Genomic DNA, 57671 nt, shown 5'->3' with positions numbered 1-57671 from the left:
AACATTCGAAAATTTTAATAAAAGTTACATCGGTTCTGCAACTATGGCAATAATTGGACAAAGCTGTCTTGGTGCTGTTGCGGCAATGTTTATTCTTGCTAATGGAACATCGGTAACACAAATGATCCAGCTAGGTATAATTGTATTTACTAATATTATAGCTAATACTTCTATTTTAGCACAAATGAGCCATAAAACGGTTTTCAACCTAATTATAACAAGCGTCTTTTTTAGTATCTTGTTCATTATTATAAATAACATTTAGTTATGAAAAAACAAATAGAAAACAGAGAAGACATTTCGCTTCTGGTAAACACTTTCTATACAAAAATAAGAGCCAATACTGAAATTGGCTTTTATTTTAATGATATGATTAAGGATTGGGATGAACACTTAGATAAGCTAATTGATTTTTGGGAAACCAATATATTTGGTGGCAAAAAATACAAAGGAAATCCCATTGAGGCACATAATAAAGTTGATGCTTATTTTAACCATCAGATATCATCGCATGAATTTGGGATTTGGCTAAATATTTGGTTTGAAACTCTAGATGAACTTTTTGAAGGAGAACATGTAGATACGCTTAAACGAAGAGCCCGAAAAATGAGTACGTTTCTTTATTTAAGTATGTTTGAAAATCGCCCGAAGGGATAGGGAATTGTTACGCGAAGTTTCACAAAGGAAATAAGAAGGGGCGCTAAATTTTATTATAAGTTGTAACTGTTAATTTTTGTTTCAAGTTTCAAGTTTAGTATTGTGACTAAAAATTGTTACCGTTTTTTTGTTTCAAGTTTAATGTTTCAAGTTTAATATTGTGACTAAAAACTGCCACAAAAACTATTTCTCAAACGCATACACTAAAGTAAAATCTTCAATTTCTTGGTAATACACATTAAAATTCTTTACTAAATCATCAAAATGAAGACTAGCTTGGGTTTTGTTTTCATTCAAAGAGAAAGGATTCACACGAATATGATCTTTGAAACTGATTCCTTTTTCGTTTCGGATTTTAAAGATAGCTTCTTTTGCACCCCAAATCACTGTAAGTTTTTTTATGTATTCTTCTAATAAATCTGGTTTTAAATATTCGAATTCCTTATCGACAAATTTATCGGCAATTCGGAGGATTTTTTCACGTTGCAATTCCATGTCGATTCCTACCGTTTCTTCACTGATTATGATTGCTGCAAAATTATGAGAATGTGTAATTGAAATATAATTATGACAACTTAAATAGGGCTTTCCGAATTCGTCGTAATGTAAATCATGATCTGTAAAACCCATTTCCTGAATCAGCATACGTACACTTAAAAAAGCACGCTGATGCATTTGAGATTTCATTCCGTTTAACCTCAGTTGCGTTTTTTCTTTTAAAACTACTTTATCAAGCAACTCTTCGAAAGACTCGGTTATCTTCCAAACTAAAATTTGTGTTGTGGGATTAAATTGTATTGTTTGATGTAAAGGCATTCGTTTTAATTATGAATTGTTAATTATAAATTATACATGGTATTAAAAACACTAAAATGTACATTATGTTTTTAAACCACTTAAGCGATAAAAGTCCATTTAAATAAATCTGATCTTTCTAGCCCTGATGGCAACGGCATCCTATTGTGGCGGGGTTCGCCGCAATAGATATAGTGAACAGCAGTAAATAGCTTCGAATAAAAATCATTTAGCTAATGTTCAAAAGATTAAGCAATTAAACATTTCACAAATCTTTTAGAAATTAGTTAAATTATAAAGTTATTGCGTAAATTTGCAAAAAAATTACAATTACAAATATACTATAAATGAGTACTACAACTACGCCTTTTGTGGCTTTCAAAGTAAAAGACATTTCTCTAGCGGCTTGGGGAAGAAAAGAAATTGAACTAGCTGAAGCTGAGATGCCAGGTTTAATGGCGCTTCGTGCTGAATATAAAAATGAGCAACCTCTTAAAGGTGCTCGTATTGCAGGATGTCTGCATATGACTATCCAAACTGCAGTTTTAATCGAAACTTTAATTGCTCTTGGTGCTGAGGTTACTTGGTCTTCTTGTAACATTTTCTCTACTCAAGATCAAGCTGCTGCTGCTATTGCTGCTGCTGGAATTCAGGTTTATGCTTGGAAAGGTCTTGATGAGCAATCATTTGACTGGTGTATTGAGCAAACTTTATTCTTTGGTGAAGATAGAAAACCATTGAACATGATTCTTGATGATGGTGGAGATTTAACTAATATGGTTATTGACCGTTTCCCAGAATTGGTTCCTGGAATCAAAGGTTTATCTGAAGAAACTACAACTGGTGTTCACAGACTTTACGAAAGAGTAAAAGCGGGAACTTTACCAATGCCTGCAATTAACATTAATGACTCTGTTACTAAATCTAAATTTGATAACAAATACGGATGTAAAGAATCTGCTGTTGATGCTGTACGTCGTGCAACTGACTTAATGTTAGCTGGAAAAAGAGTTATCGTTTGTGGATACGGTGATGTTGGAAAAGGAACTGCTGCTTCTTTTAGAGGTGCAGGATCTATTGTAACTGTTACTGAAATTGACCCAATTTGTGCTTTACAAGCTGCAATGGACGGTTATGAAGTTAAAAAATTAAATACTGTAATTGCTAATGCTGATATCATCATTACTACTACAGGAAATAAAGATATCGTTCTTGGTGAGCACTTTGAGCAAATGAAAGATAAAACTGTTGTTTGTAACATCGGTCACTTTGATAACGAAATTGATATGGCTTGGTTAAACAAAAACCACGGTGCATCTAAAATCGAAATCAAACCACAAGTTGACAAATATACTATTGCAGGAAAAGATATCATCATCCTTGCTGAAGGTCGTTTAGTTAATCTTGGTTGTGCTACAGGTCACCCAAGTTTTGTAATGAGTAACTCATTTACAAACCAAACTTTAGCTCAAATGGAATTATGGAATAACAGTGCTGCTTATAACAATGACGTTTACATGTTACCTAAACATTTAGATGAAAAAGTTGCTGCTTTACACTTAGCTAAATTAGGAGTTGAATTGGAAACTTTACGTGACGATCAAGCTGCTTATATTGGTGTTCCAGTTGAAGGTCCATTTAAACCAGAATACTACAGATACTAGTAAATTTTAGATTTATCTATTACATATTTGAAACCCTTGCAGCAATGCGAGGGTTTTTACTTTAGGCCATATTCTTAAAATAAGTAAATCGTTTATTTTTATACACAAAAACATTTCTTATAAAAAAATTATACCTTTATAAAATAGGTCTCAATTTCTCAAATACATAAACGTTGTACTCTTGAAAAAAACTTCTTATTTATTCGTCTTCTTATTTTTACTTGCTCTCCCGCAAATTATTTTTGCTCAGGAAAAGAAACCCAAAGTCGTTTTGGTCTTAAGTGGTGGTGGCGCAAAAGGAATTGCACACATTCCGCTTCTACAAAAACTAGACTCTTTACACATCGTTCCTGATCTTATTGTTGGAAATAGTATGGGAAGCATTATTGGAGGTTTGTATTCGATGGGATATTCTGGTGATAGTATCGAAAAATTAACCCGAGATATTAATTGGGATAAACTACTTGGCGGAGGCCAATCGTTAGCATCTGCTAGCGTAGAGGAAAAAAGAGAATTCCAGAGATATTTAGTTGGAATAGGAATTAAAGATAAAAAACTAAACAGCGTAGGCTCACTTTTAAATGATCAAAATTTAAGAGAATACCTCTCAGAATTAACCTATCCGGTCTATAATATTAAAGATTTTGATAGCCTGCCCATACCCTTTAGAGCCATGGCCACCGATTTGGTCGAAGGAAAAGAGGTTATTCTAAGCAAAGGTAATTTAGCGTATGCTATGAGAGCGAGTATGTCTTTACCAGGTATCTTTAAACCTGTGCCATACGGAAAAACGGTGTTAGTTGATGGAGGAGTATTAAATAATTTCCCTACAGATATCGCTCAACAAATGGGAGCGGACATTATTATTGGAAGCGATGTAGGAGGCGGAATGCAACCAATAGACAAACTGAAAAATCTTGTAACTATATTGACTCAAACCAGTATGTTTCCGAGTAATATTAAGAACCCAGCAAACCGAAAACTCTGCAATATCTTAGTAGATCACCTACCAAACTTACGTTTCTCTACGGCTGATTTTTCTGATAGCGAAGAAATCTACAAAGATGGTAAAATTGCAACTGTAGAAAATCTTCCAGCTTTAATTGCATTATCTGAAAAATTAAAAGGGTACACACAACGAACTCACGAATTACCTAACATTCCTGCAGAATTTGTTCTTGATACTATTGTTTACAAAAGAATAAGTCCGGAGAATCTTGCTTTGGTTTTAGGAAGAATAAATCTCAAAACTAATGTAAAATATACCACCAAAGATTTAATAGCAGGCATTAACAGAGCAATGGGGACCAATCTTTTTGACGAGATTACGTATAGCTATTTCATCAAAGATGATAACAAACTAGGCGTTACTATATTTGGACATGAACGTGCCAAAAACCAACTGAATACTTCAGTACATTACGACACTTACCGTGGCGTTGGAATCATTTTTAATTACACCGCAAGAAATGTTCTTGCCAGAGCATCTCGTCTTCTTGTAACAGTCGATATTGCAGAACAACCAAAAGCACGAATCAATTTTCAGAAAAACTTTGGAAAAAACCGAGATTGGTGGTGGTCATCTGAACTTTATGGAGCCTTTTTAAGACAAGAGATTTATTTAAACGGTAAGGCTTCAGATAATGTACTCCATAATTCTTTAGAATTCAATAATGAGATCAACAGAAATTTAAATTCACTGAAAAGTTATTTTGGATATGGTTTACATTATCAATATTCCCATTTAAAACCAAAATACGAAAGAGAATACAACCCTAACTCAATCGATATTAAGAATTATTCTTTAAACAGTATAGAATTAAACATGCATTATTCCTACAATGATATGGATAAAGTCTTCTTTGCTGAAAATGGAACAATTATAAAAGCGAATGTAACCCGATCATTGTTAACAGATGTCTATACCTCTTTTAACGATCCCGAACAAACAAGCATATCTGGTGCTACTAATGGTTATACAAAATTTGGTTTCAGCTTTGAAAAAAGACTCCTCTTAAAAAAGAAAATTACCGGAATCTTTAGCTTTGATTCTTATTTTATTTTTGAGGATAGACTTAAAGACAATCAAATCCTTTTTTCGGATTTTGGTTATGCTTCAAAATATTTCTTAGGAGGAATTATACCAAGTTCTGGTAGTAATCGTTTCTCATTTCCAGGCCTGCATGAAGACGAGCTCAATGTTTCACAATACATGGGCTTAAAAATAGCTTCTCAGATAAACCTTATGGGGAAAATTTACCTAACTCCCCATTTTAATATTGCTACTGTTGGATTTGAATCTTTTGATAAATACATTGACAACGCATTTAGTCCAAAAGGAAAATGGAATGATAGCTTTGACCCTAGTCTTGTAATATCTGGAGGAGCCGCTATTTCTTATCAGTCAATTTTAGGTCCTATTCATTTTGATACTTCCTGGATAAATACTATTGACAAAGTGCGATTGTTTTTTAGTGTCGGATTATCACTCAATCCTTAAAAGAATATCATAAAATCGAATATCTTTTTCTACATCTAATCCCGATAGCTATCAAGACAGAAATCTAAAATATTTGGGCGTGCCACCATTAAATAAAAGAGCCGATGAGGATTACGTTCATTGGCTCTTTAATTTAATACTGTCGGGCTATCCGCGCTACTTTGGTAGCTTGCTCCTATCCCTCACGCAAATAAAAAGCTCAAATTAATTTAAGGCCTTTCTTTTTACATTCAAGAGGTAATTCCTAGATTATATTTATATATTAGCTATGAAACATTATATAGGATAAAAAATGCTTTAAAATTAAATCCGGAATTAGTTGATGATCTCAACATAATGAACTTGACTATTTTAAAACCTCAGCCACTTATAATGTAAATAAATCCGACTAGATTAATTACAATTAGAATATGATTGAAAAAGTTATGTGTGAACAGCATGGATCAAAAGATATGTCTTTTACCTGTATTCATCTTGCAATGGCAATAGACCAAAAAGAAAAAGTTGGTTTTTTCTATTCAGAAGCCGAAGAAGATCTTCCGCAAATTGCTTGGTGCAGATCATGTGAACAATGGCTACTCGATAATGGAGAAGAATGGAATGAAGCATTTGAAACCCTAGCCGATTTTAAAATACTATGCTCCGATTGTTATGACGAAGCTAAAGAAATTCAGTTCGAAACTGATAAAATATAAACGAACATGATTACTACAAAAGACTTTAAACTATTACCCAATAAAATTCATTACAACATATCTGCAAAGCAATTGCTGTTCTAGATGCTATTATTTGTCAAGAATGGGAATATCGCTATTATTTATACAACTCTAAATGGGCAGAAGATGAAGAATATTTTGGAATGAGAGATGGATCTGGAGATTTAATGGATATTCTTTTTCTTGAAAACCATTGTGTAATTAATGGTTTTGCACACGAATTTCAGCATAATCAAAAAAATCATTTAACTACAAATCTACCCGAAATTTACAATCAATTTATTTTTGATGAACCAGTTGCCACAAACGGCACAACATTTTGTTTATGGACAAATGAAACCAAAAATTGGGAAGTTGGAGAAATTAAAGATTTCAACGATAATTCGGAAGACTTACTCGCTATTTTTGACGGCGATCCACAAACATACATCAATTGGGCAAGTGAGTACTTTGATGAATCTTATAAAGAAACAGGAATTCCGTTAAAAACCGTAACCGAAATTTATCAAGGTAAAACATTAACCAAAGAAATGGTTTTGTCTATTGTAGATGAAATTGAAGATTGGGAATTACTAGAAGAAGATTTAAAAGAAATAAATTACGAATACGATTTTAAATAGACTAACAGCAATGAAACGCATTTTCCTACTTTATATATTTCTCTTTATAAGCTGTACGTTATCCGCACAAAACAAAAACACGTGGGTTTCCTTCTGGAATAAGGACACTACACTTGTCGGGTTTAAAGATAAAAACGGTGCTGTAAAAATAGAACCTAAATTTATGGGAATGACAATTGCCAATAAATTTGATGATATCATTGCCGTTTCTGAAGAAGAAGAAAATCAAAGTTGGAAAAATTATTATCTAACAAAATCTGGTAAAATAGTTGGTCGAGATAGTTTATATATATTCGACAATGGTCCTGATTGTGAGAACGAAGGTTTTATTCGGTTTAATGATCCTAAAACGGATAAGATGGGAATGTTTAATAATGAGGGCGAAATTGCAATTCCTGCAGAATACAACAATCTAACGAAGGTACGAAACGGAATGATTATCGTACTGAAAGGTGCTGAGAAGATTAATGACACCCATGGAGGAGGCTGTAATCATTTTAGCTGGAGCGGAGGTAAAGAACATCTTATTGATACGAATAATAAAATATTAATTGAGAATTTTGAATACAACGATGAATTAAATTTTTACTCCTTACAAAAAACAAAAGAACCAAATTCAGACCCAATAAGAGAAAACTTTCTTGGTGTAGACGGGCAATATTATTCGTTTATAAATTATGACAAAGAATTTAAATTGTGGCTAAAAAACAATTTACTCACAGATTTATCCAAAGAGAATTTACTAAAACATTCCTATGAAGAAGTTTTCTATTGGAAAGAACCAAATGGCTGGATAAATGAACAAAAAACTAAGTTCATTAATAAAAACTACAAACTCATAAAAGATAAATTGCTAGAACTTAGCAATCCTACTTGTGATTACTTTGTTACGACAGATGGCCTAAATCAATTTATCTACGAAGCAGACAAATACAATCAGTACTTTAATAATTGTAATGAATCCAAAGACTGGAAATATCCAATGAAAAATATTATTATTAATCACCGTGATAAAAAAGATTCTACGCAGGATCATTTTGAATTTTTAAGAACCCAAAATGGATATCAATTAATAAGTGTTTCTATACGTAAAGGAAAACTTAAATAGTTTTTGAATTATTTCTTCTCAGAATATAAATTATGACAAAAGAAGATTTTAAAATCAGTTTAAAAAAAGCCCTTGATGGTCTTATTGTTTTTACACAGGAAATGGTAGTAAACAAATTACCGCTCAATTATAAATTCATAATTAAAACCAATTGTTCATATGATGGGAATGAATTAGAAGAGGATGAAGAAATTTATCCTGATGATATGATTGATGAATCAAGTTTAATCAATCCAGCAACAGAAAAAACTGCAATTGATTATTTATGGCGAAATGGTAAAGTCCCACAATGGATTAATGTTCAAGTTAGTAGTTGTGATTCTGATTTTAGCTATATAACATTAGAATGCTGCGGAAGATATTCAGCTTTTCCTAATCACAAAGACGGCCCTTTTCGTGGCTTGGGCCCTAACATTCCATATTGTTATGTTGACCAAGATTCAGGAGAACTTCGTGTAAAAGTAGATTTAAATGAAATTAATAAATCTTAAAACTATGTGGTACGACAACTATACTTTTTTTGATAAACAAAAAGGATTTACAGAAACAAACCCAGAGCAGATTTGGAATAAAAAACTTCCTGTTGAATTTTTCTTACCAACTGAATTACAAGAATTATTACAGTACTCTAATGGAGGTGGAATAATTAATGGAGACAGAGAATTTGGCTATTTCTCTTTATACGAAATAAGTGATTTTTATTATGAATATCAATTTGATAAATACACACCTCATCTTATGCCTATTGCTTTTAATGGTGGTGGAATATTTTATGCCTACGACTTTAGAAATCCCGCAAACATTAGTCTTGTAGCTATAAGTGCAGGTGTTTTGGAATACGAAAGTTCTATTATTATTGGAAAGACATTAAATGAAGTACTTAGCAAAACAATTAATATTGAAGATGAACTAGATATTCTTTATCCTGAAATAGAGCTTATTGAAGAGGATAAACAGCTAATTGAACTTCATAAACAACTTAAAGAGCTGAATGCTAATAGAAACATTATCACACCAAAAGATTATTTGTTGAAAAAACGAACACTTGAGAATAAAATTAAAGAATTAGGTCTTAAAACTAAATAAGAATGACCACAAAAAGAAACTATCAGGAGGTTATCAAAAAATCAAGAATCTATGTTGACTTTAATGAAATGATTGATTTTGATTTGGTTTTATTATCTCAAAAAGATACAAAATTAAATTCTGATGGTATTGAAGTTAAATTGAGTGAAGGAATGTTAATTGACATTTATATGGATGATGAACAACCAAATGGTCTTAAAGATAACTTAATTGCAAGTGGAATCGTAGAGAGAAATCATTCTGGTTTATTTGAAATTTCAAAATGGTGTTGCCGAATTGATGCAAACGGAATTCAACATGAGAGTGATGAAATCGAGAAAAAATTAAAATCTAAAGATTCAACTCTAGTTATAAATACATTATTAGAAATAACATTTCATAATCAAAATTGGGAATGGGTACAGGATTTATGTATCGAATTACTCGAAAATGAAAATACTGATATAAAAGGATTGGCTGTCACTTGTATTGGTCATATTGCCAGAATACATGGAGTTATAGATAAAGAAAAAGTTCTAAAAGCATTTGAAAGCAAAAAACACGACGATACTATTTGCGGAAGAATTCAAGATACAATTGATGATATTAATGTGTTTGTAACTGAATAAAAAATAAAACAATTCTTCTTCTCCCTTAAATACAAAGATTAACTTTGTAAAAACGTGAGTATGAAAAACTTTTTATTCTTAGCCATTGCTATAGTATTTGAAATCATCGCAACCTCTGCACTAAAAAAATCTGAAGAATTCACTAAATTAATTCCAAGTATTATTACGATTGTAGGGTATTTTGGAGCATTTTATTTTCTGAGTTTTGCTATTAGAACTATTCCAATAGGAATCGCTTATGCAATTTGGTCTGGAGTTGGTATCGTTTTAATTACCATAATTGGTGCTGTCTTTTTTAAACAAATTCCTGATTTACCTGCCATTATTGGATTAGCCTTGATACTAATTGGGGTTATTGTAATTAATATTTTTTCTAAAACTACAGCTCATTAATTTTAATTTTTTAGGAATGACTTTTAAAAATGCTACTATTTCTGACTTAAAAGAAATGCAAGAATTGTATATCGAAACTATCAAACATATTTGTAAAAACGATTATAATTCAGCCCAAATTGATGTTTGGATTTCGGGAGTTAAAAATACAGAACGCTGGGTTGCGGTTATCAATACTCAATTTGTTTTATTGGCTATTATAGAAGACCAAATTGTTGGCTTTGGAACTTTGAAAGACGGGAACTATATTGATTTCTTTTATATTCATAAAGATTTTCAGCGACAAGGAATAGCTGATAGGCTCTTAACTGAATTACAGCTCGAAGCAAAAAAAGCAAATTCAAAAGTAATAACATCTGACGTAAGCATAACCGCTAGACCATTCTTCGAAAAAAAAGGTTTTATTGTAAAAGCCGAACAGCGAAACATAAGATTCGGTATAGAGCTTATTAATTATAAAATGGAAAAAAACCTAGAGTAGAAAAGGGTTTCAGGTTTCTCTAATAAAGGCTTCGACCCCACTCAGCTTGACAAAACGAAGGTTTTTTTGAGCCGAATTGAAGAATAGGTTTGTCGTTTAGCAAAACTTGAAACAAAAAGAACTAAAGAAACAAAACTTCCGCAAGTTTCGGATTTTATGACTGTAAAACCTTGTCGATATTTGTATTATAAAATGGAATGAAATGAAGACACAGGAAAATATCAATTATAATCGCATTGCCGATGCAATAGATTATATCAAAACTAACTTTAAGGAACAACCCAACTTAGATGAGGTTGCCGAAAAAGTACATTTAAGCCCGTTTCACTTTCAACGTTTATTTACCGAATGGGCAGGAACAAGTCCGAAGAAATTCTTGCAATATATTAGTGTAGAACATGCCAAGAAAATCCTCAAAGAAAACAATCAGGCCACTTTATTTGATGCTGCTTTTGATACTGGCCTTTCTGGTACTAGCCGTTTGCATGATCTATTTGTAAACATCGAAGGAATGACTCCTGCTGAATATAAAAACGGTGGTAAAAACTTAGCTATCAATTACAGTTTTGCTGAAAGTCCGTTTGGGAATATTATTGTTGCTTCAACGAATAAAGGGGTTTGTTATATGGCTTTCGCCGAAGATGAAGTAACAGGATTTAATCATTTGCAACAAAAATTCCCAAATGCAATGTTCGCTCGAAAACTAGATTTAGTACAACAAAATGCTTTATTTATTTTTCAGAATGATTGGAGTAAATTATCCGAGATAAAACTGCATTTAAAAGGTACCGATTTTCAATTAAAAGTTTGGGAAACATTGCTTAAGATTCCAATGGGGCAACTTTCAACGTACGGTTCGATTGCACAACAAATAGACAAACCTAATGCTTCTCGTGCAGTAGGAACTGCTATTGGAAGTAACCCTGTAGCATTTTTAATTCCATGTCACCGTGTGATTCAAGCATCAGGAACCTTTGGTGGTTATATGTGGGGAAATACCCGAAAAACAGCTATTATTGGTTGGGAGGGCGTACAAGTAAATCCTGCAATATAAAGTTAGACAACATACATCTGTAGAGACGCACCGTAGTGCGTCTAACATTACGTATCTCCCTACTTTGTCGAAAATCTTTACGTAAACGCACTGCAGTGTTTCTCTACAGAATAAAAATTGCGGTAAAATAAAATACATATTTTTTTCACGCAGATCTAGCAGATATGGCAGATTTTAAATCATTCTAATCTTTTAATCTGTGGCTAAAAATAGGACAATCTTTACGTAGACGTACTACGGTGCGTCTCTACAGAATGAAAATTGCGGTAGAATATAATACATTTTTTTACGCAGATCTAGCAGATATGCAGATTTTAAATCATTCTAATCTTTTAATCTGTGGCTAAAAATAGGACAATCTTTGTGTAGACGCACTACGGTGCGTCTCTACAGGATAAAAATTGCGGTAAAATAAAATACATATTTTTTTCACGCAGATCTAGCAGATCTAGCAGATTTTAAATCATTCTAATCTTTTAATCTGTGGCAAAAAATAGGGAAATCTTTGCGTAAACGCACTGCCGTTCTTCTCTACAGAATAAAAATATAATAACATTATGATTGAGCACAATAAAATTTCAGATTTAGATTTACGGAATAAAATTAAAAAAGGCGAAATTTGCTTTGGTGGAAACCAAAAATTAAAAATTTACGGAACTTTAAAATGTGCTTCGGGTAAAAGAATGAAACGTGAAAATAGAGTTTTCTTTTTATCTGAAATTGAAGCCAATAAAAATGGTTTTAGACCTTGTGGACATTGTATGAAAACCAAATATCAAAACTGGAAAAATGGACTTATTTAATCCTGAAATAAACGAAGAAACTAATTTATTACCCAAAGATGGTATAGTTAATTACTATGGAAAATTATTCTCTAGAGAAAAAGCTGACTTCTATCGTGATACCCTATTGAACGCTATCGAATGGAAAAATGATGAGGCTATTATTTTTGGGAAATTAATAATTACTAAAAGAAAAGTGGCTTGGTATGGAGATTCTCCTTTTGAGTACTCTTACTCTAATACCACAAAGAAAGCACTTTCGTGGACTCCTGAATTATTAGAACTAAAAGCTTTTATCGAGAAAAAAACTGGAGAAACATTTAATTCCTGCTTGCTTAATTTATATCACACCGGCGACGAAGGAATGGCCTGGCATAGCGATGCTGAAAAAGATTTAAAGAAAAATGGAGCTATTGCTTCGGTAAGTTTTGGGGCTGAACGGAAGTTTGCTTTTAAACATAAAGATACCAAAGAAACGATTTCTTTAATTTTAGAACATGGAAGTTTATTGGTCATGAAAGACACCACACAATCTCATTGGTTACATCGATTGCCTCCAACTAAAACAATATCTAAACCTAGAGTAAATCTGACTTTTAGAACTATCGTTGAGTAAAAAATAAAAATCAACCAAAACAAATATCCTAAGCGGTAAAAAGCAGTAAATACCTATAAATTTCATATTTTTGTAATTATTAAAAATAAGATTTTACTTAGATAATGGATACTAATATGGAAAACCTAATTGAATTAGAACACTACAAAATTCAAAAACCTGAGCATTGGGCAAGCAATATTAATGATAATCAACTTATTGAACATATAAAGGAATCCGATTTTTCTAACAAACAAACAGATGAAGGACGAGATTATTGCTTTTTTTTAGATAAAATATATTATACAAATGATAATGAAAGCAGTGAATATGCCTGTTTAGCCTATACTCTTAATGAGCCTGCTAATCTAGAAAGAGCATCTGTAACAGACATTGTCGTAGAAGAAAACGAAACCTACATTATACATAGAATAAGTGTTTTACGTGAAGGTGTTTTAATTGACAAAATTTCTGATACCAAAATTAAAGTTCTGGATAGTGAAAACCAAAGTAGCGGAGGTATTTTGAACAGTAATAAAAAAATTAATATTACAATAAAAGATCTACGCCTATACGATGTCTTGATTATGGAAGATTCCAGAGTGAAGATTTTTACTGAACGTGATTTTTTACGCAAGGAGTTTTCTAAATATGTTTGGATTAGTCCAGATACTTATTGGGCTTATGGGAATTATAAATTTACTTTTATAAATGATCGTGAAAAAACTATTGCCTACAAGAAAACTTTTTTCAGAGATGAAAATGGTAATGTATTAGAACCTGAAATTAATTATTTAAAAAAGGGAGAACGATTTGCAGTAGAAAAAGAAAATTATATAAATACTGTTGATATAAACAGAGAACTATCTCCTTTCATAGATTTTGCTACTCACAGCAATTGGGTAGATTTATCTAATTATATTTATCCTATATATGAAGAAATTTATAATAAAGCTTCTTTAGCAGACTTTGCTCCTAATCTGGTTGAGAAACTAGATGCTATAACAACTAAAGATGAACAGTTACAATTTGCAATAGATTATGTGCAGAATCATGTTTATTATGTTTATAATGCTGATGAAATGAACGGTCATAAACCACAAGAACCAGCTATAACCTATCAGAATAAACAAGGTGACTGCAAAGCAAAATCTGTTTTATTAAAAGTAATTTTAGATTATATTGATGTGGATTCTTCAATAGTTTTAGTCAATTTTAATACTGATTATTACATTAAATATTATTCTCCTTCATTACTTACTTTCAATCATGTAATTGTTAAAATTAATTACAAAGATGAAACCTATTTTATTGATGCTACTATTCGTGATGAATTTGGCTTAATTGAGAATCGTGGGTTTATCTTTTTTAGACATTATTTAGAGATTAAACCCAATCAGGAATTACAAGTAAGAAAGCCATATAAATTTCCTTATTACTGTATAAATGAGAAAGTAGAATTCAATGCTAAAAATACTACTGGAGAATTAAAACTAACAACTACTTACAAAGGAAACCGTGCCAACAGCATGCGTAGATATTTTAAAAACACAAATAAAAGAGAAGTGATCGACAGTTGGAATAACTTCTTGTTTTATACTCTGAACTATAATAATGATAGAAACGGAACTGATATTAGAAATATATTCACAGATGCCGCTATTGAAATTATAAGTGATGACAAAAAACTAAATGAATTCACCATTCAATACAATGCTACTATCGAGAATCCGTATTTTATAGATGACCAAAAGAATCGTTTTATGATGTACTTTGACAGAAATATGGTTAAAGAAAATGCAAGAGATTTTATGCACAAGGACTTTCCGTTTTGGCATAACTTTGATAACGAAAAATATGAAATCAATGTTTATACCGATCAAAAAATAGATACTCAGGAAAAATACACTATACAGGAATGTACAATCAACAATCCTTACTTTGATTATGTAAGCCGTAAAAAAATTACTAAAAATGGAGGAACTGCATATATAGATTTCAGACCATTAGTTAACTTAGAAATTCCTGAAAAAGATTTTGAAGAATTCAGATCTGCTCATCATACTATTGCCGATAGTAATACTGGCCTTGGAATTGATATCATAGAAGAAGGGCTTATGAATACGTTGAAATTTAATTTCAAAAAAATATTTAAATAAATTTTATAAAAAAGGGGCTTTAAACCCCCTTTTTTATTTAGATAAATTTTTATTGCAATTCAAAAGCTGATTTCAAACGAATAGTAGCAGATGATGAACCTATCATCAATTCAAAATCTCCTGGCTCCGAACCCCACTCTATTTTATCATTATAAAAAGATAATTTTTCATTATCAATTGTAAACTGAATTGTTTTAGTTTCTCCTGCATTTAATTTTACTTTTTGAAAATCCTTAAGCTCTAAAACAGGTCGTACAACTGATCCAAATTTATCTTTTAAATACAACTGAACTACTTCTTCTCCAACTACTTTTCCTGTGTTCTTCAACTGAAAAGAAACTTGAACTTTCCCATTGCTTTTCATTTTTGTCGTAGACAATTTTAAATCCGAATAATCGAATTTAGTATAACTTAATCCATATCCGAAAGGAAATTTAGGACTGTTTTTCAAGTCTGTATAAGAGGAAACATACTCTTTTGCATTTTCATCTTGGGGTGGTCTTCCGGTACTATAATGATTGTAATAGATCGGTATTTGTCCAACTTCTCTTGGGAATGTCATTGGCAATTTTCCTGAGGGATTGTAATCTCCAAATAAAACATCCGCAATAGCATTTCCTGCTTCGCTACCCAACCACCAAGTATAAAGAATAGCAGGCACATTATCGGCTGTCCAATTAAAAACAAGAGGTCTTCCTGCATTTACCAAAACGATAACTGGTTTTCCTGTTGCCTGAATTGCTTTTACTAATTCTTCCTGAACTCCTGGTAAATTAATATTGCTTCTGCTTTTGGCTTCTCCGCTCATATCATGTCGCTCTCCAATACTTAAAATTACTACATCAGCCTGTTTAGCTGTAGCAATTGCCTCTGCAAAACCATCTTTGTTATCTCCTTCTACCTCGCAACCTTTAGCATATAATAATTTAGTATTCTTACCTACTTTATTTTGTAAACCATCCCATTGCGAAACTACCCATTTAGTATAATCAACTTCTGGTAATTCAACTGCCCAAAATCCCATATTGGCTTTATATTCTTTTACCATTGGTCCAATAAATGCAATTGTTTTTGTGTTTTTAGAAAGTGGTAAAGTCTCATTTTCATTCTTTAATAAAACAATACTCTTCATTGCAACCTCACGAGCTGCCTTACGGTGTTCCGGATTGTTTAATTCTTTTTTCTCTCTATTTGGATTAGAATATTTATATGGATCATCAAATAATCCTAACTCAAATTTCTTACGCAGGATTCTTTTTACTGCATCGTCAATCAAGTCAATCGAAACTTTATTTTCTTTAACCAATGCAGCTAAGTTATATCTGTAAGCATTACTTTCCATGTCCATATCGCTACCTGCAGTAATTGCGGCCAGTGCAGCTTCTTTAAGATCTTTAGAATAGCCATGCGCTACCATTTCTCCAATGGAACCCCAATCTGAAACTACGAATCCTTGAAAGTTCCATTTTCCTTTTAAAATATCTCTTTGTAAGTGTACATTTCCTGTTGCAGGAATTCCATTAATGTCATTAAATGAATTCATAAATGTTGCTGCTCCTGCATCAAGTGCCGCTTTAAAAGGAGGTAAATAGGTTTCCCATAACATTCGCTCACTCATATCTACAGAGTTATAATCTCTACCACCAATAGCAGCTCCATATGCTGCAAAATGTTTTACACATGCCATCACCGAATTTAGACTTCCTAACTTATCACCTTGAAAACCTTTTACTCTTGCATATGCTATTCTTGATCCTAAATAGCTATCCTCACCTGCTCCTTCCATTACACGCCCCCATCGAGGATCACGACCAATATCGACCATTGGAGCAAATGTCCAATGAATTCCACTTGCAGCGGCTTCTGTTGCAGCAACTCTAGCCGAAAGTTCTATTGCTGCCAAATCCCAACTTGCAGCTTCTCCTAACGGAATTGGAAATGTAGTTTTAAAACCATGTATTACATCCTGACCGTACAACAATGGTATTTTAAGGCGGGATTGCATTGCCAGTTCTTGATATTGACGGGTATATTTTGTTCCCACAACATTAAGCATTGAACCCACTAAACCATCTTTAATTTCTGCTTGTTTGTTTTGGTTTATAGTAATAGGCCCAGTTGCTGCATTATTACCTGTATATTGATTAAGCTGCCCTATTTTCTCCTCCAACGTCATTTTGTTTAACAACGCATTTACTTTCTGATCGATTGTTTCCTGCTGTGCTATTGCAAAAATTGATAGCATCAAGCAAGTCAATGTTGTAATTCTTTTCATAAAACAAATATTAATTTGATATTGATTTTTATAATTCATTGATAGTTTTCAACACTTCAATTATTTGATGAAAATCCAAAACCCTCAATAGTTTAAAACTTATAAAAGCATGGCTTAATTAATTTCAATTAGCACTGGGAAATGATCCGATGGGTATTTTAAATCTATTGAATCACTTAAAACCGCATGCTTTTTTATTTTTAGATTGCTGTTTTTAGAAATAAAAATATAATCTAGTAATAGTGTAACTGGTTGATCATGCTTAAAGTCATTAAAGGTTCCAGATGGTCCAAAAGGTTTTTCTTCGGATATTTCACGAGTATCATTCATTCTTCTTTTCAAGGAAATAATACGCTCTTCAGTAGGTTCTGAATTAAAATCTCCCATGAGAAACACAGGATATCCTTTAGTATTTACTTTTTCTATTTTAGACAAAATAAGCTCTAGACCTTTGGTTCTTGCCTCTTCCCCAATATGGTCAAGATGAGTATTAAAAACCCAAAATATTTTTTAGTTTTTAAATCCTTAAAAAGTGCATATGTACAAACTCTATTGTAAGCTGCATCCCATCCTTTCGAGATTACATCTGGAGTTTGTGAAAGCCAAAATGTATTGGATTGTTGCACTAAAAATCTATCTTTTTTATAGAATATAGAAGATGATTCGCCTTTACCATCTCCTTCTCGAGCAATACCTACATGATTGTAACTTGGTAATGCAGTTGCAATATCGTTAACTTGGTTTGGCATTGCTTCTTGTACTCCAAATACATCTGGAGCATAAAATTGTATTTGTGACGTGAAAAAATCTTTGCGGTTTGGCCATGCATTTTCTCCGTCTGAGGCAACATCTAAACGGATATTGTATGTCATTATTTTTAAATTTTGCCCATAAGTCCCACAAAAGGACAAAAATAATAGTAGAGCAACTAACTTGTTTATTCTTTTCATAATTAAGGTTTTTTAATCCATTATAGCTCCTGTTTAATCTGAAGCATCTCATGGGGAAACTAATCTAGCAAAAATATTAATTACAAATTCTTTTATATATTTTACTTTGCTTTTTTTTAAAACATTTTACTTCTTAGCTACCGTAAAATCTAAGTAATTCAAATTGAATCCGCCCTTATCAAAAACAACTTTTATCTTATTTTCTCCCTTTTTCAATTTTACTCCTGAAAGCATAATTGTTCTCCAAGTAGCATTATTTCCTGTTATTGGAAGAGTTTTTATTTCAGAAATTTTACCCATTTCGTTTTCCAAATGTAATTTTCCTTCTTCTTTTTCACTAGAATATCGAATAGCAACATCAAATGTTTGTGCTCCTTTTGTTATTACTGTAAATTGCAACCACTCCTCATTCTCGATAAAAGATACCTGATATCCATTTGAAGAATCATCTTTACAAGGTAAAATATCTACTCCGTCATTTCGCATAGCTTTTCCTTTATTCCATTCTTCAAATGTTCCCGTTTCTACGCGATAATTCACAAAATCTTTATCAGAGTAAGCAAATCCATTTGTTCCCAAATCATATTCGGTTGCAAATATCTTCCCTGGTAAAACATGTTTTTTATAACTTTTAGTGTCATTTGTACGTACTTGACGGAACATTGCGTCAAGTACGTCTGTCTTTATTGTGGTATTCTCTAATTTAAAATTTTCGGCTAATTGCATTAATGCTTTCTCGGCAAAATCCGGACTTGGTTTCTCTCCTCCATCTTTCCAATATAGACGTAGTTTTTCATATTCTGGCGTTTTGGTAACTGAAGCAATTCCTGCAATATTTTCAATTTTCTTCATTGGCCAAAATGCCCATCCTATATTATTTGATTCAAATAAAGAAATAGCATCTTTAAACCAAACATTCGAATTTTCGCCACCTTCTCCCATCCAGATCGGCACATTATATTGTTCTCTATAATCCAACATTTTCTGAATTGATGCAGTCGTATTATAATTCCAATATTTATGAAAACTCAAAACCATATTATCATCCCATAAAGGAAACATTCCGTTGTAATTATTCCCCCAACAATTTCCTTCAATAATAATCATGTGGTTTTTATCAACTTCCCGAATTGCTTTTGTAATAGAGACCTGAAGTTCACGCAAAGGCGCATTTGAAGTTTCATCACAGCCATTTTTATTTGTTCCTGTAAAATTCCAATTAGGCTCATTTATAATATCATACCCTCCAATCCAAGGATTATCTTTATAACGTAAAGCTAGTTTTCGCCATAATTCGGTCATTTTTTTACGATTGGCTTCACTTTCCCAAAGTGATGGTTTTGTATCATCATAATCTGAAATTGCGGCATCTTTACCTTGTCCTCCAGGTGCGGCGTGAAGATCTAAAATAAGATATACTTTATTTTCTGCACACCATTTTAATAGGTTATCAGTCATTGTAAAACCCTCTTCTATCCAAGTGATCTCACCATTTTTCTCTGCTTCAATTGGTGGTGTATATAAATTATAATGCATTGGTAAACGTATAGAGTTGAAACCCCATTTGGCTAACGAATCTATATCTCTTTTAGTGATCCCATTGGCTCGATATGCCTTGTAAAACTCTTCCGTTTTTTCAATTCCTATCAAATCAGTTATTTTTTGTTTTATTACATATTGCGGACTTGCAAATGGTTCGGTCTGAATCATGTACCCTTCCTGAACCATCCATCCGCCTAATCCTAATCCTCTTAACACTATATTATTTCCTTGTCCATCTACAATGTTTTTCCCGTTTTGTCGCAAAAATCCTTGTCCATACGATGTCAATGAAAACAATACTAATAATGGGAATATTATTTTTTTCATATAGCTGTTTTTATTTATTCAATCTCTAAATGATGCTTATTATTAACTACTATTATTTCCAAGTATAAGTCCCAACTGAACCTCCGTCCAATGATGTTGTAACCCACTTTCCGTTAAATTTTATATTGAATATCTCGCTGGTATCTCCATCGTTTTCTACGATTAAAACTTTTTTACCTGCTGGAGTGACAAAAGCTACGTTTTGCAAATTCCCACTTATATTACTCGAGATTCTTACTGAACCTACTGGAACAAATTTTGAAGCATGAGCTATAATATAATACGCCACGTTTCGATTAAAAGAGTCATTGGAATTAACTGTTAATGCCCCTTTGCAGGTGGTGCAACCTCCTTGTGTATGTGGTGCAAAAGATCCGTCGTTTGCTAAATTCCATTCTAATGCATTTTTACTCCAATTACGCATTGACCCAATAATTACATTTTTAAGATGCCATTTTAAATCTCCTTTAAATTCTCCTGTTGATGAGGTAAACTGTTCTGTGAAGTATAGATTTTTATTTGGGAAAGCATTATGAACTGTTGAAAGAGCATTTATATTTCCAGCATATAAATGAAATGCTGATCCATCTACAAAAGGGCTAGCAATAGGGTCTCCAAGAATTGTCATTGCATATTGTATATTATCGCAATTATGATCGTAAGCAATAATCTTAGTTGTGATATTAGCATTCTTAAAAGCTGGACCTAAATTATTTTTTATAAAATTGGCTTGCTCTATAGCTGTCATATGCATACTTGGGTTATTACCGTCATGCAATGGTTCATTTTGTGGAGTTACTGCATCAATTATAATCCCTTCGTTTTTCATTTGCTGAATGTATTTCACAAAATATTTTGCATACACATCATAATATTGTGTTTTTAGACTTCCTCCAACAAAACTATCTTTGTCTTTCATCCAAAGTGGTGCTGACCAAGGGGTTGCTAAAATTTTAATATTTGGATTAATTGCTAAAATTTCTTTCAAAAGTGCTATTACCCCATTCTTATCAGGATCTAGACTAAACTTGATCAAATCAAGATCTGTATCTCCTTTTGGCAAATCATTATAGGTAAAAGGCGCAGCATTTAAATCTGATGCTCCAATACTTATTCTTATGTAGCTTATTGAAATCGATGTTTCGGTCGAACCAAACAATTCTTGCAAAAGATCCTTTTTTTTCTGAGTCGTTAATTGATTAATTACGGTAGCACTCCCTCCTGTTAAGGTATAACCGAAACCATCGATTGTTTGGTATTTTTGAGATTCACTTACTTCTATATTTGCATATGAATTTGCTGTGGTGCTAAATCCAAGAACGCCGTTTTGTTTAGTAAGTAATACGGATTGGTCTCCTTTGGTTAGCCAAAAATCAACATCGTTTGTTACGGTAACTGGTGGATCTATTATAGCTGGCGGTGAATTTGGTGTAGTATCACTAGATGAAGAGCATTTTACCTGCAATACCACTATTGCAACCAATAATGTAGCTTTTATAATTTTATTTAAATATTGATTCATCTTTATCTTTTATTTTTAGTAAACTAAAGTTTGTATCGCACGAGCTGGTATTGTAACGGCTGTTTTTTCTGATGCTATAATTAAATTATAAGTCACACTTAAATCGGTTTGATTCATTACAACCGTAACCATTTTACCATCTGTGTTAAGAAATGATGTGCTTAGTAAAGAGCTTCTGCTTACTGCTGTACTTACTCTTTTTGCATTTGGGCGAATGAATTTTGAAAAATGCCCAATATAATAATAAGATGGTGTATAAATTAATTCACCAGTAGTTGTATTTGCATGTATTGGGGCAAAGCAAAAATTTCCTACATGATTTGGCCCTCCATTTTGATCTAAAAGAACATTCCAGTCTGTCCATCCCACTGTACCGTTATTAAAATCATTAATCATAGAAATTCCATATCTTTCTGCATTTGGCCAAAATTGATACTTCGCAGCGTCAAATTTTTCGACGCAACCTTCAGTAAACATTAGCTTTTTATCAGGATAATCTTGATTCACTTGTTTTACATTATCAAACATTGGCGCTCCGCCTGTCCAGGTTTCATACCAATGAAATCCCATTCCCCAAACATATTTTGATGCTTCGGGATCTGAATAAATCACATTAGCTCTTTGGTTCATTAAATCACGATTATGGTCCCAAGCAATAATTTTTTTATCGCCTAAACCTGCTTTTTTCATTGTTGGACCTAGAAAATTTTTAATAAAATCTCTCTCTGCTTCTGCCGAATAAATACACGATTCCCATGTTTGCGTTGCCATTGGCTCATTCTGAACCGATGTTCCCCAAATAGGCATTCCCTCTTTTTCGTATGCTTGTATAAATTTCACATAATAATTTGCCCAAGCCTGATTGTATTCGGGCAATAAAGTTCCTCCTTTTAACATGTCTTTATTGCTTTTCATAAATGCTGGCGGACTCCAGGGTGCCACATATAAAACCAAATTATTATTAGCTGTTTTCATAGCCTCTTTAATCATTGGTATGCGGTATTGCCTATCATGATTAATATTAAACGTTTTTAAATCTTTATCTCCTTCTTCTACATAAGTGTAACTTTCGCTGCTAAAATCAGAACTATGTATTGTTGTTCTTAGCAGTGAATAGCCTATCCCATTTTGAGTATCGTAATACGCTTTTAAAAATTCAACTTGTTTTTCTTTCGACAATTTGGCAAAAACCTCAGCACTTGCGTCAGTAATAGCACCTCCAATTCCCATAAAAGTCTGAAAAGTCTTTTTAGGTTCTACAAAAACGGCTATTTCGGTTTCCAAAGGCTGTTTCGATGCTGAAAAAACTAAGCTAGCTGTTGGTGTTATTCTTAATTTTGAATTGTCTGCTGTTGTATAAACTGTGATTTTTTTCCCTTTTGTTGTAAACTCTTGCTTATTTTTTTGTTGTTGCGAAAATGCTGTCAACGTAATCAATAAGCAAAAAATCTTATAGCTGTTTTTTTTCATTATTTAATTTTTAATACGCAAATTCTAATGGCATTTTCAATGTCAATAAAATAAACTTTTAATATCTAAATGATTTAAAAATAGCCCATAGTCATAAAGAATATGGGCTATTCTACTACCTAACTTAAAACCAATTCAATTCTTAATTATTTTCCTCTTAACTCAATATCAGTCACAGTAATTCCACTTGGAGTAAAAACACTTCCACCGCTACGAATTAACAAATAGATTTTACCTGTTTCAGTAAATTTCACGACATTACTCACTGTTCCTGTTACACTATTTTTAGTACATCCTACAATAGATAACATTCCTGAAAAAGCAGTTTTTGCACAACCATCCCATGTGCTCAATCCCATCACTTTATTATCTTTATATTCAACACCCGAAACTGGCATCGATTTTCCTGCATATACTTCAAACCAGGTATCACTAGATCCACTTGAACTAGAAACTAACATATCAATTGTATATTCTTTATCTTTTACAACATCTATCGCTTGATAGATTGCTTCCTGAGCCCATCCTCCTGAAGAATGAATTGTTGCGCTGCTATTTGCAAAAGACCAAAAGGCTTCTCCTTTCGTATTAAGATTTAAAATTGTCCATTGTGCCTGATCTGTAGCATTAGAAAAATTACCTCCTTTTACTAGATTTCCTTTCTCTGGATCTGAAGTCGCTACGACAATTTCTTTGGTAGCAATATTAGTCGTTCCACCGCGACCTACAGCAGTATGTTCTACTGTATATTTTCCTGCATCTGGTAAAGAAATTTCAAGTACCATTTTTCCAAAATATTCTGTTTTACCTACTTTCCAATAGGAATTTAGAACATCTTTTTTTCCAGATTCTAATAAATACACATTTACTTTTCCTGCTACTGGTGTAATTGTAAATGAAGGATCTACGTTTAGATCTGATAATCCATTCCCCATTCCTGCTGTATCTGGCTCACAACTTGTTAGTGAACCTAATGTTACTAAAACAAATAGTAGGTATATGCCCTTTTTAAAAATTATATTTAAACTCATATGATTTTTATTTAATTGTTATAATTAGGATTTTGAACAATTTCAGTATTTTCTAATTCTTTAATAGGAATTGGCCAAATTTCATTTTTGCCTGGTATAAATCCTTTAAAAGCTAATGCAGCAGCAGCTCTACCTGTTCTTACTAAATCGAACCAGCGGTGTCCTTCTCCTGCTAATTCTTTTCTTCTTTCTAACATAATCGCATCCATAGAAACTGGAACTGATCCTAAACCTACACGTGCTCTCACAGCATCTAGTAAAGCTTGTGCTCTTATTCCTGTAGCCCCCAATGCTTCTGCTTCCATTAAATAAGTATCTGCTAAACGAATCGCATATACATCTTGTTTATAATTTAAATCTGCTGAACCTCCTCCAGTAGAAATATCAGATTTTAAAGGCATGAATTTTTTCAAAAAATATCCTGTATCTTCATAATTAGGAGCCCAATCTGCTTGTTTAGCCGCTTTCAGTGCTTTCATATCAAGAATAGTAGCATCAAAACGAGGATCACCTTTTAATACATCATACAATCTCTGAGTTACTGTATTAAAACTCCATCCCGCTACATAATCTGGTGCAGTTGAATTTACCAATCTGTTGTACCCTCTAGGCCCAATCATAATACAAACGGAGTTCCCCTCATCTTTACCACCACCCCAAAAGTCCCAATCGGCATTACTTTTATCAGTATGAGAAATTTCTATTATGGCTTCTGAATTAAATTTGTTACTTATCTTCCATAAATCCGCAAAATTGTCTACCAGTTTGTATCCGTACATACTTGTTCCTCCAGGAGTACCATTTACATCAAAAAATTCTGCTGCTGCTAATGTATCTTTTCCTTGGTATAAATAAACTTTCCCTAACAATGCTTTAGCTGCACCTTGTGATAAACGACCAGCTTCGTCTGTCTTGTTTGTAATTATAATCGGCAATCCCGAAAGTGATTCTTTCAAATCTTTCTCTATCTGTGCATATATTGCCTCTGGAGTTGCCTGAACTACTTTAAAAATATCAGCAGTTGGTATTGGCTCTAAAATCAAGGGAACATTTCTGAAAGTACGAATCAATTCAAAATAATAATAAGCGCGTAAAGCCTTTGTTTCTGAGGTAAACCTCGCTTTCTTAGCTTCATCCATAGGTACAGCTGGTAACTTTTGAAGCAATACATTTGCTCTAAAAATTCCTCGATAAAAATCATCCCAAAAACTACGAGGAATTGTCGATTGGGTAATCGAATAATCTGAAAAACCATGTATTCCTGCACCATCTGTGGCACCACCACCTCCAGCGTAGAAATCATCTGAACCTGCATTTAACATGCATATCATATTTTCAAATCCTTTAGACTGCTTACCAAGTATATCGTAAACAGCTACCAATCCCGCATATGCCTGCGTCTCATTTTTATAATAGTTAGCCTCTAGCTCAGTTCCTTTTGGTTCTACAGTTAAAAAATCCTCACTGCAGGACAAGACAGTAAAAAGTGCTCCACAAGCAAGTAGTGAATATTTTATATTTTTTAGTTTCATGATTCTTGTTTTATTAAAATTGTAAATTAACCCCTAACATTATAGTTCGTGCTTGAGGATAAAACCCTCTATCGATTCCCATAACATTTCCATCAGCATTATTAGCTCCAATTTCCGGATCAAATCCAGTATACTTAGTAAAAGTGAATAGGTTCTCCCCCGTTAAATACACTCTGGTTTTTTCTAAACCTATTTGTCCGATAACTTTAGTTGGTAATGAATACCCCAGCTGAATTGTTTTCAATCTTACGTAATCTCCTTTTTCAAGATAGAAATCAGAAGGATTATTAAAGTTTTTGTTTTTATCATCTGACGTTAATCTTGGGAAAGTATTTGATGTACCTTCACCTGTCCAACGGCCTAAAGCTTTCGTTTGATAATTAGAGTTTTCAATATCTAGCCTACGTAATCCTTGGAAAATTTTATTTCCTGCAGCTCCTTGTGTAAAAATTAATAAATCAAAGTTTTTGTAATCTAAATTAATTGTAAATCCAAAAGTATATTTTGGTATTGGACTGCCAATAAATGTTCTGTCATCTGCAGTAATTTTACCATCTCCATCTATATCTGTCCAACGAAAATCTCCAGGTTTAGCATCTGGCTGAATTAATCCTCCAGCTGCATTTTTATAGGCATTAACTTCATTTTGATTTTGAAAAATACCTGCTGTTTTAAATCCATAGAAAGATCCATAAGGTTGTCCAACCTGTGTTCTTGTAATATCATAAGTAGCCGCTTGATATTGCTCACCTGATGGGAGAAAATCAATTCCACGTCCCAGATAGGTCACTTCATTTTTTAGATAAGATACATTAGCATTTAAAGACACATTAAGTTGTCCTATTTTTTTACGATATCCTAATTCTAGATCGATACCTCTATTTTCCATATCAGCAACATTTCCTGTTGGATTCCCTGAACCAACATAACCTGGTAATGAAATTTCCTGTAGAATTCCTGTAGTTTTTTTAATATACCAGTCAAAAGTTAAATTGAAATCATTGAAGAAAGTCGCTTCTAAACCTATATTTGTCTGGCTTGTTTCCTCCCATTTAAGATCTGGATTTGATGGTGCATTAGGACTATTACCTATAGTTACAGATCCCGATGTTCCTATAGCATAATTACGGCCATCTCCTACTGTTGCTAAATATTTAAAATCTCCAATATTATCATTACCAGTTACTCCATAACCACCTCTAAATTTTAATTGATTTACAACCTTATTTTCAACCCAAAAAGTTTCTTTTGTTGGAACCCATCCTAAAGAGAATGAAGGAAATGTACCATATTTATTATTTGATCCAAATCTTGAAGACCCATCTCTACGGATGATTCCTGTTAACAGGTATTTCTCTTTAAAATCGTAAGTTAACCTAGAGAATATAGAAGTTACTCTATGCTCATTTCCTGTAGTAGCAGTAGCATTTATCTGATCCTTTGGAAGATTAAAGTTAAAAGAAGCATCTTTATAGCTATCAATCGGCAAATTAGTATAAGTAATAGTTGTGCCGCTATTTCTATTATCAACATAGGCACCTTGACCTACCAATACACTGAAATTATGATTTGCTATGCTTTTTGTATAAGAAGCTACATTCTCAATATTCCATCCAAAACCTTTGTTTGTATTTCTTGAAAGATTATTCAGTTTTGTAATATTATCTGAATTTAAATAAGCAACAGGTGTAAAATTCTCAAACCCCCAATAGGCTAATTTACCTCCTAATGTAGTTCTGAATTTTAAGCCTTTTATTAGCTCAACTTCCATATAGGCATTTCCAACAAAATTATCTGCCCAATCATAATTCCCTAGTCTAGTTTGCGTATAAGCCAATGGATTAGACATCTCTCGGGTAACTATTGTCGAAACTCCATAAGGATTCCCATTAGGATCTCTTATAATTCCTTTACCATCGGAAATACCAACAGAATATGGTGGTAAAGCAGCCATATTAGGATCAGTCACGATTGCAGGAGTAATTGGATCTAAATTGATCGCTGATGCCAAGGGCCCGCCGTATAAACTATTTGTATTTCCTAATCCTGTTGTTTTCTCTCTCGAAAAACCTAATGTTTGACCAAAAGTAATCGACTTGGATATTTTGTGAGTTGAGTTTAAACGAATGTTCTTTCTATTGTATTTAGAAATATCCGTTGTTACTATACCTTCCTGCTCCAAAAGACCAAAAGACGCATAAAAAGTAGAAACATCATTTCCTCCAGATAGACTTAACTCCTGACCAATACGTGCTGCACTATCATTAAAAATAACCGATTGCCAATCTGTCCCTGCACCTAACGCATTAGGATTTGGAAAAGGCAATGCAAAAGTATCAGTTGGATCTTTTTTAACATACCCGTTTGCATACTTCTCATTTCTTAACGTTGCATACTCAGTAGCATTTAAAAGATCTAATTTTCTTGCTGCTGAAGAGAAACCAGTATAACCATTATAGCTAACACTCATCTTACCAGATTTCCCCTTTTTGGTAGTAACAATAATTACTCCAGCTGCTGCTCTTGCACCATAGATAGCCTGAGAAGCGGCATCTTTTAATACTTCTATAGATGCGATATCGGATTGATTTAAATAACCAATTCCACCAGCATCTACCACTACTCCATCAACAACCCATAATGGATTATTGTTTCCAAGTGTAGTTATACCACGCACACGAATATTAGAGGATGCTCCAGGCTGCCCAGAACTCGCAGCAATAGTAACCCCAGAAACCCTTCCTTGTAAAGTTTGCTCAACTCTTGATATCGGTAAATTTTCAATATCTTGGCTTCTTACCTTAGAGATTGCTCCTGTTACTACACTTTTCTTTTGTGTTCCATATCCTATAACAACAACTTCATTTAAAGCTTGTGATTCTGAACGCAATTGAACAATTATCCTATTTCTACCATTTATTGGTTCATTAATAGTAGTATAACCTATAAAAGTGATTGTCAATGCCCCATTAGAAGGTGCTTTAAGCTGAAACTTCCCGTCAAAATCTGAAGACGTTCCCTTTCCTGTTCCTTTTATTACAACAGATGCTCCTGGTACTGGCATACCATTTTCATCATTAACTATTCCGTTTACGGTAACGTCTTGCGCTTGAGCATAAACTGAGAATAGAATAGATGAAAAACAAAAAATAAGCAGTTTTATTAATTTCATTTTTCTAAAAATTTTGGTTAATTAATTAGTAATTTGAAACAATAATAGGGAGTTTTTTTAAGTATACTCAATTATCTATTACTACAAAAACACATCAAAACTAAAAAACGAACTAGACAAAAACACATCAAAAAACAAACAATAAACTATAAATCAATCATTTACAATAACAATTGTGCTATTTAAAAAAAATATAAAATTTAAATAAACACTACAGTCAGTATAAATCAATTACTTTAGCTTTAGCATGCTATATTTTCGAAAATAAAACGGCATTAAATCTAAAATTTTAAGAGTTTTAAAATAGTTTAAAAGCCAAATAAACCTTCAATTCTATTACAATATAATTATGAATTTTACAAAATTTAGACTCCTAATAGCTTCTTTTTTATTCTTTACAATTATATCATTAGCACAAGTTAAAAATATTGGGGTTCCAGATATTCAAAACTACAAACGAACAGAATACAAAGGAGCTACTCAAAACTGGGAAATTGATCAGGATAAGAATGGAAATTTATATTTTGCTAACAATAGTGGACTTATTCAATTTGATGGAGCATCATGGACTTTGCACCTCTTACCCAATTTTACATCAGTACGATCTGTAAAAGTTCACCCTTCTGAGAGAATATATGTTGGAGGCTATAAAGAGTTTGGCTATTTTCAAGCTGATCCTAAAGGAAAATTAAAATACACCTCTTTATCCAAACTACTTAAATCAACTAATAATCAGGAAAATGATTTTGTTTGGAAGATTCATATTACCAAAGAGGAGGTCATTTTCCAGTCGTTTTCTAGAATTTACATCTTCAAAGACAACAAAATCAAGACAATTCAAGCCCCTAAACGCTTTCAGTTTTCTTTTCAGCTAAATAACACCATTTACATTCAAGACAAAGCACTCGGATTATTAGAATATAAGAATGAGAAACTCTATCCTCTAAAAGGCACAACAGCATTAAACAATATGGAAGTATGGGCAATGTTTAAAATGCCCAACAACAAAATTTTAATTGCAACTCTAGAAAAAGGCCTCTTTATTTACAGTAACGAAAATATATATCCATGGGAAACAGAAGCAAATACATTTATAAGAAAAAATAGTTCATTAGGTGGAGTTACCATAAAAGATAAATTCATTGTCTTAAATTCGGTTTTAAATGGCATTATCATATCCGATTTAAACGGAAAAATAATTCAGCATATAGACCGAAAAAAAGGCCTCCAAAACAATACTGTACTTACCTCTTACATAGACAACAAGAACAATCTTTGGTTAGGACTTGATAACGGTATTGCATTTATAAATGAAAGCTCTCCATTTACTTACTTTGGATTCAGTTACGATATTAGTACTGTATATGCATCCGTAATTCATGATGGTTACTTGTATGTAGCAACAAACCAAGGTGTTTTTTACCATACATGGAACACCGCTTTTAAAGAAGATGCTTTTTCACTTGTAGAAGGTACAAACACACAAACATGGAACATTCAGGTTATTGATAATGAATTAATATGTGCCAACAATAGAGGATCAATAATTATAAAAGGAAACAAAGCAGTAAAAACATTAGACAAAAATGGTTGTTTTGGATTCAAAAAAATTCCTAATCGCCCCAATTATATCATAGGATCTAATTATAATGGATTTGCATTATTTGAAAAAACAGCAAATGGTTTAAAATTTAGAAATCAAATTCAGGGATTCAACAAATCTTCTATTTTATTCGAACTTGATGTTAATTATTTATGGCTAAAAAAAGATGAGTTTTTATATCAAATGGAATTGTCCGAGGATTTAAAGAGATTCAAATCTATAAAAGTAATCCATAATTTACCCCAAGAAAAAGGTATTGGAAGTATTCAAAAAATAAATAAGAATCTTTATTTTCAAACAAATAATCAGTTCTATAAATACTCCAAAGAACAAGAGGCGTTTTTTAAGGATAAAAAAATGACTGCTATTTTTAAAGACATTCCGACTATTAATTCTCTTTCTGAAGATTCAAAAGGCAATCTTTGGTATGTATTCAATGAATCTTTAGGAGAGCTCGTTAAGTTAGCAGATGGAAATTATAAAAATGTTGTTGCTCCATTTTCAAACCTAACAGGCAATCTAGTAACCAACTATCTTTCCGTTAACACTATTGACCCAGAAAATATTTTTATTGGATTAACGAATGGATTAGCGCATTATGATTCTCAATTAATAAATAACACCGTAACAAAACCAAACGTTTTCATTCGAACCTTTACTTATGCAAACGATACTCTGATATATGGAAATCAAACAAAAATAAATGAAAAACAATCAATTCCATACGCTTCAAATCATGTAAAATTTACTTTCTCATCTCCCACGTACGAGAGCCTTGAAAACGTAGAATACTCATATCAATTAGAGCCATTTGATGAAAACTGGAGTAATTGGTCAACAATATCTGTAAAAGAATATACCAACTTGAGAGAAGGCAATTACAACATGAAAGTAAAAGTGAGAAATAGCTACGGAATACAGTCTGAAGTTGACATCATTCCATTTACTATTTCACCTCCATGGTACAGACATCCCTTCGCTTATATTACCTACTTTATACTAATACTAGTAGGCATCTATTTCATTTCTTATCGAATCAAAATGAAAATCAGAAAAAATAAATACTATGAAACGATAGAACAACGCAGGCTTTATTTAGAAAAGGAGTCAAAAATAAGACAAGAACAATACCAACTAGAAAAAGAAATTGAGAAATTAAAGAATGACAAGCTACAAATAAAAATACTAACAAAAGACAAAGAACTAGTTAACAACTCGCTACAAGTTGTAAAGAAAAATAAGATCCTAAACGGAATTATACATAAACTAAAAGAAATTGATACGGAAACATTTGACGAATCAACAAAGTTTCAATTCAACAAACTCAATAAAAGCATTACCAAGGAAGTAAATACAGATAAGAGTTGGAAAGATTTAGAAAAGCATATAAAAAATGTACATTTTGAATTCTTAAAACGCCTAAAAGAAAAATGCCCTAAAATTTCACCTAGAGAACTAGATTTAGCAACCTATCTATTAATGAATATGTCAACCAAAGAAATTGCTGAGATCATGAATATTTCGAATGGAGGAGTTGAGCTAGCCCGCTATCGATTAAGAAAAAAACTGGAACTAAACAAAAAGGAAAATCTTATTGGTTTTTTAATGAGTATTTAAACAAAAAATCCATCTGCGCAGATGGATTTTTTTGTTGTTTCTATAACATTTTAAATATAATTCAATGTTCTTTCTAAAGCCATCCCTCGAGAACCTTTAATAAGAATGGTCTGCTCATTAAAAGTTATAGTGCCCAAATAAGCTACGAATGAATCAAACGAATCAAAGAAGTGTAAATTCTCATTTTCAATTTTATGCTTATAAAAAGAAGGGCCTATAAAATAACAATTCGTCTTATTTTCATCTAATAATGAAGTTACAATAATTTTATGTTCAAGCTCACTTTCAGAACCAAGCTCAAACATATCACCCAGAATCATAATTTTATTTTGCTTCTTTAATTGAATAAAATTTTCGATAGCGACAGCCATACTGCTTGGGTTTGCATTATACGCATCTAGAATAATTTCGTTTGTTCCCTTAATCAATAATTGTGAACGATTGTTTTCAGGAATATAACTTTCTAAAGCTTCTTTTATAATCGAATCTTCTATCTTAAAGTATTTCCCAATTGCTACCGCAGCACTTATATTATTAGCATTATAAAGCCCTATCAAATGCGAAGTAATAGTTTGCTCACCGAAACCTAAAACAACAAAAGGATTAGCTGTAATCGTACTTATAACAACATCTGCATTGGCTTTTTTATAACCAAATGTAAAATTATTAATAGTTGTAGTTTTCTCTACTTGAATTGAATCATCAAGATTAACAAAAGCAATTTTATTATTTGCAGAAAGATATTGATACAACTCACTCTTACCTTCTATCACTCCTTCTATTCCGCCAAATCCTTCAAGGTGCGCTTTTCCAAAATTAGTCACATATCCAAAATCAGGTTGTGCCAATTCACATAAAAATTCAATTTCCTTTTTATGATTAGCACCCATTTCAACAATACCAATTTCGGTATCTTTAGTAAACGACAATAATGTTAATGGAACTCCAATATGGTTGTTCAGATTTCCAATTGTTGCTTTTGTTTTGTACTTCTTAGAAAGTACAACATTTATTAGCTCTTTGGTAGTTGTTTTGCCATTACTCCCTGTTAAGGCAATAATCGGTAATTGCAAATAAGCTCGGTGAAATTTTGCCAACTCTTGCAAAGCAATCAAACTATTCTCAACCAAAATCGTTCTTTGGTCGATAAAGTAAGATGCATTATCAATTATTACAAACAAGGCTCCTTTTTGCAAGGCCTCTTCTGCGAATGTATTTGCATCAAAATTATCTCCTTTTATAGCAAAAAACATTGAATTTAACTCTATCTTGCGAGTATCAGTCGAAACAGACTGGCATTGTAAAAACAAATTATGAATGTGAGCAATATCCATTTTAAAACAGATTTAAAACAATAAAAGCCCTAATCAAAGGGCTTTTATTACTATTATTAAATTTCTTAATTTCTAGGTGATTTTCTTTTTTCAGATTTAGGTCCTACTCTTGACATTGCACATCTGAAACCAATATAATCAGTTGCCATATCTTGAGGGAAATATCTTCTTTGAGCTGGATCTAACCAATATGCTCTATCTCTCCAAGAACCTCCTTTATAAACTCTAACATTATCATTTACTAAAGTTGTTCTTTTGCTAGACTTATCATATTTTCTAACCATGTTACCTAAACTATCTGTTGTTACATTATGTTTAGGAGAATTATACATAGCTTGTTTTGCTTTTTCTGCTGCAGTTTCCTCACCAGATCCACCAAAATCATAATACTTTGTTGATTGTTTATCTCCATCTCTATAGTTGATATTATCACTTGTAGAGAAGTTTTGTCTTAAATAAGTTTCTTGCTCATCAACTGGTACTTGTGCAATATCTCCAGGGAAATTTCTTGCAACAATTTTACCATTACTTAATGTATCGTATTTGATAGTTTCTTTAGTAACGATTTCTACTTTACCATCTTTACCAATTTTATTCTTAGCATAAAGGTTACCTCTAAAATAGTTGAAGTCATTTGCTTCATTATCAATAAGAGGTCTGTAAACATCGGCAACCCATTCAGCTACGTTTCCAGCCATATCATACAATCCAAAATCATTTGCAGGATATTTTTTAACTTCATTTGTAATATCTGCACCGTCATCAGACCATCCAGCTATACCACCGTAATCTCCATTTCCTTGTTTAAAGTTAGCCAATTGATCTCCTCTTGTTGCTCTTTTTGCAGAACGAGTATAATCTCCAGACCAAGGGTATTTCTTTTGTCCTTTATAAATATTGTATTCTCTTTGTCCAACATCAGCTGCCGCAGCGTATTCCCACTCAGCCTCTGTAGGCAATCTATATTCTGGTAAGATAATTCCAGAAGAACGCTGTGCGTAAACATTTTTAGGCTCTTCAGCAGTTTCCCCTTTTTTAGCTCTTTTTACTTTTTTTCCTTCTTTTAAAACAATTTCGTCATTTCCTCCAAATGTAGATGTTGGCGAAATTAAATATGTTTCTGTATTAAAGTTACTTTCAGCGTTAACATCATTTGTTTTAGCGCCTTTTTTAAGGTATCCTTTTTTCTCAAGAACAGCTTCGTTTACACGATTTGTTCTCCATTTACTAAATTCAACTGCTTGAATCCAGTTTACACCAACTACTGGGTAGTTTGCGTATGCAGGATGTCTTAAGTAGTTATTAGTCATTGTTTCATTATAACCTAAACGATTTCTCCAAACTAAAGTATCTGGTGAAGCTCCTTCATAAATATGCTTATAATTATCTTCTGTAGGTGGAAATACTTTTTTCAACCATTCAAGATATTCTAAGTACATCATATTAGTTACCTCAGTCTCATCCATATAAAAAGACTGAACGTGTTGTTGTGTTGGTGTATTATTCCAATCATGCATAACATCATCTTGAACTTTACCCATGGTAAATGTTCCTCCCTCTACAAAAACTAATCCCGGACCTGCTTGTTGTTTTTTATTAGAAACGTTTTGTGCTGTTCCATTAATACTATTAACGTCCCAACCCGTAGCTCTTGATGCACTTGAGCTAGATTTTTTACTACAGCTAGCCATTCCCAGAACCAATGTCATAGATAACATCAACTGTAAGGCCATAATTTTGTTTACTTTCATACTCTTTAGTAGGTAATAATTTAGGTGTTGCAATATAATAATTAAAATTAATTTGCAACATCAATTATAAAAACAATTATAAATATTTCATGTATCTGATTCTTGCCAAATCATCCCACATTATTCGAACGCAAAAATATACTTTTTATTATTTACTATTACACTAAATACTATATTTTTACTTACCATAATATAACAATAATATTTTCGTTAAAATAGACAATGAAAAAAACACTACTTACTTTTTTTATCTTACTATATATCAACTCTTTTGCACAAACAAAAGATGATGTTATTTTAGACTGGCTTGACAAAAAAGACATGTATTTTGGTGAATTTAAAGTAAATGCCCCTTTGTTTTCGGGCAATAGCTATCATTTAAACTCCGATACGAAGACAATTTTATATACTTTAAACCTTACACAATCTAATTATTCTGAAAACAGCACCGTTCAATTATCAAATATAATCTACGAAACAATTTCAGAAAACCAACTTGGTGATTTAACCCAAAAAAACATACCCAAAAAAACCAATGAATCAATAATCATTTCTTCCGCAAGAGGAATTAATCAAGCTTTACTTACGTTATCTCCAATAATCAATGATGGAAACGGATACAAAAGAGTAAAATCCTTTACCTATAATATAATAACTAATTCTCAGAATAACACTTCTTCAAGAACATCGTTTACTCGAAGAAATACAGCCATCTCTAATTCAATATTAGCAACTGGCGATTGGTATCGATTTTACATTGAAAAATCAGGTGTATACAAAATATCCAAAAGCTTCTTACAAAGCATAAGTTCAGACTTAACTAAAACTAATCCTAAAAAAATAAAAATATATGGCAACGGCGGAAGAATGCTTCCTTTATCTAACGCAACCTATTATCCAAACGATCTAACTGAAAATGCAATTCAAATTATAGGCGAAAACGACGGAAGCTTTGATAATGATGACTATATTTTATTTTATGCTGAAGGCGTAGATACCTGGAACAACGAAAGCAGAACTTCTAATAATTTATACGACAATAAATCATACTATTATATCACTACTCAAGGAGGAGACGGAAAAAGAATCTCACAAATGCAATCCCCATCAGGAAGTAGCACAATAAACATCTCAACATTTGACGACCACAAACACCACGAAAAAGACCTTGTAAATATTGCACATTTAGGACGTGAATGGTACGGCGAAGCATTTGATATTAACAACGAACAAGAATTTGATTTTAACTTTCCAAATATTGATACTTCAACCCCTGTCAAAATACAAGTTAAAACAGCATCCGCTTCCTTTACAAACACCTCTTTTAAAATTTCGGCAAACCAACAAGAAATAGAAAACACTAATTTTAGTCCACTAAATACAAATTCTGAAATTAAATTCTACACCGATTCTATACATTCAAACAAAACATTTCCTGGAGCCGAAAACATAAAAATAAAACTCAGCTACAACAACGGCGGAATCCCAGGTTCAAAAGGATACTTAGATAGAATTAGCCTAGTTGCAAAAAGAAAATTACAAGGTTATGGAAAACAGTTTCTTTTTCAATATGATCTCGCCGATTCAAGCCTAGGAATTGCAAGTTACAACTTAACAAACACAACTGGAATTACTCAAATCTGGGATGTTACAGACATATATAATGTAACAACTATTCAAAACCAGAACCAAAGTACAATCAACTTTAAAGCACAACTAGGTGAAGTAAGAAAATATACAACCTTAGACCCTTCAGATTACTACATTCCGCTTAAAGAAAACAAGACTAAAATTCCAAATCAAAACTTAAAGGGGACATTATTAAAGAATAACCAAAATGCTTTTCAAGACATTGATTACGCAATTATCACCCCTTCCTTTTTATCCAATCAAGCCGAAAAACTAGCCGCTTTTCATAGATCTCATTCTAATTTAAATGTAAAAGTAATCACAACAGAATCGATCTATCAAGAATTCTCATCAGGAAAACAAGATATAGCCGCCATACGAAATTGCATTAAATACATTTATGACAATGCCTCTTCTGCCGAAAAAAGAATTAAATATGTTAACCTTTTTGGTGATGCTTCTTATGACTACAAAGACAGAATCAACAATAACGGAAATATTGTACCTATATATCTTTCACTAAAAAGCAATACTTCTGGAGAAGCCTCATTTGCATCTGATGATTTTTACGGATTAATGGATAACAACGAAGGAAACATAACTTCTTTCTTTGGAGGAATAGATATCGCAGTAGGAAGAATGCTTATTAATGACTCCAGACAAGCAAGCGAAATGGTAAACAAAGTACTTGAATACCACGATATAAAATCATTTGGGAACTGGAAAAACAATTTTGTATTAGTCGCAGATGACTCCGACAAAGCTTCGGATGCCACACTACAAAGTCGCCAAAATAAATTAGCAGATATTATCACTACCGAAAAACCATTTTTTAATGTAGATAAAATACTTTTAGACTCTTATGTCGAAGAAGCCTCATCTGGAGGAGCAAGATATCCTAAAGCAAGAACCGACTTATTTAATGCATTCGAAAAAGGAGCTCTCGTTTTCAACTACCTAGGACATGGTGGTGAAGATGGATTAGCAGGTGAGCGAATTTGGGGAAAATCAGATGGACAAAATCTAAACAATCAATACAAATATCCTTTATTTATAACAATTACCTGCGAATTCTCCAGATTTGATGACCCTACGAGACCAACCGCAGGAGAATACACCTATTGGAATCCAAAAGGTGGAGCCATTGCCATGCTTACTACCACAAGATCAATTGGACAATTTAGCGCTGAAAACTTTAATGACATCTTATCTAAAAACTTATTATCATACGGATCAAATCAATACACCACCATTTCAGAATCATTACGTGTATCTAAAAATAGCAATCCAAGTTCATCCAGCAATGTCATTGTATATATTGGCGATCCAGCTTTAATGCTTGCAATTCCTAAACCTAAAATAAAACTAACAAAAGTAAACGATGTCATTATTTCTCAACCAATTGACGATTTTAAATCACTTTCAAAAATCAAATTATCAGGCGAAATAACAGATGAAAACAATAATTTATTAACAAATTACAACGGAGAACTAACAACTGCTATATTCGATAAAATAATCAAAGCTTCAACACTTAACAACAACGGATTTAGCCCACCAATGCAATTCAACACCCTAGGAGAAACTATCTTTAGAGGAAGCGCCTCAATCACCAATGGTTTATTCGAATTTAGCTTCGTAGTACCTAGAGACATCCGAATTCCGTTAGGTAATGGAAAAATCAGCTTTTATTCAAAAAAACAACAACTTCTTGAGAATCAAACTGGCTATGATACCACAATAAAAATAGGAGGAATAAATGAAAATGCACCCAAGGACAATAATAGTCCAAAAGTGCAGTTATATATGAATGATGAAACATTTGTATCGGGAGGGGTTACAAATGAATCTCCTTTTTTACTTGCGAATCTTGAAGATGAAAATGGGATAAATACTGCAAGTGGAATCGGACATGATATAGTTGCAATTTTAGATGGAGACGTCAGTAATCCTTATATATTAAACGATTACTACCAAACGAAATTAGATGATTACACACATGGAACATTACGTTTTCCATTCCGTAATTTAGCACCAGGATTACACACCGTTTCGGTAACAGCATGGGATGTTTACAACAACCCAGTAACTGCCGAAATTCAGTTTGTAGTATCAGGAGATGACACAATTACATTAACGCATGTTTTAAATTATCCGAATCCGTTCACAACCTATACTGAGTTTTGGTTTTCACACAACAAACCATACGAACCTTTAGAAGTTCAGGTACAAGTAATGACAATTACTGGAAAAATTGTTTGGACAAAAAACCAAATTATTACCACCGAAGGCTTTTTGTCTCGGGATATAACTTGGAACGGAAGAGATGATTTTGGAGATCGAATTGGTAAAGGAGTTTACATCTATAAACTAACAGTCAAATCGAACACAACAAATAAAAAAGCAGAAAAATTCGAAAAACTTGTCATACTTTAATTAAATATTATATTTGTTTACTATTAAAAACCTAGATGAAAAAAACTACCCTCATTTTAACCTGTCTTTTTATAGGTGTTTTAGCAAAAGCACAAGAAAGAACAATCACAACCGCAGTACCTTTTTTATTAGTAGCTGCCGACGCTAGAGCAGCTGGTATGGCCGACCAAGGAGTCGCCACTTCTGTAGATGCTTTTTCTCAACAATGGAATCCCGCAAAATATGCCTTCTCAGAAGACAAACAAGGATTTTCTGTTAGCTACACTCCGTATCTTACCGATTTAGTAAATGATGTCTCCTTAGGGCAAATCACCTATTTCAACAAAATAAACGACCGTAATGCATTTGCTGCGAGTTTCCGTTATTTCGGTTTTGGCGATATTGCATTACGAGAAACAGATAACCCATTAGAACAAGAAAGAATCGTTTCTCCAAATGAATTTGCTCTTGATGGATCTTACAGCTTAAAACTGAGCGAAAAATTCTCAATGGCAGTAGCCGGAAGATACATTCGTTCCAATCTAAAAATCGCATCAGAAAACATAGACGCATCACCTGCAAGCTCATTTGCAGTAGACGTTGCTGGTTTCTATCAATCTGAAGAAATTGCTTATAGCGATTTTAACGGTAGATGGAGAGGTGGTTTCAACATCCAGAACATCGGACCAAAAATTAAATACGACAACGACGAAATCAATGCTAATTTCTTACCAGCTAACTTAAAAGTAGGTGGAGGATTTGACTTTATCTTAGATGATTACAATAAAATCGGATTAGGTGTAGAATTTAGCAAGTTATTAGTTCCAACACCACAAAACCCAGATTTAAATGGTGATGGCACAATTACTCCAGATGAAAGAAATCAAAATAGAGAAGATTATCGATCCATAGGATGGGCATCAGGAATATTTAAATCATTTGGAGACGCACCAGGCGGTTTTAGTGAAGAATTAAAAGAAATCACCTATAGCATTGGTGCAGAATACATGTATCAGGATTCATTTGCATTTCGCGCAGGTTATTTTCATGAAAGCCCAGAAAAAGGAGCTAGAAAATTCTTTTCTTTAGGAGCTGGTTTCAAATACAACGTTGTTAAAGTAGATGTTTCATACCTATTTTCTACTTCAAACGTAAAAAATCCATTAGAAAACACACTTCGTTTCTCTCTAACGTTTAACTTTGGGGACAAATACGAAGTATATTAATCGCGAATAATAAAAAACAATTATAACAATCCAAATTTCAGCTTATTGAAATTTGGATTTTTTTTCCTAAATATATAATGAAAGAAATATCTATTACAACACAATTTTCAGTTTTTGAATCTATCGAAGAACTTTCAAAAGACATTCAAGACTTAATGAACGAAGCAATCGCTATTCGTAAAAAAGCCTATGCTCCATATTCTAGATTTAGAGTTGGTGCAGCCTTACTTTTAGATAATGGTAAAATTGTTTTAGGTTCAAATCAAGAAAACGCGGCTTATCCTTCAGGTCTTTGTGCTGAACGAGTAGCTATTTTTCATGCAGGAGCTATTTATCCAGAAGCTAAAATTTTAAAAATTGCAATTTCAGCTGCTTCAGATACCAATCAGACAATAGCCCCTATTCCTCCTTGCGGATCCTGCAGACAATCAATTGCAGAATATGAAATAAAACAAGACACCCCTATAGAAATTTATTTCATGGGCGAAATAGGTGCAATTTATCAATCGGCATCACTAAAAAACTTACTTCCTTTTATGTTTGATAAAAAGTTCTTGTAAAAAAAGCCAAATATTAGCTTTTAAATTTTAGTTCTAAGTAGGAATGTCTTATTTTTGCATCCCGACCCATTCGGGCGCAAATTTGTGGGAGGAAACTATTTTGCGCTATAGGCAACAATTGATAACAGAAACACTTTAGCAAAAGAAAGAATTCAGATGAAAGAAGTTACAAAAGAGGTATATTTAAAGTGGTATGAAGACATGCTACTTTGGAGAAAGTTTGAAGACAAACTAGCAGCATTGTACATCCAACAGAAAGTAAGAGGATTTCTTCACCTATACAATGGTCAAGAAGCAGTACTTGCTGGTGCATTGCATGTCATGGATTTGACAAAAGATAAAATGATAACTGCTTACAGAAATCACGTACAACCAATTGGTATGGGTGTTGACCCAAAACGTGTAATGGCTGAACTTTTAGGAAAAGCAACAGGAACATCTAAAGGAATGGGTGGATCTATGCACATTTTCTCAAAAGAACACCGTTTTTACGGAGGTCACGGAATTGTAGGTGGACAAATTCCTGTAGGAGCTGGTTTAGCTTTTGCAGATAAATATTTTGAAACAGGTGGTGTAACCATGACTTATTTTGGTGATGGTGCAGCAAGACAAGGTTCTTTACATGAAGCTTTTAACATGGCTATGTTATGGAAACTTCCAGTAGTATTTATTGTTGAAAACAATGGATATGCAATGGGAACTTCTGTTGAAAGAACTGCAAACCATACAGATATATGGAAACTTGGTTTAGGTTACGAAATGCCTTGTGGACCAGTTGACGGAATGAACCCAGTGAAAGTTGCAGAAGCAATGTACGAAGCAGTTGAAAGAGCGCGTCGTGGTGATGGTCCAACATTCTTAGAAATGAAAACATACCGTTACAGAGGACACTCAATGTCTGATGCACAATTATATCGTTCTAAAGAAGAAGTAGAAGAATACAAAAAAATTGACCCAATTACTCAAGTACTTGACGTAATAAAAGATCAAAAATTTGCTACTGAAGAAGAAATCGAAGAAATAGACCAAAGAGTAAAAGACTTGGTAGAAGAATGTGTGAAATTTGCTGAAGAATCTCCATATCCTGATTTACAACAACTTTACGATGTGGTATATGCACAAGAAAACTATCCATTTACACCTCATAAACTATAAATCATGGCGATAAAAGTAACAATGCCTCGTTTGAGCGATACTATGACGGAAGGAACGGTAGCAACTTGGCTTAAAAAAGTAGGAGACAAAGTTAGCGAAGGAGATATCCTTGCTGAAATTGAAACCGACAAAGCAACAATGGAATTTGAGTCTTTCAATGAAGGAACTCTTTTATATATAGGAATCCCAGCTGGAGAAACCGCTCCAGTTGATTCATTATTAGCAATTATAGGAAACGAAGGTGAAGATGTTACGGCATTAATCGCTGGAGGAGGTGCTCCTGCTGCCGAAGCTCCAAAAGCTGAAGCTGTAACTACAGAGGCTAAAACAGAAGCAGTTGCTCCTGCAAAAGCTGCAACTGAATTACCAAAAGGTGTTGTTGTAGTAACTATGCCTCGATTAAGTGATACTATGACTGAAGGTACAGTAGCAACTTGGCTTAAAAAAGTTGGTGATGCTGTGGCTGAAGGTGATATTCTTGCTGAAATCGAAACAGACAAAGCAACAATGGAATTTGAGTCTTTCAACGAAGGAACATTATTATACATTGGAATTCAAGAAGGAAACACAGCTCCTGTTGATAGTTTATTAGCTATCATCGGACCTGCTGGAACAGATATTTCTGGCATTGCAGAAAACTATACTGTTGGTGGCGCTCCTGCAAAAGCAACAACAGAAGAAACTAAAGCAGCTCCTACTCAAGAAACAGCAGAAACTGTTGAAGTCGTTAGCGATGGAAAAAGAATTCTTGCTTCACCATTAGCAAAGAAAATTGCTTCAGATAAAGGAATTCAATTATCACAAGTAAAAGGGACTGGTGAAAACGGACGTATTGTAAAAAGCGATATCGAAAACTTTACACCTGCAACTGCTACTCCTGCACAACCAGCTGCAACTACTGCTAAAGCTCCAGAAGCTACAGTAGCTGCTCCAAAAGTTTTTGTTCCTGCTGGAGAAGTTTTCACAGAAGAGATCAAAAATTCGCAAATGCGAAAAATTATTGCAAAACGTCTAGCAGAATCATTGTTTACAGCTCCTCACTATAACTTAGTGATCGAAGTAAGCATGGACGAAGCAATGACATCTAGAGCTACAATAAATAGCGTTCCAGATACAAAAGTATCTTTTAACGATATGGTAATCAAAGCTTGTGCTTTGGCATTGAAAAAGCACCCAAAAATTAATTCACAGTGGAAAGAAGATGCCATCATCATCAACCACCATGTAAATATTGGTGTTGCTGTAGCTGTTGAAGATGGATTAGTAGTTCCTGTATTGAAATTTACAGATGCTATGAGTTTATCTCAAATTGGTGCTAGCGTAAGAGATCTTGCTGGAAGAGCTAAAAACAAAAAACTTGGACCACAAGAAATGGAAGGAAGTACTTTTACAGTATCTAACCTTGGAATGTTTGGTATTACAGAATTTAATTCAATCATAAACCAACCAAACTCTGCCATCCTTTCTGTAGGTGCTATTGTAGAGAAACCAGTGGTTAAAAACGGTCAAATTGTAGTAGGAAACACAATGATGTTATCATTGGCTTGTGACCACAGAACAATTGATGGTGCAACTGGTGCTCAATTTTTACAAACATTGAAACAATATATCGAAAGCCCAGTTACTATGTTGGCATAATTCGTTATTATTTTATATTAAAAATCCCATTTTGAACTTTCAAAATGGGATTTTTTTATTTATTTTACATTTTAAACCAATTTTTTATAAAAAATGAAAAAAATATATCTACTAACCCTCTTTTTGATAGCATTGGCCTGTCAGAAAAAAGACGAAACAAATAAACCAACAGTTACTAAAGATGAACATTCTTTCTCAAAACCAGAGTTAGCCGTTGTAAAACACTTAGACCTTGATATCAAAGTTGATTTTGAAACACAATCCATTACCGGAAAAGCATCTTGGAAAATCGACAACGTTAGTAAAGGCAACGAAATTATCTTTGACGAAAACACGCTTAACATTACTAAAGTTACTCTAGGTGATGATGAAAAAGAAACTAAATTCGAGCTCGGAAAAGATGTCGAATTTCACGGAAAACCACTTCACATTACAATTGAACCAAATACAACCAAAGTAAATATCTACTACAATACAACCAAAGACGCTGTAGCATTACAATGGCTAAAACCTGAACAAACGGCAGACAAAAAGAAACCTTTCCTTTTCTCACAAGGAGAAAGTGTTTGGTCTCGTACTTGGATTCCATGTCAAGACTCTCCATCAGTTCGTTTTACTTATAATGCAAAAGTTACAGTTCCTAAAGATTTAATGGCTGTAATGAGCGCAGTTAACCCTCAAAAGAAAAATGACACTGGTATTTACACTTTTAAACAAGACAAAGCAATACCATCATACTTAATGGCAATTGCAGTTGGAGACATCGAATTTCAATCAATTGATGACAGAACAGGTGTTTACGCAGAACCATCTGTTCTTAAAAAAGCAGCATGGGAATTTGCTGAATTAGGAAAAATGGTAGTTGCTGCCGAAAAACTATATGGCCCATATCGTTGGGGGCGATATGATGTATTAGTCCTGCCACCAAGTTTCCCTTATGGCGGAATGGAAAATCCTAACTTAACATTCCTAACTCCAGGAGTTTTGGCTGGTGATCGTTCATTAACTAGCTTATTAGCACATGAATTAGGTCATAGCTGGAGCGGAAACTTAGTAACCAATGCAACATGGGATGACATTTGGCTAAACGAAGGATTCACCACTTATGTAGAACATAGAATTGGTGAAGCAATCTTTGGTGAAAAAGAATTTGAAATGCAAAATGTTATCATCCGTAAAGAACTAATTGATAATATTGCTGAACTAGGAGACACAAGCCCAGACACAAGACTTAAAGTTAGTTTAACTGGAAGAAATCCTGATGATGGATTAAGTTTAATACCTTATGTAAAAGGGTATGCCTTTTTGAAAGTTATCGAGAATGCAGTTGGACGCGAAAAATTTGATGTTTTTATTAAAAACTATTTCGATGCAAATGCTTTTAAATCTATTACAACAGAAGATTTTGTAAAATACATAAATGAAAATCTAATTAAAGGAGACAAAGCACTGGCTGACAAGATAAAACTAGACGAATGGATCTACAAACCTGGAATCCCATCAAATATTACCCCTGTGAGCTCACTCGATTTTGATGCTATCGATAAAATTCAAAAAAGCTGGAGAGAAACTGGCGTTAAAGGATTAAGCAAAAAAATCACGACAACTACAGAAAAACAACATTTTATAGACAATCTCCCAACAGATATTACTGTAAAAGAAATGGAAGCACTTGATACCGAGTTCAACTTTACAAAAGGCGGCAATTTTATTATCAAGCGTCAATGGTTTGTTCCTTCAATCCGTTATAAATATACAGCAGCTTACCCTGCAATTGAACAATTTTTAATTTCTACTAGCAGAACAGGATCAGTAATGATGCTTTATAAAGAAATGGCAAAAACCCCTGAAGGAAAAGTTTGGGCAAAACAAATCTTCGACAAAGCAAAATCAGGTTATCACCAAACAACAATTCAAGCTGTAGAAAGCATTTTAAAATAGTATTCAGTTTACAGTCGCAGTCTCAGTTTTTAGCTTACAATCTGGCCGAAGACTGTAACTGAAAACTGCAAAGAAAAAAATCCCCAGTTACACCTTGTAATCGGGGATTTTTTTTATTCTTATTTCTCATTCCTGACCTAATAAACAAAAAACATTCTTATGAAAACAATTACCCTAGCCCCGATAGAAGTGAAAATCCTTTTGCTTTTATCTTTAAAAAGCAAAAGATTGTAACGAATAGCGGGATTAGCTTCTAAAAAAACACCTCAGGAAAAATTATCCATTACATAGCGTAAATTCTCCATGTTTTAAAATCTGTATTCGTAGCACCTTTGTAATGTCAAAAGACAACAACAAATAAATAACATAAAAAATCAAATAAGATGACACGATTAACAGCATTAAACCCAGAAGAAGCAACAGGAAAAGCTAAAGATTTATTCAACGCTGTACAAGCAAAATTAGGAGTTGTTCCGAACATGATGAGAACAATGGGAAATTCTCCCGCAGTTCTTGAAGGATATCTAAATTTAAGCGGTGCACTAAGTCACGGGAAATTAGGTGCAAAAACAGGAGAACTAATTGCCTTAGCAGTTTCAGAAAGTAATTCATGTGATTACTGCTTAGCAGCTCATACCTATATTGGAGAAAAATTGGTAAAAGCAGATCCTGCAGTTTTGCAAGCTGCAAGAACAGGAAATTCAACCGATGCAAAAACTGAAGCCGTTTTACAATTTGCCAAAACATTAATCAGTAAAAATGGCTTGGTAAATGATGAAGATGTAAACAAAGTAAAAAATGCAGGAGTTACTGATGCCGAAATTGCAGAAACAATTGGACATGTAGCCTTAAATATTTTAACAAACTACTTTAATAATACAGCAAACACCGAAATTGACTTTCCAGCAGTTTAAAGTTTAAAGTAATTCAAGTAAAACAGTTTATAAAGATAGTTGTGAATTCTTTTCATGACTATCTTTATATTTTCAAAACAAAAGAAATCATGAGCAGTCAGAATGTTTTCACTTTAATTAATCCGCAAAATGGTAATTTAGCCTTTAAGTTACTCCCTTTTGACAACAACAGCCATTTTGACCATCTGCAGCGCAATAATTATTTCTCATTAATTTGGGTAACCAAAGGAAAAGGGAAAGTAAAAGCTGATTTTGCCGAGCATAATTTTGAAGAAAACTCACTACTAGCCTTTTCTCCTTATCAGCCTTTTATGCTCTGTGTAAGTGAACCAATTGAAGGAATCGCAATTCACTTTCATCCTGATTTTTATTGCATTCACATGCATCAAAAAGAAGTTTCCTGTAATGGGATTTTATTTAATAATGTTTATCAGCCACCATTTACAATTATTACAGAACAAGCTGCAGCAACTTTTAGAATGGTTTTAGAACAAATGAAAACCGAAATTCAAAATGCTGAATTGGCACAATATGAATTATTAGTTTCCTACTTAAAAATATTTTTAATTACTGCTTCCCGATTAAAAAACGAACAATTAGAAGAAATGAAATCAGTTCCTAATTCTAAAGAACCTTTTATTCTTCAAAATCTGAAAGATGCTATTGAGCTTAATTTTAAAACCAAACATTCAGCAGGAAATTATGCCGAATTGTTAAATATCTCATCAAAAGCGCTAGCAAAATTATCTAAGACGTATTTCAATAAAACACTAACTGATTTAATTGCTGAAAGAATAATAATCGAAGCCAAAAGAGAATTATACATGACCAACAAAACAGTCAAAGAAATTGCATATGAATTGGGTTATGAAGACGAGCATTACTTTAGTCGATTTTTCAAAACCAATGCTGATGTTTCGCCTCAAATTTATAGAGAAACAGTAGGTTTTGGAAAAATGGAAATCTAATTTTTATTTTTAGCCTCAATCCATTTAGACATATATTTTGTGCTTCTCATGGTATGATACTGCAACATACTTCCTATAAAGTTGTTATCACGATGGGATTTCAAATTAGATTGCAAATGGAAAATCATTTCCATAAAATCAGTCGCAAAATCATCTTTTAAATAACGGGTATTAATTATTTCAATTCCTTTTATCTGAGCTTCGTTCCATAGATTTTTGTCTTGATATAATTCTACCGTTGCTTTGGCGAAATCTTCAGCATCATCAATAATAAAGCCATTCCAAGGTAAATCACCATTCATTGCTTCCGCACCTATTGTTGTGGTTACACTTGGTGTTCCGGATTGCATAGCTTCAACTAACTTTCCTTTTAATCCTGCACCAAAACGTATCGGGGCTAATACTATTCTAGATTTCTGTACTACTTCTTGAGCATTATCAGCACGACCCATAATATAAAAACCAGATTTGGGTTGGTGCAATTGCAATACTTTTTGTGAAGGATATGCTCCATAAATATTTAAAACTGCATCTGGTAATTCTTTTTTTATCAATGGCCAAATTGACTCTTTTAGATATTGAACAGTATTCCAATTGGGTTCGTGCAGAAAATTACCGATAAAAACAAAACCATTTCTTTCTTCAAAAGGGGGTAATTCTTTTAATACATTTTCAGAAATTGAATTCAATAAAAAAGGCAAATAATACAATAAAGCAGCATCAATTTTAAATACTGACTCTAATAATTCCATCTCAAACTCAGAAATTATTAAAGACAAATCACAACGCAGAATACTAGCGATTTCTCTCTTAGCAACTTCTTCTGAAAATAAATCACTAACTACAAAATTTCTATTCTCTTTGAATGCTTTTTGACGAGCTTGACGCAAGCAGTGCAAATCCTCAGTATCCAAAATACGTAATGCATCAGGACAATTTTCAGACACGCGCCAACCAAACTGTTCTTCAATCATAAACCGATCAAACAAAACAATCGACGGATTAAGTTCTTTTATATAATCATCAAAACTGGAACAATTTAAAGCAATCGTTTTTTTCTCAATTCCTAACGCTGTCAAATCAATCATAAAATCACTATCCAAAGCTGGGCTAGCAAATGTAATATCAAATCCCTTTTCTTTAAAAATTGAGATTAACTGCATCATTCTCCCTCCTGCTGCCGATGAATTTGGCTCAGGCCATACAAAGCCAATTATTAAAAGCTTTTTAAGCTCACTCATATCCTATTTTATTTCTACTACAAAATAATACTATTTAAGCGGCAATATCATCATTAAACCCAAAAATCGGGAATAAAACACTAATTTTGTAGGTTATAAATCAAATATCATGTTAGGATTAAAATTAGCTACAGACCCACGTTGGGTAAACATAGTCGAATCGAATATCGAAGAAATTCTTACCGACCATGCATGGTGTGAGCAAAAAGCGGCTTCAAACGCAATTAGTTTAGTAACATACAATTCAGAATTAGAGGAATTAGTAACAGAAATGTTAATTATTGCCAGAGAAGAATTAGAGCATTTACAAATGGTACATGACATTATCAAGAAAAGAGGTTTGACACTTGGTCGCGAAAGAAAAGACCATTATGTAAATGAGCTTTTTAAATTCATGAAAAAAGACGGCAGTAGAAAAGATGCCCTTTGTGATCGCCTATTATTTTCGGCCATGATTGAAGCTAGAAGTTGTGAACGCTTTAAAGTCCTTTCAGAAAACATAAAAGACCAGGAATTGGCAACATTTTATCGTGATTTAATGATTTCGGAAGCAGGACATTATACTACTTTTTTAGGATTTGCCCGAAAATATACCGATAATATAGACATCGATAAACGTTGGAAAGAATGGATTGAATACGAAGGTTCTATCATTACTAATTATGGAAAAAGCGAAACTGTACACGGATAAAAACAACTAATAATTATACTTATGACAAAAGGGAATATAAAATCCATTTTATATAGAATAGTAAAATATATTGGAATAGTGCTAGTCGTTATTTTAGCGCTACTTTTTATAACGCCTTATGTTTTTTCGGATAAAATAAAAGAAGAGATAAAGAAAACAGCAAACAAAAAACTTAATGCTGAACTAAATTATTCAGATGCTAACATTTCCTTCTTTCATCATTTTCCATCATTAACTTTAACTTTAAATGATTTAAAATTAAATGGATCTGCTCCATTTCAAAAAGAAAACTTTGTTACTGCTAAAGAAGTTTCTTTTGGTATTAACATAAGTAGTTTACTTTTTGGAGAAACTGTTAGCATAGACCAAATATATCTATCTAATTCTTTTATCAATGTAAAAGTTAATAAAAACGGTGAAGCAAATTATAACGTTTATAAATCATCTGAAGCTGAAGCAGAAAAAGCAAAAGATAATAGTGATGATACTTCTTTAAAATTAGAAAAAATTGAAATCATCAATAGTAAGATAGTCTATGATGATCAATCAACCAAGGTACATCTAGATGTTTTTGGATTTAATTATTCTGGAAAGGGAGATTTAAGTAAAGATATCTTCGACTTATATTCAAAAGCTAGAATCGAAAAACTTAACATCTTATACGAAAATGAACCTTATTTAATGAACAAAAAGGTAGATGCTGACTTAATTACAAAAGTAAATGTAAACTCTTTATCTTTCCTTTTCGAACAAAACAATTTAAAGATAAATCAACTAATAGTTGATTTTAAAGGAAAATTTGACTTTTTAAAAGATGGTTATAATATTGATTTTATTATAAAATCAGATAACAGTCAATTACATGATGTCTTTACAGCATTCCCTCCTAAATTCATTACCTGGTTATCAAAAACTGATTTAAAAGGGAATACAAATCTATTACTTACCTTAAAAGGTAAATATATTGCATCACAGAACATTGCTCCAGATTTAAACGTTGATTTAAAAATAAATGATGGTTATGTAAACTATAATAAAAGTTCTTTTCCTGTTTCAAATTTAAATCTAGATATAAATACGAAATTACCTTCGCTAAATCCAGACCTTTTAATTGTTGATGCAAAAAACCTAGCCTTAAACATAAATAAAGACCATTTAAAATCTAAATTTTATGTAAAAGGGGTAGATACTCCTGAAGTAGACATTGACCTAAACAGCCAGATAGATTTAGGAAAATTAACTCAGGCATTTGGAATTCCTGACATAGAATTAAAAGGAAATCTTATTGGAGATATTAAAGCAAAAGGAGTTTTTGATTTAAAAAATAAACTCTTCCCAGTAACTTCTGGAACAATTAACTTGAAAAATGGATTTTTAAAAACAAAATATTATCCAAACCCAATTACAGACATAACAATTGTTTCTGAGATTAATAATCAAAAAGGAACTTTTGATGATTTGAAAGTCAAATTATCACCAGCACAAATAACCTTTGAAGGAAAACCCTTTTTTATTAATGCCAACTTAAGCAATTTTAACGATCTTACTTATGACATTAAAGCTAAAGGAGAATTAGATATAAGCAAAATATATAGAGTTTTTTCTCAAAAAGGATTAGATCTAGATGGCTCAATTAAAGCCGATTTAGTTTTGAAAGGAAAACAAAGTGATGCTGAAAAAGGAAACTATAGCAAACTCAATAATAAAGGAACACTAGAAATTAAGAATATCGGAATTGTATCTGAATACCTTCCTAAGAAGTTTATTATTAAAGAAGGTCTTTTTAAAATAAACCAAGACAAAATGTTTTTCAAAAACTTTATGTCAACTTATGGTCAATCAGATTTTAAAATGAATGGATATCTACAAAATGTCTTTAATTTCATGACAACCAAAACTGGGGTCTTAAAAGGATCATTTGCTATAAATTCAAAGTACATCAATGCTGATGAATTTATGTCGAGTACAACTACCGAGACAAGCAATACAACTACAGCTCCTAGTACAAATACTGAAGCATCAAAAATAGAAGTAACTGAAACTGGAGTCATTATAATTCCGAAGAATTTCAATTTACAATTTCAAGCAAATGCACAGAAGGTAAATTTCAACAAACTTGCATTAAATAACGCAAAGGGAAATCTTAAAATGAATAAAGGGATTTTAACCATGCAAAATACTGGTTTCAATCTAATAGGCTGCGAAGTAAGCATGGATGCAACGTATCAAGCTCAAACAATGAAAAAAGCTCTATTCGACTATACTATCAAAGCAACAGATTTTGACGTTAAAAAGGCTTACAATGAAATTGAGATATTTAGAAAAATGGCTAGTGCAGCAGAAAAAGCACAGGGAACCGTTTCGCTAGATTACAAGCTAAAAGGAAGACTTAATGCTAAGATGGAGCCTGTTTACCCTTCATTAGTTGGTGAAGGTGTAATTTCTGTAAAAGATATCAAACTCTATGGGATGAAAATGTTCAATGCTGTAAGCAAAACAACTAGTCATGAAGCAATTAGAAATCCTCAAATAACCAAGGTTGATATTAAGAGTAGCATCAAAAACAATATAATTACTCTAGAACGATTCAAATTCAAATTTGCAGGTTTCAGACCAAGAATAGAAGGAACAACTAGTTTAGATGGTAAACTAAATATTAAAATGAGATTAGGTTTACCTCCATTAGGAATTTTGGGAATTCCGTTAATAATCAAAGGAACCAAAGATAATCCTAAAATAAAAATAGGAAGAAAATCAGAAGATTTAGAAGAAACTCAAGATACCGAAGATTAATCTAAATAATACCATGATTCACAAGCCTGCTCAATCGAGCAGGCTTTTTTATGCATATACATGAGGTAAGATATTTTTTAGATATCATTGAACTAAATTAGTTTCAGATATTCTTATTGCTTATTTTAAGATTATAATTATGACAAAATGATATAGAGTTAAACCAGATTAAAATAGATCAAGCACAAAACCTGGAGAGGAGGGAATTTCAAAGTAAAATAAAAATTTGAGATGACTCCTATAGATTGTCAAACCAATGAAAGCTAACCTAGAATCAATGGGAAGAAACTACAGAGACAAAAAAAAGACACCTAAGTTCTTTCAGACATGGGCTCCATACGAACAAGCACAGCAATGAATTATCAACCCTGAAAACATGGGTACTCATTTGTCAATTGATGAAGTAGCTTTGTCTCTGGAGAGCTTTTTACTATGGCTACAAATAAGGAAGCCAGAGGTAAAAAAGTTACTTAACTGCTATTGTTGCCGGAACAAAGGCTGATCTCGTTATTCATCTTATCTGCAAAATTGACTACAAAAAAAAGCTGTGACCAAGAAATAATACTTGAGATGATTAATTCCACGAAATTAATCTCCAAAAGATGTTTTCAGAAGCCATACAGGTTACCGATAGATTTCATACTCAAAAATTAGCTCTAGAAGCCTTACAGGAGATTAGAATAAAATATCCTTGGGAAAAGTATCGATACTGAGAATAGATTGATATTACAAGCGAAAAGAGAGAGCTAAACCTATATTCCAGAGCTTTTGTCTAACGGAGACTCTGTAAAGCAGTTATTAGCCAGAAGTAGAGATATTCTTTATAAATCACCTAAAAAATGGGCCTAAAGTCAAAATGAAAGAGCAAAGATCTTATTTAGCCTATATCCTGATATAAAAACAGCTCATAGACTAATACAACAACTTCCTGGGGTTTATAACAACAAACTCATTGCTATGACCAAACTAGCACATTAATATAGGAATGTAGAAGAATCGGGTTTTAAAAACTTTAATATCCTACTTAATACCATAACGGTTAATTATCAGTCAATCTTGAACTATTTTGATAATAGAAGTACTAATGCTTCAGCGGAATCTTTTAACGCAAAAGTAAAAGCGTTTAGAGGTCAATTTAGAGGAGTGCGAAAAGTCGATTTCTTATTATTGAGATTATCTAATCTCCAAGTTTTTCGTTTGATCCGTTCGATCCATTCCTTTTTTAGTAGTGTTTTGACAATAAAAAAAAACTCCAATTAGCAATAGCCAATTGGAGTTTTAGTACTCAGAGCGGGACTTGAACCCGCACGAACATTGCTGTTCACTGGATTTTAAGTCCAGCGTGTCTACCAATTTCACCATCCGAGCATTATGTGGTACCTCCAGGGATCGAACCAGGGACACATGGATTTTCAGTCCATTGCTCTACCATCTGAGCTAAGGTACCTTATTCTATAATTTATAGATAAGAATAAAAAACCCTGTTGATTAAAACAGGGTTTTAAAAGAAAGGCGACGACATACTCTCCCACATAACTGCAGTACCATCTGCGCAGGCGGGCTTAACTACTCTGTTCGGGATGGGAAGAGGTGAGCCCCGCCGCAATAACCACCTTAAGGTCGTTAGTTGCTTTAGGCAACTTTTGTAATAAAAATTAACAATTGATAATTAATAATTACAATAATATCTTAACACACTGAGATAAAGAAAAAATAATTTTTTAGAAAGTTTCTCCCCCCGACTTGCGTCGGGGGAAAAGGCGTACATAAGCTTACGGATTATTAGTACTACTCGACTATGACATTACTGCCTTTACATCTATAGCCTATCAACGTGGTCATCTCCCACGATCCTTAAAAGAAATCTCATCTTGTGGTGGGTTTCGCGCTTATATGCTTTCAGCGCTTATCCCTTCCAAACGTAGCTACTCTGCGGTGCTCCTGGCGGAACAACAGATACACTAGAGGTTTGTCCAATTCGGTCCTCTCGTACTAGAATCAGATCCACTCAAATTTCTTGCGCCCACAGTAGATAGAGACCGAACTGTCTCACGACGTTCTGAACCCAGCTCGCGTGCCACTTTAATGGGCGAACAGCCCAACCCTTGGGACCTTCTCCAGCCCCAGGATGTGACGAGCCGACATCGAGGTGCCAAACCCCCCCGTCGATATGAGCTCTTGGGGGAGATCAGCCTGTTATCCCCGGCGTACCTTTTATCCTTTGAGCGATGGCCCTTCCATGCGGAACCACCGGATCACTATGCTCTACTTTCGTACCTGATCGACCTGTATGTCTCTCAGTCAAGCTCCCTTATGCCATTGCACTCTACGCACGGTTACCAAGCGTACTGAGGGAACCTTTAGAAGCCTCCGTTACTCTTTTGGAGGCGACCACCCCAGTCAAACTACCCACCAAGCAATGTCCCCCGCAATAACGGGGTTAGGCCTCAGATAAACAAAGGGTTGTATTTCAACAATGACTCCACAACGCCTAGCGACGCCACTTCACAGTCTCCAACCTATCCTACACATCATTTATCCAAGGTCAATACTAAGCTATAGTAAAGGTGCACAGGGTCTTTTCGTCCCACTGCGGGTAAGCGGCATCTTCACCGCTACTACAATTTCACCGAGCTCATGGCTGAGACAGTGTCCAGATCGTTACACCATTCGTGCAGGTCGGAACTTACCCGACAAGGAATTTCGCTACCTTAGGACCGTTATAGTTACGGCCGCCGTTTACTGGGGCTTCAATTCAATGCTTCTCCGAAGATAACATCTCCTCTTAACCTTCCAGCACCGGGCAGGTGTCAGGCCCTATACTTCATCTTACGATTTTGCAGAGCCCTGTGTTTTTGATAAACAGTCGCCTGGACCTCTTCACTGCGGCCAGCATTGCTGCTGGCGACCTTTCTCCCGAAGTTACAGGTCTATTTTGCCTAATTCCTTAGCCATGAATCTCTCGAGCACCTTAGGATTCTCTCCTCAACTACCTGTGTCGGTTTACGGTACTGGTACTAATTACCTGAAGTTTAGAGGTTTTTCTTGGAAGCCCTTAGGCGCACTATCTCTTCAACCGAAGTCTCCGAGTACTATCGTATTTCCCCAAAATCTGTGGATTTGCCTGCAGATCTTATAGGTAGGTACTTCAACGAACTATTCCGTCAGTTCGCGGCGCTTTCATCACTCCGTCACCCCATCACAGTAATTAGTAGTACGGGAATATTAACCCGTTAGCCATCGACTGTCCCTTTCGGGTTCGCCTTAGGACCAGACTAACCCACAGCTGATTAGCATAGCTGTGGAAACCTTAGTTTTTCGGTGTGCGGGTTTCTCGCCCGCATTATCGTTACTTATGCCTACATTTTCTTTTCTAACCAGTCCAGCATGCCTTACGACACACCTTCAACCCTGTTAGAATGCTCCCCTACCACTTACAATTAATTGTAAATCCATAGCTTCGGTAATATGTTTATGCCCGATTATTATCCATGCTCGTCCGCTCGACTAGTGAGCTGTTACGCACTCTTTAAATGAATGGCTGCTTCCAAGCCAACATCCTAGCTGTCTGGGCAGACAAACCTCGTTCTTTCAACTTAACATATATTTGGGGACCTTAGCTGATGGTCTGGGTTCTTTCCCTCTCGGACTTGGACCTTAGCACCCAAGCCCTCACTGTTGTGAAACATTATATAGCATTCGGAGTTTGTCAGGAATTGGTAGGCGGTGAAGCCCCCGCATCCAATCAGTAGCTCTACCTCTATATAACTTTATGCACAACGCTGCACCTAAATGCATTTCGGGGAGTACGAGCTATTTCCGAGTTTGATTGGCCTTTCACCCCTACCCACAGGTCATCCGAAGACTTTTCAACGTCAACCGGTTCGGTCCTCCACTGTGTGTTACCACAGCTTCAACCTGCCCATGGGTAGATCACACGGTTTCGCGTCTAACACTACTGACTAAAGCGCCCTATTCAGACTCGCTTTCGCTACGGATCCGTGGCTTAACCACTTATCCTTGCCAGCAACGTTAACTCGTAGGCTCATTATGCAAAAGGCACGCCGTCACCCCACGAAAGGGCTCCGACCGCTTGTAAGCGTATGGTTTCAGGATCTATTTCACTCCGTTATTCACGGTTCTTTTCACCTTTCCCTCACGGTACTGGTTCACTATCGGTCTCTCAGGAGTATTTAGCCTTAGCGGATGGTCCCGCCAAATTCAGACAGGGTTTCACGTGCCCCGCCCTACTCAGGATACCACTATCATTTACACTCATTACCTATACGGGACTATCACCCTCTGTGGTTCTACTTTCCAGTAGATTCTAATTCTTTGCGCAACAAATATCGTGGTCCTACAACCCCAACATTGCCGTAACAACATTGGTTTGGGCTAATCCGCGTTCGCTCGCCACTACTTACGGAATCACTTTTGTTTTCTTCTCCTCCGCCTACTTAGATGTTTCAGTTCAGCGGGTTTGCCCACCTATCGGTGTACTATGTCTTCAACATAGTGGGTTGCCCCATTCAGGTATCTACGGATCAATTCGTGTGTGCCGATCCCCGTAGCTTTTCGCAGCTTATCACGCCTTTCATCGCCTCTGAGAGCCAAGGCATCCCCCATACGCCCTTATTTTGCTTATTGTACCAATCATAAATTAATATGACCGTTTTTTTTTGTTTTTATTATCGCTAATAAAAACGCTTTCTACTTTTTATTATTTTCTTATCTCAATATGTCAATGAACTTTTATCGCACCCAATTAAGGGATTGATCTGTGGAGAATAACGGAGTCGAACCGTTGACCTCCTGCGTGCAAGGCAGGCGCTCTAGCCAGCTGAGCTAATCCCCCATTTTTAAAATGATGATGAATTATGAGTTATGAATTCGCTCATAAATGCTCAACTTCTAAAATTTCCTTTTATTTAAGTTTAAATAGTAGTCCCGGGCAGACTCGAACTGCCGACCCCTACATTATCAGTGTAGTACTCTAACCAGCTGAGCTACGAGACTCTGTTTTTACTTAAATTTATTATTTGAACTAACAGCAGAGTAATATAATCTTTAGAGATGAACCTTTAAATTCTTTCGTCTTCTTTCCCTAACGTGCATTACTGCTAACATATAGGGCTCTAGAAAGGAGGTGTTCCAGC

Annotated in this window: 41 protein-coding genes, 4 tRNA genes and 3 rRNA genes (2 of these 48 only partly in view); 28 read left to right on the top strand and 20 right to left on the bottom strand. The window is 33.6% G+C overall.

The window, feature by feature from the left end; all coding sequences use genetic code 11:
* Both EAG11_RS20225 and EAG11_RS20220 read left to right on the top strand, forming a co-directional pair.
* Positions 1-265, top strand: the 3' portion of a protein-coding gene (locus EAG11_RS20225) for a hypothetical protein (RefSeq protein WP_242499213.1). Its footprint begins 77 nt before the window's first position; 265 of the gene's 342 nt are visible here — the last part of the coding sequence; the start codon falls outside the window, past its left edge; the stop codon is at positions 263-265.
* A 2-nt stretch (positions 266-267) separates the two neighbouring features.
* Complete coding sequence (locus tag EAG11_RS20220; RefSeq protein WP_129540766.1) at positions 268-657, top strand: group III truncated hemoglobin; 390 nt, start codon at positions 268-270, stop codon at positions 655-657.
* A 183-nt stretch (positions 658-840) separates the two neighbouring features.
* Here EAG11_RS20220 and EAG11_RS20215 read toward each other — a convergent pair whose 3' ends face one another.
* Complete coding sequence (locus EAG11_RS20215) at positions 841-1473, bottom strand: 4'-phosphopantetheinyl transferase superfamily protein (RefSeq protein ID WP_129540765.1); 633 nt, start codon at positions 1471-1473, stop codon at positions 841-843.
* 326 nt (positions 1474-1799) lie between these two features.
* Between EAG11_RS20215 and ahcY the strand changes: the two genes are divergently transcribed.
* The 14 genes from ahcY (at position 1800) to EAG11_RS20145 (ending at position 15218) form a co-directional block, all read left to right on the top strand.
* On the top strand, positions 1800-3116 hold the full coding sequence (ahcY, locus tag EAG11_RS20210) for an adenosylhomocysteinase (protein WP_129540764.1): 1317 nt from the start codon (positions 1800-1802) through the stop codon (positions 3114-3116).
* Between the two features lie 181 nt (positions 3117-3297).
* On the top strand, positions 3298-5616 hold the full coding sequence (locus EAG11_RS20205; RefSeq protein ID WP_129540763.1) for a patatin-like phospholipase family protein: 2319 nt from the start codon (positions 3298-3300) through the stop codon (positions 5614-5616).
* 410 nt (positions 5617-6026) lie between these two features.
* Positions 6027-6311, top strand: a complete 285-nt coding sequence (locus tag EAG11_RS20200) for a hypothetical protein (protein WP_129540762.1) — start codon at positions 6027-6029, stop codon at positions 6309-6311.
* Between the two features lie 164 nt (positions 6312-6475).
* Positions 6476-6952 (top strand): hypothetical protein, encoded by a 477-nt coding sequence (locus EAG11_RS20195; RefSeq protein WP_242499212.1) that lies wholly within the window; start codon positions 6476-6478, stop codon positions 6950-6952.
* Between the two features lie 10 nt (positions 6953-6962).
* Complete coding sequence (locus EAG11_RS20190) at positions 6963-8060, top strand: hypothetical protein (RefSeq protein ID WP_207209610.1); 1098 nt, start codon at positions 6963-6965, stop codon at positions 8058-8060.
* Positions 8061-8092: 32 nt separating this feature from the next.
* Positions 8093-8551 carry a hypothetical protein gene (locus EAG11_RS20185; protein WP_129540760.1) on the top strand — a complete coding sequence of 153 codons (459 nt, stop codon included), beginning with the start codon at positions 8093-8095 and terminating at the stop codon, positions 8549-8551.
* A complete protein-coding gene (locus EAG11_RS20180; RefSeq protein WP_242499211.1) occupies positions 8532-9146 on the top strand; it encodes an SMI1/KNR4 family protein in 615 nt (204 codons plus the stop codon). Before EAG11_RS20185 ends, EAG11_RS20180 begins: the two co-directional genes overlap by 20 nt.
* Positions 9147-9148: 2 nt before the next feature.
* Positions 9149-9754, top strand: a complete 606-nt coding sequence (locus tag EAG11_RS22505; RefSeq protein WP_242499210.1) for a hypothetical protein — start codon at positions 9149-9151, stop codon at positions 9752-9754.
* Between the two features lie 60 nt (positions 9755-9814).
* On the top strand, positions 9815-10147 hold the full coding sequence (locus EAG11_RS20170; RefSeq protein WP_129540759.1) for a multidrug efflux SMR transporter: 333 nt from the start codon (positions 9815-9817) through the stop codon (positions 10145-10147).
* A 16-nt stretch (positions 10148-10163) separates the two neighbouring features.
* Entirely contained in the window at positions 10164-10628 is a 465-nt protein-coding gene (locus EAG11_RS20165; RefSeq protein WP_129540758.1) for a GNAT family N-acetyltransferase, read from the top strand.
* Between the two features lie 202 nt (positions 10629-10830).
* A complete protein-coding gene (locus tag EAG11_RS20160; protein ID WP_129540757.1) occupies positions 10831-11682 on the top strand; it encodes a methylated-DNA--[protein]-cysteine S-methyltransferase in 852 nt (283 codons plus the stop codon).
* A 557-nt stretch (positions 11683-12239) separates the two neighbouring features.
* The gene (locus EAG11_RS20155; RefSeq protein WP_129540756.1) at positions 12240-12485 is read left to right on the top strand and encodes an Ada metal-binding domain-containing protein; all 246 of its coding nucleotides are present in this window, start codon (positions 12240-12242) and stop codon (positions 12483-12485) included.
* A complete protein-coding gene (locus tag EAG11_RS20150) occupies positions 12472-13080 on the top strand; it encodes an alpha-ketoglutarate-dependent dioxygenase AlkB (RefSeq protein WP_129540755.1) in 609 nt (202 codons plus the stop codon). The genes EAG11_RS20155 and EAG11_RS20150 overlap by 14 nt, the downstream gene beginning before the upstream one ends.
* A gap of 116 nt (positions 13081-13196) precedes the next feature.
* Positions 13197-15218, top strand: coding sequence for a DUF3857 domain-containing protein (locus EAG11_RS20145; protein ID WP_129540754.1), 2022 nt, complete (start codon positions 13197-13199; stop codon positions 15216-15218).
* A 49-nt stretch (positions 15219-15267) separates the two neighbouring features.
* On the opposite strand, the gene EAG11_RS20140 is transcribed toward EAG11_RS20145, so the two are convergent.
* The 9 genes from EAG11_RS20140 to EAG11_RS20105 all read right to left on the bottom strand — a co-directional run bounded on the left by EAG11_RS20140 (position 15268) and on the right by EAG11_RS20105 (position 29039).
* The gene (locus EAG11_RS20140) at positions 15268-17493 is read right to left on the bottom strand and encodes a glycoside hydrolase family 3 N-terminal domain-containing protein (protein ID WP_129540753.1); all 2226 of its coding nucleotides are present in this window, start codon (positions 17491-17493) and stop codon (positions 15268-15270) included.
* A 114-nt stretch (positions 17494-17607) separates the two neighbouring features.
* Positions 17608-17928 carry an endonuclease/exonuclease/phosphatase family protein gene (locus EAG11_RS22960; protein WP_371414612.1) on the bottom strand — a complete coding sequence of 107 codons (321 nt, stop codon included), beginning with the start codon at positions 17926-17928 and terminating at the stop codon, positions 17608-17610.
* Between the two features lie 8 nt (positions 17929-17936).
* A complete protein-coding gene (locus EAG11_RS22955; protein WP_371414611.1) occupies positions 17937-18443 on the bottom strand; it encodes an endonuclease/exonuclease/phosphatase family protein in 507 nt (168 codons plus the stop codon).
* 126 nt (positions 18444-18569) lie between these two features.
* Positions 18570-20312, bottom strand: a complete 1743-nt coding sequence (locus EAG11_RS20130; protein WP_129540752.1) for a cellulase family glycosylhydrolase — start codon at positions 20310-20312, stop codon at positions 18570-18572.
* Positions 20313-20364: 52 nt separating this feature from the next.
* Positions 20365-21834, bottom strand: coding sequence for a glycoside hydrolase family 30 beta sandwich domain-containing protein (locus EAG11_RS20125; protein WP_129540751.1), 1470 nt, complete (start codon positions 21832-21834; stop codon positions 20365-20367).
* A 15-nt stretch (positions 21835-21849) separates the two neighbouring features.
* Entirely contained in the window at positions 21850-23304 is a 1455-nt protein-coding gene (locus EAG11_RS20120; RefSeq protein ID WP_129540750.1) for a glycoside hydrolase family 30 beta sandwich domain-containing protein, read from the bottom strand.
* Between the two features lie 146 nt (positions 23305-23450).
* Positions 23451-24335 (bottom strand): hypothetical protein, encoded by an 885-nt coding sequence (locus EAG11_RS20115; protein WP_129540749.1) that lies wholly within the window; start codon positions 24333-24335, stop codon positions 23451-23453.
* An 11-nt stretch (positions 24336-24346) separates the two neighbouring features.
* The gene (locus EAG11_RS20110) at positions 24347-25867 is read right to left on the bottom strand and encodes a RagB/SusD family nutrient uptake outer membrane protein (protein ID WP_129540748.1); all 1521 of its coding nucleotides are present in this window, start codon (positions 25865-25867) and stop codon (positions 24347-24349) included.
* A gap of 13 nt (positions 25868-25880) precedes the next feature.
* The gene (locus EAG11_RS20105; RefSeq protein WP_129540747.1) at positions 25881-29039 is read right to left on the bottom strand and encodes a TonB-dependent receptor; all 3159 of its coding nucleotides are present in this window, start codon (positions 29037-29039) and stop codon (positions 25881-25883) included.
* Between the two features lie 349 nt (positions 29040-29388).
* Between EAG11_RS20105 and EAG11_RS20100 the strand changes: the two genes are divergently transcribed.
* On the top strand, positions 29389-32259 hold the full coding sequence (locus EAG11_RS20100; RefSeq protein ID WP_129540746.1) for a triple tyrosine motif-containing protein: 2871 nt from the start codon (positions 29389-29391) through the stop codon (positions 32257-32259).
* A gap of 50 nt (positions 32260-32309) precedes the next feature.
* Here EAG11_RS20100 and murF read toward each other — a convergent pair whose 3' ends face one another.
* Positions 32310-33593, bottom strand: a complete 1284-nt coding sequence (gene murF / locus EAG11_RS20095; protein WP_129540745.1) for a UDP-N-acetylmuramoyl-tripeptide--D-alanyl-D-alanine ligase — start codon at positions 33591-33593, stop codon at positions 32310-32312.
* 65 nt (positions 33594-33658) lie between these two features.
* Positions 33659-35344: a gliding motility lipoprotein GldJ gene (gene gldJ, locus EAG11_RS20090; RefSeq protein WP_129540744.1), complete on the bottom strand. Its 1686-nt coding sequence runs from the start codon at positions 35342-35344 to the stop codon at positions 33659-33661.
* Positions 35345-35566: 222 nt separating this feature from the next.
* On the opposite strand from gldJ, the gene porU reads away from it, so the two are divergent.
* The 8 genes from porU to EAG11_RS20050 all read left to right on the top strand — a co-directional run bounded on the left by porU (position 35567) and on the right by EAG11_RS20050 (position 47790).
* Positions 35567-39409, top strand: a complete 3843-nt coding sequence (gene porU, locus EAG11_RS20085; RefSeq protein WP_129540743.1) for a type IX secretion system sortase PorU — start codon at positions 35567-35569, stop codon at positions 39407-39409.
* A 35-nt stretch (positions 39410-39444) separates the two neighbouring features.
* Positions 39445-40614 carry a type IX secretion system outer membrane channel protein PorV gene (porV, locus tag EAG11_RS20080; protein WP_129540742.1) on the top strand — a complete coding sequence of 390 codons (1170 nt, stop codon included), beginning with the start codon at positions 39445-39447 and terminating at the stop codon, positions 40612-40614.
* 77 nt (positions 40615-40691) lie between these two features.
* Entirely contained in the window at positions 40692-41174 is a 483-nt protein-coding gene (cdd, locus tag EAG11_RS20075) for a cytidine deaminase (protein WP_129540741.1), read from the top strand.
* Positions 41175-41330: 156 nt separating this feature from the next.
* On the top strand, positions 41331-42329 hold the full coding sequence (gene pdhA, locus EAG11_RS20070) for a pyruvate dehydrogenase (acetyl-transferring) E1 component subunit alpha (protein WP_129540740.1): 999 nt from the start codon (positions 41331-41333) through the stop codon (positions 42327-42329).
* A gap of 3 nt (positions 42330-42332) precedes the next feature.
* The gene (locus EAG11_RS20065) at positions 42333-43967 is read left to right on the top strand and encodes a pyruvate dehydrogenase complex dihydrolipoamide acetyltransferase (RefSeq protein WP_129540739.1); all 1635 of its coding nucleotides are present in this window, start codon (positions 42333-42335) and stop codon (positions 43965-43967) included.
* A gap of 93 nt (positions 43968-44060) precedes the next feature.
* Positions 44061-45908, top strand: a complete 1848-nt coding sequence (locus EAG11_RS20060) for a hydrolase/aminopeptidase (protein ID WP_129540738.1) — start codon at positions 44061-44063, stop codon at positions 45906-45908.
* 383 nt (positions 45909-46291) lie between these two features.
* Positions 46292-46822, top strand: coding sequence for a carboxymuconolactone decarboxylase family protein (locus EAG11_RS20055; protein WP_129540737.1), 531 nt, complete (start codon positions 46292-46294; stop codon positions 46820-46822).
* Positions 46823-46911: 89 nt separating this feature from the next.
* Entirely contained in the window at positions 46912-47790 is an 879-nt protein-coding gene (locus EAG11_RS20050; protein ID WP_129540736.1) for a helix-turn-helix domain-containing protein, read from the top strand.
* Here the strand turns inward: EAG11_RS20050 and EAG11_RS20045 are convergent.
* Positions 47787-49031 (bottom strand): glycosyltransferase, encoded by a 1245-nt coding sequence (locus EAG11_RS20045; protein ID WP_129540735.1) that lies wholly within the window; start codon positions 49029-49031, stop codon positions 47787-47789. The two genes, EAG11_RS20050 and EAG11_RS20045, sit on opposite strands and share 4 nt — an antisense overlap.
* Positions 49032-49140: 109 nt before the next feature.
* On the opposite strand from EAG11_RS20045, the gene EAG11_RS20040 reads away from it, so the two are divergent.
* The 3 genes from EAG11_RS20040 to EAG11_RS20025 all read left to right on the top strand — a co-directional run bounded on the left by EAG11_RS20040 (position 49141) and on the right by EAG11_RS20025 (position 53775).
* Positions 49141-49722 (top strand): tRNA-(ms[2]io[6]A)-hydroxylase, encoded by a 582-nt coding sequence (locus tag EAG11_RS20040; protein WP_039111801.1) that lies wholly within the window; start codon positions 49141-49143, stop codon positions 49720-49722.
* Between the two features lie 21 nt (positions 49723-49743).
* The gene (locus tag EAG11_RS20035; protein WP_129540734.1) at positions 49744-52515 is read left to right on the top strand and encodes an AsmA-like C-terminal region-containing protein; all 2772 of its coding nucleotides are present in this window, start codon (positions 49744-49746) and stop codon (positions 52513-52515) included.
* Between the two features lie 1017 nt (positions 52516-53532).
* Positions 53533-53775, top strand: coding sequence for a transposase (locus EAG11_RS20025; protein ID WP_371414649.1), 243 nt, complete (start codon positions 53533-53535; stop codon positions 53773-53775).
* Positions 53776-53797: 22 nt separating this feature from the next.
* Here the strand turns inward: EAG11_RS20025 and EAG11_RS20020 are convergent.
* From EAG11_RS20020 to EAG11_RS19990, 7 genes are all read right to left on the bottom strand, one after another.
* Positions 53798-53883, bottom strand: a tRNA-Leu gene (locus EAG11_RS20020).
* Between the two features lie 6 nt (positions 53884-53889).
* Positions 53890-53962, bottom strand: a tRNA-Phe gene (locus tag EAG11_RS20015).
* A gap of 60 nt (positions 53963-54022) precedes the next feature.
* Positions 54023-54132, bottom strand: a 5S ribosomal RNA gene (rrf, locus tag EAG11_RS20010).
* 145 nt (positions 54133-54277) lie between these two features.
* Positions 54278-57162, bottom strand: a 23S ribosomal RNA gene (locus tag EAG11_RS20005).
* A gap of 134 nt (positions 57163-57296) precedes the next feature.
* Positions 57297-57370 (bottom strand) — tRNA-Ala (locus EAG11_RS20000).
* 87 nt (positions 57371-57457) lie between these two features.
* Positions 57458-57531, bottom strand: a tRNA-Ile gene (locus EAG11_RS19995).
* Between the two features lie 123 nt (positions 57532-57654).
* A 16S ribosomal RNA gene (locus EAG11_RS19990) occupies positions 57655-57671 on the bottom strand; it runs 1497 nt beyond the window's last position.
* The 16S, 23S and 5S rRNA genes sit together here with 4 tRNA genes alongside, the layout of an rRNA operon.

The organism is Flavobacterium sp. 140616W15 (genome assembly GCF_003668995.1).
Classification (GTDB): Bacteria; Bacteroidota; Bacteroidia; order Flavobacteriales; family Flavobacteriaceae; genus Flavobacterium.
The sequence above is the reverse complement of the archived record's forward strand: the minus strand, read 5'-3'. Positions and strand labels throughout refer to the sequence as shown.

Coding starts and splice junctions, on each gene's coding strand:
- pdhA (WP_129540740.1), top strand. CDS start 41,331: ATGAAAGAAGTTACAAAAGAGGTATATTTAAAGTGGTATGAAGACATG.
- EAG11_RS20170 (WP_129540759.1), top strand. CDS start 9,815: ATGAAAAACTTTTTATTCTTAGCCATTGCTATAGTATTTGAAATCATC.
- EAG11_RS20065 (WP_129540739.1), top strand. CDS start 42,333: ATGGCGATAAAAGTAACAATGCCTCGTTTGAGCGATACTATGACGGAA.
- EAG11_RS20145 (WP_129540754.1), top strand. CDS start 13,197: ATGGAAAACCTAATTGAATTAGAACACTACAAAATTCAAAAACCTGAG.
- EAG11_RS20125 (WP_129540751.1), bottom strand. CDS start 21,834: ATGAATCAATATTTAAATAAAATTATAAAAGCTACATTATTGGTTGCA.
- porV (WP_129540742.1), top strand. CDS start 39,445: ATGAAAAAAACTACCCTCATTTTAACCTGTCTTTTTATAGGTGTTTTA.
- EAG11_RS20200 (WP_129540762.1), top strand. CDS start 6,027: ATGATTGAAAAAGTTATGTGTGAACAGCATGGATCAAAAGATATGTCT.
- murF (WP_129540745.1), bottom strand. CDS start 33,593: ATGGATATTGCTCACATTCATAATTTGTTTTTACAATGCCAGTCTGTT.
- EAG11_RS20060 (WP_129540738.1), top strand. CDS start 44,061: ATGAAAAAAATATATCTACTAACCCTCTTTTTGATAGCATTGGCCTGT.
- EAG11_RS20055 (WP_129540737.1), top strand. CDS start 46,292: ATGACACGATTAACAGCATTAAACCCAGAAGAAGCAACAGGAAAAGCT.
- EAG11_RS20165 (WP_129540758.1), top strand. CDS start 10,164: ATGACTTTTAAAAATGCTACTATTTCTGACTTAAAAGAAATGCAAGAA.
- EAG11_RS20180 (WP_242499211.1), top strand. CDS start 8,532: ATGAAATTAATAAATCTTAAAACTATGTGGTACGACAACTATACTTTT.
- EAG11_RS20220 (WP_129540766.1), top strand. CDS start 268: ATGAAAAAACAAATAGAAAACAGAGAAGACATTTCGCTTCTGGTAAAC.
- EAG11_RS20190 (WP_207209610.1), top strand. CDS start 6,963: ATGAAACGCATTTTCCTACTTTATATATTTCTCTTTATAAGCTGTACG.
- EAG11_RS20185 (WP_129540760.1), top strand. CDS start 8,093: ATGACAAAAGAAGATTTTAAAATCAGTTTAAAAAAAGCCCTTGATGGT.
- porU (WP_129540743.1), top strand. CDS start 35,567: ATGAAAAAAACACTACTTACTTTTTTTATCTTACTATATATCAACTCT.
- ahcY (WP_129540764.1), top strand. CDS start 1,800: ATGAGTACTACAACTACGCCTTTTGTGGCTTTCAAAGTAAAAGACATT.
- EAG11_RS20120 (WP_129540750.1), bottom strand. CDS start 23,304: ATGAAAAAAAACAGCTATAAGATTTTTTGCTTATTGATTACGTTGACA.
- EAG11_RS20050 (WP_129540736.1), top strand. CDS start 46,912: ATGAGCAGTCAGAATGTTTTCACTTTAATTAATCCGCAAAATGGTAAT.
- EAG11_RS20215 (WP_129540765.1), bottom strand. CDS start 1,473: ATGCCTTTACATCAAACAATACAATTTAATCCCACAACACAAATTTTA.
- EAG11_RS20160 (WP_129540757.1), top strand. CDS start 10,831: ATGAAGACACAGGAAAATATCAATTATAATCGCATTGCCGATGCAATA.
- gldJ (WP_129540744.1), bottom strand. CDS start 35,344: ATGAAAGTAAACAAAATTATGGCCTTACAGTTGATGTTATCTATGACA.
- EAG11_RS20040 (WP_039111801.1), top strand. CDS start 49,141: ATGTTAGGATTAAAATTAGCTACAGACCCACGTTGGGTAAACATAGTC.
- EAG11_RS20115 (WP_129540749.1), bottom strand. CDS start 24,335: ATGAGTTTAAATATAATTTTTAAAAAGGGCATATACCTACTATTTGTT.
- EAG11_RS20105 (WP_129540747.1), bottom strand. CDS start 29,039: ATGAAATTAATAAAACTGCTTATTTTTTGTTTTTCATCTATTCTATTC.
- cdd (WP_129540741.1), top strand. CDS start 40,692: ATGAAAGAAATATCTATTACAACACAATTTTCAGTTTTTGAATCTATC.
- EAG11_RS20110 (WP_129540748.1), bottom strand. CDS start 25,867: ATGAAACTAAAAAATATAAAATATTCACTACTTGCTTGTGGAGCACTT.
- EAG11_RS20140 (WP_129540753.1), bottom strand. CDS start 17,493: ATGAAAAGAATTACAACATTGACTTGCTTGATGCTATCAATTTTTGCA.
- EAG11_RS20130 (WP_129540752.1), bottom strand. CDS start 20,312: ATGAAAAAAATAATATTCCCATTATTAGTATTGTTTTCATTGACATCG.
- EAG11_RS20150 (WP_129540755.1), top strand. CDS start 12,472: ATGGACTTATTTAATCCTGAAATAAACGAAGAAACTAATTTATTACCC.
- EAG11_RS22955 (WP_371414611.1), bottom strand. CDS start 18,443: ATGAAAAGAATAAACAAGTTAGTTGCTCTACTATTATTTTTGTCCTTT.
- EAG11_RS20045 (WP_129540735.1), bottom strand. CDS start 49,031: ATGAGTGAGCTTAAAAAGCTTTTAATAATTGGCTTTGTATGGCCTGAG.
- EAG11_RS20100 (WP_129540746.1), top strand. CDS start 29,389: ATGAATTTTACAAAATTTAGACTCCTAATAGCTTCTTTTTTATTCTTT.
- EAG11_RS20035 (WP_129540734.1), top strand. CDS start 49,744: ATGACAAAAGGGAATATAAAATCCATTTTATATAGAATAGTAAAATAT.
- EAG11_RS20195 (WP_242499212.1), top strand. CDS start 6,476: ATGAGAGATGGATCTGGAGATTTAATGGATATTCTTTTTCTTGAAAAC.
- EAG11_RS22505 (WP_242499210.1), top strand. CDS start 9,149: ATGACCACAAAAAGAAACTATCAGGAGGTTATCAAAAAATCAAGAATC.
- EAG11_RS20155 (WP_129540756.1), top strand. CDS start 12,240: ATGATTGAGCACAATAAAATTTCAGATTTAGATTTACGGAATAAAATT.